General features: G+C 59.9%; 57 protein-coding genes (2 of these 57 only partly in view). 18 read left to right on the top strand and 39 right to left on the bottom strand.

The genetic code is table 11. The annotated features are described in order from the left end of the window. Positions 1-615, bottom strand: the 5' portion of a protein-coding gene (locus J4E42_RS01895; RefSeq protein WP_207284425.1) for an NAD(P)H-binding protein. The gene continues 213 nt to the left of window position 1, outside the view; 615 of the gene's 828 nt are visible here — the first part of the coding sequence; it begins with the start codon at positions 613-615; the stop codon falls past the left edge of the window. Positions 616-771: 156 nt separating this feature from the next. Between J4E42_RS01895 and J4E42_RS01890 the strand changes: the two genes are divergently transcribed. Next, positions 772-1,458 carry a TetR/AcrR family transcriptional regulator gene (locus tag J4E42_RS01890; protein WP_207284424.1) on the top strand — a complete coding sequence of 229 codons (687 nt, stop codon included), beginning with the start codon at positions 772-774 and terminating at the stop codon, positions 1,456-1,458. On the opposite strand, the gene J4E42_RS01885 is transcribed toward J4E42_RS01890, so the two are convergent. The 8 genes from J4E42_RS01885 to J4E42_RS01850 form a co-directional block, all read right to left on the bottom strand. Then, positions 1,455-1,739, bottom strand: a complete 285-nt coding sequence (locus tag J4E42_RS01885) for a hypothetical protein (RefSeq protein ID WP_008036910.1) — start codon at positions 1,737-1,739, stop codon at positions 1,455-1,457. The genes J4E42_RS01890 and J4E42_RS01885 overlap by 4 nt on opposite strands. Positions 1,740-2,040: 301 nt before the next feature. Beyond that, positions 2,041-2,271, bottom strand: a complete 231-nt coding sequence (locus J4E42_RS01880; protein ID WP_008031039.1) for a hypothetical protein — start codon at positions 2,269-2,271, stop codon at positions 2,041-2,043. A 115-nt stretch (positions 2,272-2,386) separates the two neighbouring features. Continuing rightward, on the bottom strand, positions 2,387-2,608 hold the full coding sequence (locus J4E42_RS01875) for a hypothetical protein (RefSeq protein WP_008036909.1): 222 nt from the start codon (positions 2,606-2,608) through the stop codon (positions 2,387-2,389). Positions 2,609-2,680: 72 nt separating this feature from the next. After that, positions 2,681-3,721, bottom strand: coding sequence for a DNA topoisomerase IB (locus tag J4E42_RS01870; protein ID WP_207284423.1), 1,041 nt, complete (start codon positions 3,719-3,721; stop codon positions 2,681-2,683). 75 nt (positions 3,722-3,796) lie between these two features. Next, entirely contained in the window at positions 3,797-4,876 is a 1,080-nt protein-coding gene (modC, locus tag J4E42_RS01865; RefSeq protein WP_207284422.1) for a molybdenum ABC transporter ATP-binding protein, read from the bottom strand. A 3-nt stretch (positions 4,877-4,879) separates the two neighbouring features. After that, positions 4,880-5,560, bottom strand: a complete 681-nt coding sequence (gene modB / locus J4E42_RS01860) for a molybdate ABC transporter permease subunit (RefSeq protein WP_192227047.1) — start codon at positions 5,558-5,560, stop codon at positions 4,880-4,882. Beyond that, positions 5,561-6,328, bottom strand: coding sequence for a molybdate ABC transporter substrate-binding protein (modA, locus tag J4E42_RS01855; protein WP_008031048.1), 768 nt, complete (start codon positions 6,326-6,328; stop codon positions 5,561-5,563). It abuts the gene before it with no gap. Positions 6,329-6,463: 135 nt separating this feature from the next. Beyond that, positions 6,464-7,528, bottom strand: coding sequence for a nitronate monooxygenase family protein (locus tag J4E42_RS01850; RefSeq protein WP_207284421.1), 1,065 nt, complete (start codon positions 7,526-7,528; stop codon positions 6,464-6,466). A gap of 187 nt (positions 7,529-7,715) precedes the next feature. Between J4E42_RS01850 and J4E42_RS01845 the strand changes: the two genes are divergently transcribed. After that, positions 7,716-8,699, top strand: coding sequence for an MDR family oxidoreductase (locus tag J4E42_RS01845; protein WP_192227049.1), 984 nt, complete (start codon positions 7,716-7,718; stop codon positions 8,697-8,699). 47 nt (positions 8,700-8,746) lie between these two features. Here J4E42_RS01845 and ada read toward each other — a convergent pair whose 3' ends face one another. The 5 genes from ada to J4E42_RS01820 all read right to left on the bottom strand — a co-directional run bounded on the left by ada (position 8,747) and on the right by J4E42_RS01820 (position 11,908). Next, positions 8,747-9,811: a bifunctional DNA-binding transcriptional regulator/O6-methylguanine-DNA methyltransferase Ada gene (gene ada, locus J4E42_RS01840; protein WP_207284420.1), complete on the bottom strand. Its 1,065-nt coding sequence runs from the start codon at positions 9,809-9,811 to the stop codon at positions 8,747-8,749. A gap of 86 nt (positions 9,812-9,897) precedes the next feature. Next, positions 9,898-10,578: a DNA oxidative demethylase AlkB gene (gene alkB / locus J4E42_RS01835; protein WP_207284419.1), complete on the bottom strand. Its 681-nt coding sequence runs from the start codon at positions 10,576-10,578 to the stop codon at positions 9,898-9,900. Further along, the gene (locus J4E42_RS01830) at positions 10,568-11,275 is read right to left on the bottom strand and encodes a 2OG-Fe(II) oxygenase (protein WP_207284418.1); all 708 of its coding nucleotides are present in this window, start codon (positions 11,273-11,275) and stop codon (positions 10,568-10,570) included. The genes alkB and J4E42_RS01830 overlap by 11 nt, the downstream gene beginning before the upstream one ends. 125 nt (positions 11,276-11,400) lie before the next feature. Next, positions 11,401-11,571, bottom strand: a complete 171-nt coding sequence (locus tag J4E42_RS01825) for a hypothetical protein (protein WP_162130704.1) — start codon at positions 11,569-11,571, stop codon at positions 11,401-11,403. Between the two features lie 34 nt (positions 11,572-11,605). After that, entirely contained in the window at positions 11,606-11,908 is a 303-nt protein-coding gene (locus tag J4E42_RS01820) for a DUF1883 domain-containing protein (protein ID WP_008031060.1), read from the bottom strand. A 212-nt stretch (positions 11,909-12,120) separates the two neighbouring features. Here J4E42_RS01820 and J4E42_RS01815 point away from each other — a divergent pair, with 212 nt between their 5' ends. Both J4E42_RS01815 and J4E42_RS01810 read left to right on the top strand, forming a co-directional pair. After that, positions 12,121-12,480, top strand: coding sequence for a hypothetical protein (locus J4E42_RS01815; protein ID WP_192227053.1), 360 nt, complete (start codon positions 12,121-12,123; stop codon positions 12,478-12,480). A gap of 72 nt (positions 12,481-12,552) precedes the next feature. Then, positions 12,553-12,783: a hypothetical protein gene (locus J4E42_RS01810; protein ID WP_008031064.1), complete on the top strand. Its 231-nt coding sequence runs from the start codon at positions 12,553-12,555 to the stop codon at positions 12,781-12,783. A gap of 11 nt (positions 12,784-12,794) precedes the next feature. On the opposite strand, the gene J4E42_RS01805 is transcribed toward J4E42_RS01810, so the two are convergent. Together J4E42_RS01805 and J4E42_RS01800 are read right to left on the bottom strand one after the other, a co-directional pair. Then, on the bottom strand, positions 12,795-13,076 hold the full coding sequence (locus J4E42_RS01805; RefSeq protein ID WP_008036896.1) for a hypothetical protein: 282 nt from the start codon (positions 13,074-13,076) through the stop codon (positions 12,795-12,797). Between the two features lie 141 nt (positions 13,077-13,217). Beyond that, positions 13,218-13,406, bottom strand: coding sequence for a hypothetical protein (locus J4E42_RS01800; protein WP_207284417.1), 189 nt, complete (start codon positions 13,404-13,406; stop codon positions 13,218-13,220). Between the two features lie 279 nt (positions 13,407-13,685). On the opposite strand from J4E42_RS01800, the gene galU reads away from it, so the two are divergent. Continuing rightward, a complete protein-coding gene (galU, locus tag J4E42_RS01795; protein ID WP_008036893.1) occupies positions 13,686-14,525 on the top strand; it encodes a UTP--glucose-1-phosphate uridylyltransferase GalU in 840 nt (279 codons plus the stop codon). 131 nt (positions 14,526-14,656) lie between these two features. Then, positions 14,657-16,015: a glutathione-disulfide reductase gene (gorA, locus tag J4E42_RS01790; RefSeq protein ID WP_207284416.1), complete on the top strand. Its 1,359-nt coding sequence runs from the start codon at positions 14,657-14,659 to the stop codon at positions 16,013-16,015. On the opposite strand, the gene J4E42_RS01785 is transcribed toward gorA, so the two are convergent. Then, complete coding sequence (locus J4E42_RS01785; RefSeq protein WP_207284415.1) at positions 16,012-17,022, bottom strand: DNA-binding protein; 1,011 nt, start codon at positions 17,020-17,022, stop codon at positions 16,012-16,014. The two genes, gorA and J4E42_RS01785, sit on opposite strands and share 4 nt — an antisense overlap. 280 nt (positions 17,023-17,302) lie before the next feature. Between J4E42_RS01785 and J4E42_RS01780 the strand changes: the two genes are divergently transcribed. The 3 genes from J4E42_RS01780 to ahpF all read left to right on the top strand — a co-directional run bounded on the left by J4E42_RS01780 (position 17,303) and on the right by ahpF (position 20,634). Continuing rightward, a complete protein-coding gene (locus J4E42_RS01780) occupies positions 17,303-18,241 on the top strand; it encodes a site-specific integrase (protein ID WP_192416223.1) in 939 nt (312 codons plus the stop codon). Between the two features lie 138 nt (positions 18,242-18,379). Continuing rightward, on the top strand, positions 18,380-18,943 hold the full coding sequence (gene ahpC / locus J4E42_RS01775) for an alkyl hydroperoxide reductase subunit C (RefSeq protein ID WP_007975937.1): 564 nt from the start codon (positions 18,380-18,382) through the stop codon (positions 18,941-18,943). A 125-nt stretch (positions 18,944-19,068) separates the two neighbouring features. Then, complete coding sequence (gene ahpF, locus J4E42_RS01770) at positions 19,069-20,634, top strand: alkyl hydroperoxide reductase subunit F (RefSeq protein ID WP_207284414.1); 1,566 nt, start codon at positions 19,069-19,071, stop codon at positions 20,632-20,634. A 175-nt stretch (positions 20,635-20,809) separates the two neighbouring features. Here ahpF and gloA read toward each other — a convergent pair whose 3' ends face one another. Beyond that, a complete protein-coding gene (gene gloA / locus J4E42_RS01765) occupies positions 20,810-21,331 on the bottom strand; it encodes a lactoylglutathione lyase (RefSeq protein ID WP_207284413.1) in 522 nt (173 codons plus the stop codon). A gap of 145 nt (positions 21,332-21,476) precedes the next feature. On the opposite strand from gloA, the gene J4E42_RS01760 reads away from it, so the two are divergent. Next, positions 21,477-22,001, top strand: a complete 525-nt coding sequence (locus J4E42_RS01760) for a DUF4946 domain-containing protein (RefSeq protein WP_207284412.1) — start codon at positions 21,477-21,479, stop codon at positions 21,999-22,001. 166 nt (positions 22,002-22,167) lie between these two features. Here the strand turns inward: J4E42_RS01760 and J4E42_RS01755 are convergent, their stop codons facing one another. From J4E42_RS01755 to J4E42_RS01745, 3 genes are all read right to left on the bottom strand, one after another. Further along, complete coding sequence (locus tag J4E42_RS01755) at positions 22,168-22,533, bottom strand: histone-like nucleoid-structuring protein, MvaT/MvaU family (protein WP_008031084.1); 366 nt, start codon at positions 22,531-22,533, stop codon at positions 22,168-22,170. A gap of 233 nt (positions 22,534-22,766) precedes the next feature. Next, on the bottom strand, positions 22,767-24,302 hold the full coding sequence (locus J4E42_RS01750; protein ID WP_207284411.1) for an EAL domain-containing protein: 1,536 nt from the start codon (positions 24,300-24,302) through the stop codon (positions 22,767-22,769). A 115-nt stretch (positions 24,303-24,417) separates the two neighbouring features. Next, positions 24,418-25,290 carry a LysR family transcriptional regulator gene (locus tag J4E42_RS01745; RefSeq protein WP_207284410.1) on the bottom strand — a complete coding sequence of 291 codons (873 nt, stop codon included), beginning with the start codon at positions 25,288-25,290 and terminating at the stop codon, positions 24,418-24,420. 78 nt (positions 25,291-25,368) lie between these two features. Here J4E42_RS01745 and J4E42_RS01740 point away from each other — a divergent pair, with 78 nt between their 5' ends. Continuing rightward, on the top strand, positions 25,369-26,313 hold the full coding sequence (locus tag J4E42_RS01740) for a DMT family transporter (RefSeq protein ID WP_207284409.1): 945 nt from the start codon (positions 25,369-25,371) through the stop codon (positions 26,311-26,313). A gap of 252 nt (positions 26,314-26,565) precedes the next feature. Next, complete coding sequence (hppD, locus tag J4E42_RS01735) at positions 26,566-27,642, top strand: 4-hydroxyphenylpyruvate dioxygenase (protein WP_207284408.1); 1,077 nt, start codon at positions 26,566-26,568, stop codon at positions 27,640-27,642. A 128-nt stretch (positions 27,643-27,770) separates the two neighbouring features. On the opposite strand, the gene rarD is transcribed toward hppD, so the two are convergent. From rarD to J4E42_RS01720, 3 genes are all read right to left on the bottom strand, one after another. Beyond that, the gene (rarD, locus tag J4E42_RS01730; RefSeq protein ID WP_207284407.1) at positions 27,771-28,652 is read right to left on the bottom strand and encodes an EamA family transporter RarD; all 882 of its coding nucleotides are present in this window, start codon (positions 28,650-28,652) and stop codon (positions 27,771-27,773) included. Between the two features lie 200 nt (positions 28,653-28,852). Further along, positions 28,853-29,866 carry an aldo/keto reductase gene (locus J4E42_RS01725; protein ID WP_207284406.1) on the bottom strand — a complete coding sequence of 338 codons (1,014 nt, stop codon included), beginning with the start codon at positions 29,864-29,866 and terminating at the stop codon, positions 28,853-28,855. A 191-nt stretch (positions 29,867-30,057) separates the two neighbouring features. Next, a complete protein-coding gene (locus tag J4E42_RS01720; RefSeq protein ID WP_008031098.1) occupies positions 30,058-31,368 on the bottom strand; it encodes an MFS transporter in 1,311 nt (436 codons plus the stop codon). Between the two features lie 161 nt (positions 31,369-31,529). Here J4E42_RS01720 and J4E42_RS01715 point away from each other — a divergent pair, with 161 nt between their 5' ends. The 4 genes from J4E42_RS01715 to J4E42_RS01700 all read left to right on the top strand — a co-directional run bounded on the left by J4E42_RS01715 (position 31,530) and on the right by J4E42_RS01700 (position 37,190). Further along, positions 31,530-32,657: a sugar diacid recognition domain-containing protein gene (locus J4E42_RS01715; RefSeq protein ID WP_008031099.1), complete on the top strand. Its 1,128-nt coding sequence runs from the start codon at positions 31,530-31,532 to the stop codon at positions 32,655-32,657. Between the two features lie 207 nt (positions 32,658-32,864). Beyond that, the gene (locus J4E42_RS01710) at positions 32,865-34,007 is read left to right on the top strand and encodes a glycerate kinase (protein ID WP_207284405.1); all 1,143 of its coding nucleotides are present in this window, start codon (positions 32,865-32,867) and stop codon (positions 34,005-34,007) included. A gap of 328 nt (positions 34,008-34,335) precedes the next feature. Beyond that, positions 34,336-35,961, top strand: a complete 1,626-nt coding sequence (locus tag J4E42_RS01705; RefSeq protein WP_008036862.1) for a methyl-accepting chemotaxis protein — start codon at positions 34,336-34,338, stop codon at positions 35,959-35,961. A 41-nt stretch (positions 35,962-36,002) separates the two neighbouring features. Then, positions 36,003-37,190 (top strand): pyridoxal phosphate-dependent aminotransferase, encoded by a 1,188-nt coding sequence (locus tag J4E42_RS01700; protein WP_008036860.1) that lies wholly within the window; start codon positions 36,003-36,005, stop codon positions 37,188-37,190. A gap of 117 nt (positions 37,191-37,307) precedes the next feature. Here the strand turns inward: J4E42_RS01700 and J4E42_RS01695 are convergent, their stop codons facing one another. The 10 genes from J4E42_RS01695 to J4E42_RS01650 all read right to left on the bottom strand — a co-directional run bounded on the left by J4E42_RS01695 (position 37,308) and on the right by J4E42_RS01650 (position 49,461). After that, on the bottom strand, positions 37,308-38,285 hold the full coding sequence (locus tag J4E42_RS01695) for an NAD(P)-dependent oxidoreductase (protein ID WP_207284629.1): 978 nt from the start codon (positions 38,283-38,285) through the stop codon (positions 37,308-37,310). Positions 38,286-38,306: 21 nt separating this feature from the next. Further along, entirely contained in the window at positions 38,307-39,605 is a 1,299-nt protein-coding gene (locus J4E42_RS01690; RefSeq protein WP_008036856.1) for an MFS transporter, read from the bottom strand. Positions 39,606-39,710: 105 nt separating this feature from the next. Next, positions 39,711-40,697, bottom strand: a complete 987-nt coding sequence (locus tag J4E42_RS01685; RefSeq protein ID WP_207284404.1) for a sugar kinase — start codon at positions 40,695-40,697, stop codon at positions 39,711-39,713. Next, positions 40,690-41,472 (bottom strand): sugar phosphate isomerase/epimerase, encoded by a 783-nt coding sequence (locus J4E42_RS01680; RefSeq protein ID WP_207284403.1) that lies wholly within the window; start codon positions 41,470-41,472, stop codon positions 40,690-40,692. The genes J4E42_RS01685 and J4E42_RS01680 overlap by 8 nt, the downstream gene beginning before the upstream one ends. Before the next feature lie 156 nt (positions 41,473-41,628). Continuing rightward, positions 41,629-42,654, bottom strand: a complete 1,026-nt coding sequence (locus J4E42_RS01675; RefSeq protein WP_310650436.1) for a LacI family DNA-binding transcriptional regulator — start codon at positions 42,652-42,654, stop codon at positions 41,629-41,631. 138 nt (positions 42,655-42,792) lie between these two features. Beyond that, positions 42,793-43,401 (bottom strand): LysE family translocator, encoded by a 609-nt coding sequence (locus J4E42_RS01670; RefSeq protein WP_207284402.1) that lies wholly within the window; start codon positions 43,399-43,401, stop codon positions 42,793-42,795. A gap of 52 nt (positions 43,402-43,453) precedes the next feature. Next, positions 43,454-44,293 (bottom strand): AraC family transcriptional regulator, encoded by an 840-nt coding sequence (locus J4E42_RS01665; protein ID WP_207284401.1) that lies wholly within the window; start codon positions 44,291-44,293, stop codon positions 43,454-43,456. Between the two features lie 76 nt (positions 44,294-44,369). Beyond that, on the bottom strand, positions 44,370-45,011 hold the full coding sequence (locus J4E42_RS01660) for a DUF1345 domain-containing protein (protein WP_207284400.1): 642 nt from the start codon (positions 45,009-45,011) through the stop codon (positions 44,370-44,372). A 178-nt stretch (positions 45,012-45,189) separates the two neighbouring features. After that, on the bottom strand, positions 45,190-48,288 hold the full coding sequence (locus J4E42_RS01655) for an efflux RND transporter permease subunit (protein WP_207284399.1): 3,099 nt from the start codon (positions 48,286-48,288) through the stop codon (positions 45,190-45,192). Positions 48,289-48,303: 15 nt separating this feature from the next. After that, a complete protein-coding gene (locus J4E42_RS01650; RefSeq protein WP_207284398.1) occupies positions 48,304-49,461 on the bottom strand; it encodes an efflux RND transporter periplasmic adaptor subunit in 1,158 nt (385 codons plus the stop codon). A gap of 295 nt (positions 49,462-49,756) precedes the next feature. Between J4E42_RS01650 and J4E42_RS01645 the strand changes: the two genes are divergently transcribed. Both J4E42_RS01645 and J4E42_RS01640 read left to right on the top strand, forming a co-directional pair. After that, a complete protein-coding gene (locus J4E42_RS01645) occupies positions 49,757-50,458 on the top strand; it encodes a response regulator transcription factor (RefSeq protein ID WP_008031130.1) in 702 nt (233 codons plus the stop codon). 4 nt (positions 50,459-50,462) lie between these two features. After that, on the top strand, positions 50,463-51,764 hold the full coding sequence (locus J4E42_RS01640) for an ATP-binding protein (protein WP_008031131.1): 1,302 nt from the start codon (positions 50,463-50,465) through the stop codon (positions 51,762-51,764). Between the two features lie 104 nt (positions 51,765-51,868). On the opposite strand, the gene J4E42_RS01635 is transcribed toward J4E42_RS01640, so the two are convergent. The 5 genes from J4E42_RS01635 to J4E42_RS01615 form a co-directional block, all read right to left on the bottom strand. Continuing rightward, entirely contained in the window at positions 51,869-52,636 is a 768-nt protein-coding gene (locus J4E42_RS01635; RefSeq protein WP_207284397.1) for an anti-sigma factor, read from the bottom strand. After that, positions 52,633-53,130, bottom strand: a complete 498-nt coding sequence (locus tag J4E42_RS01630) for an RNA polymerase sigma factor (protein ID WP_202949142.1) — start codon at positions 53,128-53,130, stop codon at positions 52,633-52,635. Before J4E42_RS01630 ends, J4E42_RS01635 begins: the two co-directional genes overlap by 4 nt. 46 nt (positions 53,131-53,176) lie before the next feature. Further along, positions 53,177-53,707, bottom strand: coding sequence for a tetratricopeptide repeat protein (locus J4E42_RS01625; RefSeq protein ID WP_192227075.1), 531 nt, complete (start codon positions 53,705-53,707; stop codon positions 53,177-53,179). 394 nt (positions 53,708-54,101) lie between these two features. After that, complete coding sequence (locus J4E42_RS01620; RefSeq protein ID WP_008036836.1) at positions 54,102-55,055, bottom strand: D-2-hydroxyacid dehydrogenase family protein; 954 nt, start codon at positions 55,053-55,055, stop codon at positions 54,102-54,104. Between the two features lie 13 nt (positions 55,056-55,068). Beyond that, positions 55,069-56,017 carry the 3' portion of an alpha/beta fold hydrolase gene (locus tag J4E42_RS01615; protein WP_192416248.1) on the bottom strand. It continues 74 nt past the right edge of the window, so only the last 949 of its 1,023 coding nucleotides appear in the window; its start codon lies beyond the right edge, outside the window; it ends in the stop codon at positions 55,069-55,071.

The raw sequence follows: 56,017 nt of genomic DNA, 5'->3' as shown, positions 1-56,017 counted from the left end.
ACCGACATCGCGTTTGGAGGCGTGGGCAATTTCGGCAGTGGCCTCTGCAAAGGTCAGCGCGCGCGGGCCCGTCAGCTCATAGAGTTGGCCTGAATGCCCTGGTTTGGTCAGCGCCTCAACCGCAATCTCGGCGATGTCTTCCACGTCGACAAAGGGCTCGGCGATGTTGCCGACGGGGAGGGCGAGTTCTCCTTGCAGGATTGGCTCAAGAAAGTGCGCTTCGCTGAAGTTCTGAAAGAACCAGCTGGCCCGCAGGATGGTCCAGTCCACGCCGCTGGTTTGAACGACGCGTTCTGCCTGTTCAGCTTCAACTTCGCCGCGCCCTGACAACAGCACCAGTTTGCGGACGCCGCTTTTAACGGCCTGATCGGTGAATGCCTGCACAGTTTCAACCGCACCGGGGACCGCGAGGTCTGGCTGGAACGAAATGTACACCGCGTGAATTCCCTCAAGCACCGCTTCCCAGGTGGAGCGATCCTCCCAGTCGAACGCCGGATCCGCCCCGCGAGAGCCTAAACGAACAGGCACATCGGCCGCTTTCAGCCGTTGAGTGATCCGTCGCCCGGTTTTGCCTGTTGCGCCGAGAATCAGAATTGTCTCTTGGGTGGTTTTCATCGCGTTCATCTCCATCGGTTTAATGTGAGTGATGCTCATGTTTAAAAAAGATGATAAACGCTCATGTTTTATCGTCAACCGGAAGAACCGGTGAAACCGACGTACGGGCGGTGCTAAGGTGAGGCTATGTCATGTTATTGATCGGGAAGCACGCCAGTGCCGAAGAAAACCACCGAAGCCCACGAGCAAGCCGTTTCAGAACCTGTCCGGCGCAATCCCACGCAGCAGCGCAGCCGCGAACGCCAGGAGCGAATCCTGGCGGCGGGGACGCAATTGATTGCGAGCAAGGGCAGCGATCAAGTGAAAATGAGTGAAATCGCCGAAATGTGCGGGATTTCGATCGGCTCGCTTTATCAGTATTTTCCAGACAAGAGTTCGGTGATTCGCACCTTGGCCGAGCGCTATAACGCCGAAAGCCGTCGTTGTATCGAAGTCGCCATGGCTGCGGTCGAGGACGCGCAAGGGCTGCGCGAGGCCTTTTCAGAGCTGTTGGACGAGTATTACGAGATCTTCCTGGCGACACCGGCGATGCGTGACATCTGGTCAGGCATGCAGGCAGACAAGCAACTCATGGCGCTGGAACTGCAGGAGTGTCGGATTGCCGGCGGGTTATTGGCGGATGCGATGCTGCGGGTAAACCCCAGCAGCGATATACAACAGGTTCAGGCGTCTGCCTTTCTGATCTGGAGTCTGGGCGAGGCGACAATGCGCCTGGCCATCTCATGCGCTCCCGAGGAGGGACGCGCGCTGGTGGAAGCGTTCAAGCGGATGTCTTTGCGAGAAATCATGGGGCCGGCGGCCGGGCCGAGTGAACGTGCTTCAACCGCCGAACCTGTCAGTTAAACGAATGGTTGACCGCTAAAGCCACGGGGCAACCGTTGCAGCCCGGCCATGGCGGTAAGCCGCTCGACCCATGCTGCGCGCCAGTCATTGGCAGTGTGAGTGGCTTTGGCTTTGCGTGCGGCGCGGCGTGCCGCGTTGCGTTGGTCTTTGCGTGCATCCTTGTATGCATCGGTGTTTCGGCAACTTCTGCATTTCACTCGGTTCAGTTCAGTGGTTGAGGTGAGCTTGCTGCCTTTGTGGCCGCAAGCCAGATGCCCGGCAACTTTGAAGTGAGTAACCATCAGACGCCTCCTTCGTGACGTGTGACTGTTTGACCTCCCGCGAGTGATGACGTTCGTTGAATGCAGGCGAGCAAAAAGAAGGCCCGCATGCGGGCGGGCCAAGGGATATTTCAAAAGGAGTAGGGCTACAGTAAGGCGTGAGTTGTGAAGGCTGTGTGAAATGACCGGACAAAAAAAATCCCGGTACAGGGCCGGGTTTGGGATTCAGTAGCAGGTGATCAGGCAAGGACGCACCCGGTGACGATCATCGTCGCCGTTCATGCGTCCTGGCCGTGCGCTCGTGTCCGGAGTCCAGATCGAATCATCTGAACCGCGGCAGCGGCGGCTCGACAGGTTTGAGCGAAGACAGCGTGTTACGAATCAGCGGCGTGTCCTTCTCGATGTCGTTCAGGCGATCACGAATCCTGAGGGCGGTCGGATGCCCGCCTTGATGATCGACCCAGTCGGCGATTTCCTTGCACGCTGCGGCCAAGCGAACCTGGCGCGAGTCGAGCAGGGTGAGCAGGGTGGTGATGGACTCTTTTTCGGACATGGCAAACACCTCCGTTCAAGAAACCTGGCAGTGGCAGCAAAAAGCCCGCAAGGAGCGAGCTTTCTGCCGATGGGGTCGCTGTTCCCTCAGCCATTTTTCAGTATAGACCCGGACTTCAGCCTTGTCGGGCCACCACTTGCGATCGGGCATTGAGTTGATCGCACGCGCGTTGGGCTTTTTCTTCAAGATCGTAGCCGTCGCCGATGTAGCCGTTAGTCCGGGTATCGGTGATGCGATACCAGAAGGTGGCTTCAGGTGGCTGATGTTGGTCATCCCCGGCTCGGCGGCCATAAACGATGATCTTGTTGCAGCGCTTAACAACGTAAATGTCTTCCATGGCTTCACTCGAAGCTAATTTGTGTCACAACAACTATAGAAGCCATTGGTGATCGCGCAAAAAATGAACAGGTCAGTTCGTCGGTTGAGTCGCCTCGATCATCTTCTCCAAATACATCGCCAGCCCGACTTCCTCGGCCTTCAAGCCTTTACGTGTTCTCGGGCGCGGTAACTCGGCCAATGCCCCCATCAGGAAACCCTCAAGCACCGCCGGGTGGATGTAGCACTTGCGACAAACTGCCGGGGTGTTGCCAAGTTGCCTGGCGACGTTCTTGACCATCTCCACCACATGCCGCCTGGCGTCTGATTCCGGTTCCCACTGCAAACCGCGCAACACCGACAACGCCAGCGCGCTACCAGCCCAGGTGCGGTAATCCTTGGCGGTGAAGTCGGTGCCGGTGAGGGTTTGCAGGTAGGCGTTGACGTCGGAGGAACTGACGGTGTGCCGCTCGCCGCTTTCATCCAGATACTGAAACAGGTTCTGCCCTGGAATCTCCTGGCAGCGTTTGATGATTCGTGCCAGGCGCCGGTCTTTCACGGTGATCTGGTGCTCGACGCCGCTCTTGCCCCGGAACTGGAACCGGATCGCACTGCCGTTGATCTCGACGTGCCGGTTGCGCAGCGTGGTCAGCCCATACGAGCGGTTGTCCCGGGCGTACTGCGTGTTGCCGACCCGAATCAATGTCGCGTCGAGCAAGGTAATGACCGTGGCCATGACCTTGTCGCGGCTGAAGCCCGGGGCGGCCAACAGCGTTTCAAGCTGTTTGCGCAGTTTCGGCAGGGCGAGCCCGAAATCCCGCAGGCGCGAATATTTGTCGGCATCGCGCACTTCGCGCCAGCGCGGGTGATAACGGTATTGCTTGCGCCCCCGCGCATCACGGCCAGTGGCTTGCAGATGCCCACTCGGGTCGGCGCAAATCCAAACGTCGGTGTAGGCCGGGGGGACGGCGAGGGCATTGATACGTTTGATTTGCTTCGGGTCGGTGATGCGTTTTCCGTCCGGGTCGAAGTAGCTGAACCTGCCGCGCAGTTTCTTGCGGGCGATGCCGGGCTGGGTGTCATCGACATAATGCAGGTCAGGTGGCAGCACATCAGTCAGCGCGGAATCGGGCATGGTGGTAGTCCTTGGCGACGAATCAGGGGCCGTTACAGCCATTGACCGCGTGCCAGTGCAGTCGTGCCAGCGGGTTTACGCCAGCACCGCCACCGCTTTGATTTGCGCCCAGAGCTGTTGGCCGGGATGCACCTGCAACTGATCCCGGGAGTAGCGGGTGATTCGCGCCAGCAGTGGTGTGCCGGCCGCGTCCAGGCGGATCAGCACGTGGGCGGCGTTGTCTGCGCCCATTTCACTGATCACGGTCACCGGCAGACGGTTCAGGATGCTGCTTTGCTCGGCGCTGTGCAGGCTCAGGCTGACATCGCGCGCCTGGACCTTGCAACGCAGCGCCTGGCCGGGGTCCATCGGCGTGTGCGTCACGCGGATGTTCAGAGCGGTGCCTGGCAGTTGCAAGGTCAGCAACTGATAATCGGCGTCATAGGCACTGACATGACCCTCGATCACCACGCCGGCGTCATCGCCCAACGCCAAAGGCAAATCGAGCCGGGCCAGCGTTTCACCGATAGGGCCGCTGGCCAGGGCTTTGCCGTTGCTGAGCAGGACGATGTGGTCGGCCAGCCGCGCCACTTCATCCTGGGAATGGCTGACGTACAGCACCGGGATGTCCAGTTCATCGTGCAGCCTTTGCAGGTAGGGCAGGATCTCGCTTTTGCGTTGCGAATCCAGCGCCGCCAGCGGCTCGTCCATCAGCAACAGTTTCGGGCTGGTGAGCAGCGCGCGGGCAATGCCGACACGCTGTCGCTCGCCACCCGACAAGTGCTGCGGATGGCGGTCCAGCAGATGACCGATGCCCAACAGTTCTGTCGCGTGCGCCATGTCGACCCGGCGCTGGTGTCTGGGGATTCGCTTGAGGCCGAACTGCAAGTTCGCCAACACCGACAGGTGCGTAAACAGACTGGCTTCCTGGAAAACATAGCCGATCGCGCGTTTGTGCGGCGCTACGAAAATCTTCCTGTCGCTGTCCTGCCAGACTTCATCGTTGACCTGGATAAAGCCTTGTTCGGCCCGTTCCAGGCCTGCGATGCAGCGCAAACAGGTGGTCTTGCCCGAGCCGGAATGGCCGTAAAGCGCGGTGACGCCACGGCCGGGCAGTTGCAAGTCCACATTCAGGGCGAACCCCGAATACCTCAGTTTCAGACGTGTTTGAATCATCGATCAGCTCCAGCCCGCTTTGGTTTTACGGCTGGAGTACAGCGCCAGCAACACGGCAAACGAGAACACCAGCATCGCCCCGGCCAGCCAGTGGGCCTGGGCGTATTCCATGGCTTCGACGTGATCGTAGATCTGCACCGAGACCACGCGGGTCTTGTCGGGGATGTTGCCGCCGATCATCAGCACCACGCCAAATTCACCGACGGTGTGGGCGAAACCGAGAATCGCGGCGGTGATGAACCCCGGTCGGGCCAGAGGCAGGATCACGCTGAAAAAAGTGTCCCAGGGATTGGCGCGCAAGGTCGCAGCCACTTCCAGTGGGCGGGTGCCAATGGCAGAAAAAGCGTTTTGCAACGGCTGGACCACGAACGGCATCGAATAGAGCACCGAGCCGATTACCAATCCGGCAAAACTGAACGTCAGGGTGCCAAGCCCCAGCGATTGAGTGAAGTGGCCGATAAAGCCGTTAGGGCCAAGCGCCAGCAACAGATAAAAACCGATCACCGTGGGCGGCAGCACCAGGGGCAGGGCGACAATCGCCCCGACCGGGCCGCGCAGCCAGGATTGGGTGCGCGACAGCCATAACGCAATCGGAGTGCCGATCACCAGCAGGATAACCGTCGTCAGGGACGCCAGTTTCAGGGTCAGCCAGATGGCGGAAAAATCGGCACTCGACAGGGTCATTTAGAGTTGGTAACCGTAGGATTTGATGACAGCAGCGGCTTTCGGACCTTTGAGGTAGTCAACCAGCGCCTTGGCAGCCGGGTTGTCCTTGCCTTTGTTGAGGATCACCGCGTCTTGTTTGATCGGGTCGTGCAGGCTGGCTGGAACGATCCACGCCGAACCGCTGGTGACTTTGCCGTCTTTGTAGATCTGCGACAAGGCGACAAAGCCCAGTTCTGCGTTACCGGTTGAGACAAACTGATAAGCCTGGGTGATGTTCTGGCCTTCAACGATCTTGTCTTTGACCTTGTCGGTCAGGCCCTGCTTGGCCAAAACCTGGGTGGCAGCCAGGCCATAAGGGGCGGCTTTCGGGTTGGCGATGGAGAGATGCTGATATTCGTTCTTTTTCAGCACATCCCCTTTGGCATCGACGTAACCTTCTTTAGCCGACCACAACGCCAGGGTGCCAACGGCGTAGGTGAAGCGCGAGCCCTTGACGATGTCGCCTTCGGCTTCGAGTTTTTGCGGGGTGGTGTCGTCCGCCGAGAGGAACACTTCAAACGGCGCGCCATTCTTGATCTGCGTATAGAACTGGCCGGTTGCACCAAAGGAGGTGACCAGTTTGTGCCCGGTGTCTTTCTCGAAATCAGCAGCGATAGCCTGGATCGGCGCGGTGAAGTTGGCCGCGACGGCGACCTGGACTTCGTCCGCCTGGGCCGCGCCAATGGCGAACACAGCAAGCAGGCTCGCCAGGCAAGTAGGGGCAAAACGTGAGGCACGAATGGTCATGAAACGGCTCCGTTGTAGGCAGGGACAGCGAGGGGTTAAAACGCTATATAGCGGAATATATAGCGAATTGCCTGCAAACGGAATGTGTTGATCTCGATTGCATTGCGGCGAAACGCCTCGCCTCAGGTCTTGTGCCTAGCGGTGCAACAGTTTCGCCAAGCCGTCTTGGGCCAGACGCTGCGTCAATTCTGCTGTCGTCATCTCAACCCCCAACCTGAATGCCTGCCCGGCCCAGAGGTTGCTGAAATCCGCTTCGCCCTTTGCCCGCAATGGCATCAACGCCCCACCCGCCAACGGGAAGGCCGGTGCTTTATCGCAGATCGGTCCGAGTTCGCGCATCACGCGATTGAGAATCCCGCGTGCCGGGCGGCCGGTGAAAATGTTGGTGACGGCGGTCTCGCTTTCTTTGGCCGTGCGCAACGCTTTGTGATGAGAGGTGCTGACCTTGGCTTCCGGCGTAAACAAATACGCCGTGCCCACCTGCACCGCGGACGCGCCCAACAGAAACGCCGCCGCCACGCCCCGTGCGTCGGCAATGCCGCCAGCGGCAATTACCGGCACTTTCACCGCGTCGACAATTTGCGGCAGCAGCGCGAAGAGGCCCACCTGGCTGCTCAAATCGTCGCTGAGAAACATGCCCCGATGGCCACCGGCTTCGTAACCCATGGCGATGATCGCGTCGCAGCCATGCTGCTCAAGCCAGACGGCTTCTGAGACAGTCGTCGCCGAAGACAGCACTTTCGCCCCGGTCGCCTTGACGCGATCCAACAGGGATTTTTCCGGCAGACCGAAGTGAAAGCTCACCACTTCGGGGCGGCATTCTTCGATCACTTCACAGGTTGCGTTATCGAACGGCGCGCGATTGGACACGGGTGTCGGTGCGTCGAAATCCACGCCGAGTTCGCGGTAGTAGGGTTGCAGCAGATTCTTCCAGTCCCGGGCACGTTGCTCGTCGGCAGGGGGCGGCTGATGGCAGAAGAAGTTGACGTTGATCGGGCGTTGAGTGTGTTGGCGAATGGTTTTCAGTTCTTCGCGCAACTGCTCGGTGGTCAGCATGGCTGCGGGCATCGAGCCCAGGCCGCCGGCATTGCTCGCGGCGATGACCATGGCTGAACCGGTTGCGCCAGCCATCGGAGCCTGGATGATCGGCAGTTCGATCCCCAGCAAATCGATAATTCGGGTATCTGGCCATTGGCTCATTTCAAGGTTCTCCGGGTCATAACGGGGCAGGGCTGCAGGACGGGACTTGTATCAGCAAAGACAGGCGCAAGACCCATCGGGTTTCAGGATGGGGCATTCCTGGATTGGCTTAAAGTCGGGTACGGCAAAAGGTTGCAGTGTGATATTCCAGTAGCACGACAACTGAATGATCTGACAGGAGACGACAATGTTCCAAGGCATTTTGATCGACAAAGACGACAGCGGTTACCGGGCCACACTGCAAGAGATCAATGACGATCAACTGCCCGAGGGCGATGTGACAGTGCGTGTGGCGTACAGCACGCTGAACTTCAAGGACGGTCTGGCGATCACCGGCAGCAGCCCGGTGGTGCGAAAATTCCCGATGGTGCCGGGCATTGATCTGGCGGGGACTGTCGAAGTCAGTGGGCATCCGGACTACAAGGTCGGTGATCAAGTCGTACTCAATGGCTGGGGAGTCGGTGAAGGGCATTGGGGCGGATTGGCGCAGAAGGCGCGCCTGAATGGCGACTGGCTGATTCCGCTGCCTCGGGAATTCACCGCTGCCCAGGCAATGGCGATCGGCACGGCCGGTTACACGGCGATGCTGAGCATCCTGGCTTTGGAACATAACGGTGTGACGCCTGAGCAGGGTGACGTTTTGGTCACGGGCGCCAACGGTGGTGTAGGCAGTTTCGCCATCGCGCTGTTGAACAAGCTCGGCTACCGGGTGGTCGCGTCCACTGGCCGCACCTCCGAACACGACTACCTCAAGCAATTAGGTGCCAGCGAAATCATCGACCGCGCGACATTGTCCGAGCCGGGAAAACCGCTGGCCAAAGAGCGTTGGGCGGCCGTGATCGACTCGGTCGGCAGTCACACCTTGGCCAACGCCTGTGCCAGCACGAAAGCCAACGGCACTGTCGCCGCGTGTGGTTTGGCGCAAGGCATGGACTTTCCGGCCTCTGTCGCCCCGTTCATTTTGCGCGGCGTGACCCTGGCCGGAATCAACAGCGTGACCCAACCCAAAGCCAAGCGGGTATTGGCCTGGAACCGTCTGGCCAAGGATCTGGACTTTGCCTTGCTGCCGCTGATCAGCCACGAAATCGGTTTGAGTGAGGCGATCGATGCGGCACCGCGATTGCTCGCCGGTCAGCTGCGTGGCCGTGTGGTGGTGGATGTGAATCGCTGAAAGCAAAAATCGCAGCCTGCGACTGCCGCAGGCTGCGATCTTTTGATTTATTGGCTTTCGCGCTCCAACAACTGCCGCTTGCGCTCCACTCCCCAACGATACCCCGACAAGTTGCCGTCACTGCGCACCACGCGGTGGCACGGGATCGCCACCGCCAGGCTGTTCGCGCCGCAGGCCTGGGCCACGGCGCGTACCGCTTTCGGTGAGCCGATGCGCTGCGCGACATCGGCGTAACTGGCGGTGCTTCCGACAGGAATTTCCCGCAGGGCTTGCCAGACGCGCTCCTGAAACGCCGTGCCGCGCACATCCAGAGGCAAGTCCAGGCCGATGGCCGGCGCTTCGATAAACCCGACGACCTGGGCGATCAACTGCTCGAACCCGTGGTCGGCGCCGATCAGGTTGGCCCGCCGAAACTTGTCCTGCAGGTCGCACACCAATTGGTGCGGATCATCACCCAGCAGAATCGCGCACACACCGCGTTCGCTTTGCGCCACCAGAATCGCCCCTAAAGAACACTGGCCGACGGCAAACCGAATGTCGTTGTTCTGGCCTTCGGCGCGGTAGTCGCCAGGTTTCATCCCCAACAATTGATCCGCCGCCTCATAAAATCGGCTATTGGAATTGAAACCGGCGTCATACAAGGCATTGGTCACCGAGCCTCCATCGATCAAGCGTTGGCGAACCTTGCGTGAACGGTGGGCCGTGGCGTAGCCCTTGGGCGTCAATCCGGTCACGGCTTTAAACACTCGGTGAAAGTGGAAGCTGCTCAGGCCCGCCACGTCGGCCAGTTCACTCAGTGCCGGCAGATGCTCTGCGGTCTCGATTTGACGGCACGCGGCGGCCACCGTTGCGGCATGTTGCGCGGCGACGTCACTTTGATCCTTCGCCGCGCGTTTGCTCGGGCGGTAACCGGCCGCCTGGGCTTGCTCGGCGGTGTCGAAGAATTCGACGTTCTGCGGCTTGGGCAAGCGCGCCAGACTGCTGGGGCTGCAATAGATGCCGGTGGTTTTCACTGCATACACAAATTGCCCGTCTGCGCGGGGATCGCGTGCGACGACGGCGGCCCAGCGCGGATCGTTTTCGGTGGCGATTCTTGTCGATTGGCGTGTCATGGCTTCTTGTCCGTTGACCTGTTTGATTCAGATTATCCAGCCGGCGCAGTCGTCGCACTCCGGGGCTTGCGGTCAAATTCGGGGATTCATTTTGCGGTACGAAACGTGAAGTTGATCCGTTGCTCGCCCATTCGCGGGTGCTGACCGTCCTTGATCGGCAAGACACCGTGATAACGCAAGCGATCAACGCCGCCCCAGACCACGATATCGCCGTGCAACAGTGGCACTCGCTGGCTTTTATCGCTGCGTTCAAACCCGCCGAACAGGAACATCGCCGGCAAGCCCAGGGAGACTGAAACGATCGGCGCTGCGTAGGACGCTTCATCCTTGTCTTGATGCAATGACATTTTGGCGCCGGGGACATAACGGTTGATCAGGCAGGAATCGGGTACGAAATCAGCAAAACCGGCTTCGCGTGCTGCCGCTTGTGCGAGCGCCAAAAACACCGCGGGTATGGCCGGCCAGGGCGCGTCGGTTTGCGGATCATTGCGGGTGTAGCGATAACCGCTGCGGTCGGTGGTCCAGCCCCAGGTGCCGCAACTGCTCATGGCTGCCGACATGATGAAGCCGCCGGGCGTGACCATCTGCCGAAACGGCGCGGCGGCCAGAACCGCTTCCAGTGCAGGCAGCAAACGATCCAGCCAGGGCAGGGCAAAGCCTCTCAGTACGCAAGACTGTTCGCCGATCTGCTCGCGCCGAGGTAGCTGCTCGGGCTCGGCGTCGGCAAACAGGTCGAATGTGCTCGGGGTCATGGGGTCATGTCGCATCGTGAAAGATGATTCCAAGGGTATGCCGTTTTCCGCTGTGCAGGCGACTGACCCCGTGGCGCAACGTGACCCGGTAGAAACCGCGAACGCCTTTGACCGGCCGTTGGTTGACGGCAAAGATCAGCCCGTCACCTTTCTTCAGGCCAATCACCTGGGGGCGAGACTGCATCCGTGGCCGTTGCTCGGTCAGTACAAACTCGCCGCCGGTGAAATCTTCGCCTGGCTCTGACAGAAGAATCGCCACTTGCAGTGGAAAAACGTGTTCACCGTACAGATCCTGATGAAGGCAGTTGTAGTCCTGTGGCCCATATTGCAGCAACAACGGCGTTGGGCGCTCCTGACCGGCGGCATGACAGCGCTCAAGGAACGCCTCGTGCTTCGGGGGGAAACGGATCGGCAAGTCCATCTGCTCGTACCAGCGATTGGCAATCGGTACCAGTCGCGGGTAGAGCGCATTGCGCATTCGGCAGACGAGATCCGGTAGCGGATAGCGGAAATATTTGTACTCGCCGCGACCAAAGCCGTGGCGGGCCATCATGACCTGTGAGCGGAAAGGCTCTGGTTTCGCATAGAGCGCGCTGATGTCGTCACACTCTTCGGCACTCAGCAATGACCGGATGATGGCGCAGCCATCCTGATCGAGTTGCTGGTACAGGCTGTTCCAATCGAGTGCATCGAGCGTACGCTCGTTAAACATGTGCTGACTCCTTAACCCAGGGTTGAGGTGGCCAGTCTAGGGAACGCTGCCGTCGTGAACACTCCGGCGCTTGCGGTCGAATTCAACGGACGGAGCAGACATCCCGGTTGTCGCTCCGAATCCCGTTACAGCGCTTTGCTGACGCTGATCTCGCTGATGACGTCTTCGCCCTGGCCATGAATGGCGTCCAGCGCGGCTTTGGCTTCTGCTTCGGTGCCGTTTTCAAGCTGGGCAAATTCGAAGCGGCGTTCGCCGTTGAGTTTGTATTTGATGACGTACTTGGTTGTTTGGGTCACGGTCATATCTGCCTGTGTTCGAGTCGGGCGGTGCTCAGCTCAGTTTCGTGGTGGAGCGGCGGATGATCTTGATCGAGTGGGACAAGGTCGGTTTGCGGGTCACGCTGATCGCCCGACGATTGACGGTGTCGATGGTGATGTTCCAGAAACCTGTACTTGGTGCAGTAATACGGGCCGGGAAGGTGTCGAATGCACCACCATGGTAAGTGTGACGGCCGCCATTCTTGAAGCTGCGGAAGTTGGCGTCGTTCATCAAGCGGATGTTGCACATTTGCGAGCACTGGATGACGACGATGTCGTCTTCATTGAGGTGCTCGCGCTGGTGGATAAATTTCATGAGGCGCCTCCAGAAGGGCTTTTTCTACAAAATCAAAACGATAGCATGGGCGATGGGCGCAGTTTATCAGCCCGAACGGGTTATTATCCGGTCGTCGGGCTCCGCTTTGACAATTAAAAACAGTTATTCGGAATTCTATGAGCGATAAAAGCAGTAGGCCTCGGAGAAAACCAGCATTTGTGCTGTCGGAGGGGCTTTATCGGAGGTTTTTTATGAAGTGGGGTGCGTGGGTTTTGCCATTGGCGTTGGCGATGAGTGGTTGTGCGAGTGTCTCGGAAATCAACGAGACGCTGCCCACCATGAACGTGATTTCAGGCAAGAAGCCCCATGAGTACGCGCAATGCCTGACCGAGAAACTGGCCGGCAGCCGCGGTGCCCTGCAAGTCGAGCCGCAGGGCAAAGACGGCGTGCGGGTCATCGTGCCGCAGAAGTTCTCCTCGGGTCCGGCCGCTGTATTCGATATCGAAGAACGTTCCAGTGGCAGCAGCATCAAGCTGCATGAGCGCATCTCCAATGTGCCGTTACGCCCCATGGATGTGCGCGATGCCGCCACGGCGTGCATTTCCGGCTGATAGACTGGCGACAGTCAGCATCGATGCCGTCAAAGCAACGCTTTGGCGGCATTGTCATTTCTGGAGTCGAGCATGAAGCGAGAGCAGGTACGGGAACGGCACGCAGAGGGTCACATCTCTGCTACCCATGTGATTCAAAATCCGGCTGATCCGGGGGAATGGATCGTGTTTTTCAAGAAAAGCGCCGGACGCAGCTATTTTCTGGTGGACGATAATGATGAAGTCGAATCCTTCAGTCGTCTCGACGATCTGATCGAGACCGTGCGCGGTCTCGGGATCAAGTTCGCCGAAATTCACATGTAGGGCAGGGCGCCTTACTTGCAGACCACCACGACGCTGCGGTTTTTATAGTTGCCTACGTCGACGCCGAGGGTTTTGTCGCTTTCCTTGGTCGACGGGGTTCCGTCAGTGCCGACGATTCGATAGCCGGTGCCGGCGCAGGAGGCATCGGCTTTTTCATAGCAGGAGGCCCAGGAATTGGCTTCGCCGGAGCAGTCGATGGACAGGCCTGTTTCGCCATTGCCCAGGTAAGTCTTTTCAGAGGTGGCACAGCCGCTCAGGGCCAATATCGCAATCAAAGGCAAAAATCTATTCATGTCGTGGTCGTCGTCAGGGTGATGGGCTAAGCCTGTGACAGCGCCGGAATCAAAAGGTTATAGCGAAAGGCCACTTCGTTTCATCCAATCACAAAAAAGCCCTGCGCGAGGCAGGGCTTGGTCATGCAAATCGGCTCCGGATCAGGACTTGTCCTTGCCGCGACGCTTGGGCTCCGGGTGTTCGAGTTCCAATACAGACGCCACTTCAATCGCCAACGCTTCAGTCGGGAATGGCCCGGCGATATTCTCGCCGCTGACGCTGGCTACCCACCACTGGCTGTCTTTCGCCTGATTGATCAGGAACCCGTTGACACTTTTTGCTACCGACATCTATCTGCCTCGTTGGCTGGTTCAATTGCGCAATGATAACGCCAAACGCACGCAACCGGTGTTGATGGGTGTAGGGTGGGTGCGATTGCATGCTCGGTTGTCACCTGTGCAGCCCCGAAAATCTGCTATCTATAAGAGGCATCGCGACGTTCTGCGGAACTATCCGCAAGAATATTTCTCTATGTTGGCATCGGTTAGCCAGTGCGGGGCATTGTAAGGTGCACGCCGCCTGATTAGACTGCGCCGAAACTCGTACACACAGCCCTTTCAAGGACTTTTATGATCAAGAAATGCTTGTTCCCAGCAGCCGGTTACGGTACTCGCTTCCTGCCAGCGACTAAAGCCATGCCCAAAGAAATGCTGCCGGTGGTAAACAAGCCACTGATCCAGTACGGCGTCGAAGAAGCTCTGGATGCCGGTTTGACCGAAATCTCCATCGTTACCGGTCGTGGCAAGCGCGCCCTGGAAGACCACTTCGACATCAGCTACGAGCTGGAAAACCAGATCAAGGGCACCGACAAAGAGAAATACCTGGTCGGTATCCGCAAGCTGCTCGACGAGTGCTCTTTCTCCTACACTCGCCAGACCGAAATGAAAGGCCTGGGTCATGCCATCCTGACCGGTCGTCCGCTGATCGGCGACGAACCTTTCGCCGTGGTGTTGGCGGATGACTTGTGCGTCAACCTCGACGGTGACGGCGTACTGACGCAGATGGTCAAGCTGTACAAACAGTACCGCTGCTCGATCATTGCGATCCAGGAAGTCGATCCGCAGGAAACCAACAAGTACGGCGTAATTGCCGGTGACCTGATCGGTGATGACCTCTACCGCGTTCGCAACATGGTCGAGAAACCAGCCCCTGAAGACGCACCGTCGAACCTGGCGATCATCGGTCGTTATATCCTGACCCCGGACATCTTCGACCTGATCAAGCAAACCGAGCCAGGCAAGGGCGGCGAGATCCAGATCACCGACGCCCTGATGAAGCAGGCGCAAAACGGTTGCGTCATTGCCTACAAATTCAAAGGCAAGCGTTTCGACTGCGGTGGCGCTGAAGGCTACATCGAAGCAACCAACTTCTGCTTCGAGAACTTCTACAAGACTGGCAAGGCTTACTGATAGCGTTTGACCTGCTTGTTTCTTAAAAGCCACCTTCGGGTGGCTTTTTCATTTTCCGGCCCCATATCGTTTGCAGCGCTTGCCCAACGGACGTCTGCGGGTATGCTGTTTGCCTGCCGAGGAGATTGAAAATGGCCTACGATTTTGACCTTTATGTGATTGGTGCCGGTTCCGGCGGTGTGCGGGCTGCGCGATTCGCGGCCGGGTTTGGCGCGAAAGTGGCCGTGGCCGAGAGTCGCTATCTGGGCGGTACGTGCGTGAACGTCGGCTGCGTGCCGAAGAAGTTGCTGGTCTACGGTGCGCACTTCGCCGAAGACTTCGAGCAGTCTTCGGGCTTTGGCTGGACGCCGGGCGAAGCACAGTTTGATTGGGCAACGCTGATTGCCAACAAGGATCGCGAGATCAATCGCCTGAACGGTATCTATCGCAACCTGCTGGTCAACAGCGGTGTGACCTTGCATGAAGGCCACGCGAAGATCGTCGATCCTAATACGGTCGAGATTAATGGCGAGCGCTTCACTGCAAAGAACATCCTGATCGCCACGGGCGGTTGGCCGCAGATTCCGGAGATTCCGGGGCATGAACATGCGATCAGCTCCAACCAGGCATTCTTCCTCAAAGAGCTGCCTAAGCGCGTTCTGGTTGTGGGTGGCGGTTACATTGCCGTTGAATTCGCCGGTATTTTCCACGGCCTGGGCGCCGAAACCACGTTGCTGTATCGCGGTGACATGTTCCTGCGCGGTTTCGACGGCGCGGTGCGCAAGCACTTGCAGGAAGAGCTGACTAAGCGTGGCATGAACCTGCAATTCAATGCCGACATCGAGCGCATTGAAAAGCTCGCTGACGGTAGCTTGAAGGCTACGCTCAAGGACGGTCGCGAACTGGAGGCGGATTGCGTGTTCTACGCCACCGGCCGGCGTCCGATGCTGGATAACCTGGGGCTGGAAAACACCGGGGTCAAACTCGACAAGAAAGGCTTCGTCGAGGTCGATGAGCAATACCAGACCGCCGAACCGTCGATCCTCGCGCTGGGCGATGTGATCGGCCGGGTTCAGCTCACGCCGGTTGCGCTGGCTGAAGGCATGGCCATTGCGCGTCGCTTGTTCAAGCCTGAGCAGTATCGCCCGGTGGATTACAAGATGATCCCGACGGCCGTGTTCAGCTTGCCGAACATCGGCACGGTCGGCCTCACGGAAGAAGAGGCTCGCGAGGCCGGCCATGACGTGGTGATCTTCGAAAGCCGTTTCCGCCCGATGAAGCTGACTCTGACCGAATGTCAGGAGCGCACGCTGATGAAGCTCGTGGTGGACGGCAAAACCGACAAGGTGTTGGGTTGCCACATGGTCGGACCGGATGCCGGCGAGATCGTGCAAGGTCTGGCGATTGCCTTGAAGGCGGGCGCTACCAAGCGCGACTTCGACGAAACCATCGGCGTGCACCCGACGGCCGCCGAAGAGTTCGTCACCATGCGTACACCGGTCACGGGTTAATCGGCCTTGGCTGCGTCTGGCGCTGTCTCAATGACCGCTGCCAGGCGCACGCTTTCATCGAGGCTCGCCTGAGTCTTCAGTAGTTCAATTTCCAGCGCTTTATTCATCTGCGACTGCTCCTCGACGTTCTGCTTCAGCGACTGGCTCTCCAGCAGTGCTGCGCGCAGGCGTTCCTGGAGGAGGGTGCGTTCGCTGTCGATCCGGTTGACCTGTTCCAGCAGTTGATCCTGGCGGGTATGGGTGTGCTTGAGTTGTTCCTGTAACAGGCTCAGCTCGCGCAATGTGCCGCGGTTTTCAGTCAGCAGGCGTTCGTTGTCGCGATGCAGCTGGGTGATTTCATCCTGACGCACCAGGGCGCTTTGCTGGGCCTGGCGCAACTCCATCTGAATCTGCTGCACCTGGCCTTCGTGGCGGCTTTGTTCCTGCTCGCGCTGCTCTTTGACGGCGTTGCGGTAGTGCTCAAGTGCGTCACGGGCGTGCAGGTGCTTTTCCTCAAGGGAGCGGATCTGCTCGTCCTTGTCCTGCAAGCGCAACTCGAAATCGGCGAGCGCCTGGTTCATTCCGGCGTTGCGGGTTTGCTCGGTCTGCAGCATCGACAGGGTGTTGTGCAGGGTGTCGGACTCCTGCGTCAGCGCCAAGGTTTGAATCTCGTACTGCTGCTGCAATTCGCTATTGGCTTCCCGGGCGTCTGTCAGCTGGCTTTCCAGGTCTTTTCGTTGCTGTTCGAACTGCGCGCGAGCCTGATCGATCGGTTCCTGCGCCTGCTCTTTGAGCCGTTGCGCAAGGCGCGAGACCAGCCCTGTCAGCTCGTCATCGATGGGTTCGGAGGAGGGCGCTACCGGCTCGGCGCCGTCATCCAGCTCCTTCAAGTACCGGTGAATAGTGGTTTTCGAGCCGGTATTGCCCATTTCGATCCGTACTGCATCGATGCTGGGGTTTTCGCCGCGAGCCAGAATTGCCAAGCGTGCCGCTTGCACCACTGCTTTGTTAACACCACCGCGTGCCATGAACTCTCCTACGATTTCGTACTGTGGTACGTACCACTAAAGTACATAATGTACCACGCCACCAAACAACATTAAATACATGAAGTATTCACACGGGATATACTGGTATTACCCCGTGTGACAGCGATCCTGAATTGGTCGAAGCTCCATTTCCGTACACAACCCTCCTGTAGGAGCGAGCCTGCTCGCGAAAAACCTCCAGGCACCGCGATCACTCAGGCAGTTAGCGTCATCGTTTACGTCCATCGCGAGCAAGCTCGCTCCTACAGGAGTCACCGCCATGAGCGATCTGGATCGTTACCTGCAAGCCGCCACGCGCGACAACACTCGCCGAAGCTACCGGGCGGCCATCGAACATTTCGAAGTCGATTGGGGCGGATTTCTACCGGCCACGGCTGATAGCGTTGCGCGCTATCTGGTGGCGTATGCGGGTGAGTTATCGATCAATACGTTAAAGCTGCGGTTGTCGGCGCTGGCGCAGTGGCACAACAGCCAGGGGTTTGCCGATCCGACCAAGGCGCCCGTGGTGCGTAAAGTCTTCAAAGGCATTCGCGCGCTGCACCCGGCGCAGGAGAAGCAGGCTGAGCCATTGCAGCTTCAGCATCTGGAGCAAGTGGTGGCCTGGCTTGAGCAGGAGGCACAAACCGCGAAATCAAAAGACGATCGACCGGCGCTGTTAAGAGCCCGGCGCGATAGGGCGCTGATCTTGCTGGGCTTCTGGCGCGGTTTCCGCAGCGACGAGTTATGCCGCCTACAGATTGAGCACGTACAGGCCAGTGCCGGTTCAGGCATCACCCTGTATCTGCCACGCAGCAAGAGCGACCGCGAAAACCTTGGCAAGACTTACCAGACCCCGGCGTTGCAGCGGTTGTGTCCGGTGCAGGCATACATCGACTGGATGACCGAGGCCGCATTGGTGCGCGGGCCGGTGTTCCGTGGCATCGACCGCTGGGGCCATTTGAGCGAAGAGGGCTTGCACGCCAACAGCATCATCCCGTTATTGCGCCAGGCGCTGGAGCGCGCCGGCATTGCGGCCGAGCACTACACCAGCCATTCGTTGCGACGGGGTTTTGCCACGTGGGCCCATCAAAGCGGTTGGGATTTGAAATCGCTGATGAGTTACGTCGGCTGGAAGGATATGAAATCGGCCATGCGTTACGTAGAAGCCAGTCCGTTTCTGGGGATGACGCGGATTTCGGAAAAGCCGTTGGCGCCCTAGATACCTTTTCCTTCTATTAATACTGTCTGCTAATAGCGAAAACCAATCAGCAGCATGAGGTTTGCCAATGAGCCATCCGTCCGTCGAGTGGGTAGAGTTCACTCCATCAACTTCTTAACCCCTGACGGAGAGTCAACGATGCCTATCATCAACAGCCAAGTTAAACCATTCAAAGCTGACGCATTCAAAAACGGCGACTTCGTAAAAGTCTCGGACGCTGACCTGAAAGGCAAGTGGTCGGTTGTATTCTTCTACCCCGCAGACTTCACCTTCGTTTGCCCGACCGAGCTGGAAGACCTGGCTGACAACTACGACGCGTTCCAGAAACTGGGCGTCGAGATCTACAGCGTTTCCACTGACACCCATTTTGCCCACGCTGCCTGGCACAACACTTCGCCAGCCATCGGCAAAATCCAGTACACCATGATCGGCGACCCGACCCACGCTATCTCCCGCAACTTCGACGTACTGATCGAAGAAGCTGGTCTGGCTGACCGTGGCACCTTCGTGATCAACCCAGAAGGCCAGATCAAAATCGTTGAACTGAACGATGGCGGCGTTGGCCGTGACGCTTCCGAGCTGCTGCGCAAAATCAAGGCTGCCCAGTACGTTGCTGCTCACCCAGGCCAGGTTTGCCCAGCCAAGTGGAAAGAAGGCGAGGCCACTCTGGCTCCGTCTCTGGACCTGGTCGGCAAGATCTAAGTCTGTGAAAGCATCATCAGGGCGGGTTTCCGCACCTAAGTAAGCTGCAACCGCCCAATAGAAAAGCCCGGGCGAGATTCGCTCGGGCTTTTTTTCGCCTCAAGAAAACAAAGGAAATCGCCCGTATGTTGGACGCCAATCTTAAAGCCCAGTTGAAATCGTACCTGGAACGGGTCACCCAGCCGATCGAGATCGTTGCATCCCTCGACGACGGTGCGAAATCCCGGGAAATGCTCGAACTGCTGAAAGACGTTACCAGTCTTTCCAGCCAAATTACTTTGCTCGACAACGGTGACGACACGCGTAAACCATCGTTCTCGATCAATCGCCCCGGTGCCGACATAAGCCTGCGTTTCGCCGGCATCCCGATGGGCCACGAATTTACCTCGCTGGTGCTGGCCCTGCTGCAAGTCGGTGGCCACCCTTCGAAAGCCAGTGCGGAAGTGATCGAACAGATCCGCTCGCTCAAAGGCCAGTTCAGCTTCGAGACTTACTTCTCGCTGTCCTGCCAGAACTGCCCGGACGTCGTTCAAGCGCTGAACCTGATGGCCGTGCTCAACCCGAACATCCGTCACGTCGCTATCGACGGCGCGTTGTTCCAGGCCGAAGTCGATGATCGCAAGATCATGGCCGTGCCAAGCATTTACCTGAACGGCGAGATTTTCGGCCAGGGCCGCATGGGCCTGGAAGAAATCCTCGCCAAGATCGACACCAGCGGCGCCGAGCGTCAGGCCGAGAAAATCAGCGCCAAAGAAGCCTTTGATGTGCTGGTGGTCGGCGGTGGTCCGGCTGGTGCTTCGGCAGCGATCTACGCCGCCCGTAAAGGCATTCGCACCGGTGTGGCGGCTGAGCGTTTTGGTGGGCAGGTGCTGGACACCATGGCCATCGAGAACTTCATCTCCGTGCAGGAGACCGAAGGGCCGAAACTGGCGAGCGCGCTCGAAGAGCACGTCAAGCAATACGACGTCGATATCATGAACCTGCAACGGGCCACCGCGCTGATCCCGGCGAAGAATCCCGGCGAGTTGCACGAGGTTCGCTTCGAAAGTGGCGCGACCCTCAAGACCAAGGCACTGATCCTCGCCACCGGCGCCCGCTGGCGTGAAATGGGTGTGCCGGGCGAGCAGGAATACAAAGCCAAAGGCGTGTGCTTCTGCCCGCACTGCGATGGTCCGCTGTTCAAAGGCAAGCGCGTAGCGGTGATCGGCGGCGGTAACTCCGGCGTTGAAGCGGCGATCGATCTGGCCGGTATTGTCAGCCACGTCACGCTGCTGGAATTCGACAGCAAGCTGCGCGCCGATGCGGTGTTGCAACGCAAGTTGTTCAGCCTGCCCAACGTCGATGTCATCACCAGCGCACTGACCAGTGAAGTGAAGGGTGACGGCCAGAAGGTGACCGGGCTGGTCTACAAGGATCGCGATTCGGGTGAGTTCAACACGGTGAATCTTGAAGGTATCTTCGTGCAGATCGGTCTGCTGCCTAACACTGACTGGCTCAAAGGCACCATCGAGTTGTCGCCTCGCGGCGAGATCATCGTCGATGCCCGTGGTGAAACCTCGATGCCGGGCGTGTTCGCTGCCGGTGACGTGACGACCGTGCCGTACAAGCAGATCGTGATTGCAGTAGGCGAGGGCGCCAAGGCTTCCCTGAGCGCATTCGATCACTTGATCCGGACATCGGCCCCGGCATAAACCGGACGCTGAAAACACAAAACCCCATGAGTGATCATGGGGTTTTTTGTGTCTTGCACAGTCCAGAATGTGGGAGCGAGCCTGCTCGCGATAGCGGTGTGTCAGACGACTCAAGTGTTGAAGTTGAGTCCGCATCGCGAGCAGGCTCGCTCCCACAGGGGGACGGTGTCGTACATTACAACGGCGCTGGCTGGATGATCTCGACCCAGTAAGCATCCGGGTCTTTGATGAATGCCAGGCTCTTCATGCGGCCGTCGTTCAGGCGCTTCTGGAAATCGCAGCCCAGCGCTTCGAAGCGTTCGCACGCAGCGACGATGTCCGGGACCGAGATGCAAATGTGGCCGAAACCGCGCGGGTCGGTGTTGCCGTTATGGTAGGCGAAATCCGCATCGTTTTCGGTGCCGTGGTTGTGGGTCAGCTCAAGGATGCCAGGGATCGATTTCATCCATTGGGTGCGCGCGGCGGCATCGGCCGGGATCTGGCTCTTGTCGACCAGTGCCAGGAAATACAGGCTGAACTCGGCTTCCGGGAAGTCGCGCTTTTCCACCAGCGAGAAACCGAGGACTCGCGTGTAAAAATCCAGGGACTTGGTGATGTCCTTGACCCGCAGCATTGTGTGGTTGAACACGAAATTCTGCGTTGCGGTGTCAGGTTGGGCGGTGACGCCTGGGAAGGTGTTCAATTCGTGCAGGCTCATGGGCCCTCCGGAAAATAAGTGGGGCAAACGAATGGCGTCAATGATACGCAAGGGCGCAGGCATCACCAAACCCAAACCACCCGCTATTGCCTGACAGGCGGACGAGGCTCAGACTTTATCGCTCAATCCGTGAGTATTCATTGCAATGACCCGATCCTGTAAATCGCTGTTCGTTCTGATTTTCCTGTTGTCAGGCGCTACCTGTGCTCATGCGGATGCGCCGATCGTGACCTGGCCAGATGGCTGGGAAGTCGAAGCGACCCCGCCGGATCAGGCCACGCCTCAAGTGTCCCGGCAGCGCGCGGTGAAAAACGATCAAGGCGGTGCGCCGTTGATGGTCATGGAGTTGACCATGACGACAGTGGAAAGCGGTCATCAGGTCAATCTGCAAGGTGTGCTGCTGGAAATGCGCAAGTCCGTGCAGAAGGACTTCTTTCAGGGCGGTTATCAAAGCGTGTGCAACAAAATCCATCCGGCAACGTTGAGCCGCCTGGAGGCACTGGAAACTACCTGCACCATTACGCAGAACGGACGCCACGTGCTTTCGCAAACATTGGTCGCGGCGGTGGATGCCGATAAGGCTTATGTTCTTTCGTACGCAGGGCAGGCAGAGGCTTACAAGGCAAGCCTGGGTGAAATAGAGGCTGCTCGTAACAGCTTGAAACTTTAGATAACGGTTTGCACGGTCGTGCATTTCGCAATGTTTAGATACCCAAAAGGATTAAGCACAAAGTTAGTCGACAAGTAGCGAATTGATCGATTCCAATCGTTGCATTTAACAGCTATCCATAAAAAAGCCCTGCTTGATGCAGGGCTTTTTTTGTCACCGCGAGTGCTTAGCCGCGAAGCCAGGAATCAACGGTGGAAGCACCGTATTGTTCCTTCCAGGCTTTCAGGCCGCGGTGGTTGCCGCCCTTGGTTTCAATCAGTTCACCGGTGTGCGGATTCTGATAAACCTTGACCACGCGAGCGCGGCGGGTTTTAGGCGCGGCGGCCTGCTGCAGACCGGATTTTGCCGGGTTCGGATCGAGAATGGCGATGATGTCGCGCAAGCTCTTGCCGTAGGTTTTCATCAGCCCCTGGAGCTTTTCTTCGAATTCGATTTCTTTCTTGAGCCCGGCATCATTCTTCAGGGATTCCAGCTGCTTGAGCTGCTCTTGAAGGGCCTTTTCAGCTGCACGAAATTCAGCGAGTCTGGACAATATCTTTACTCCAATAGTGTGTTTGGCTGATACCAACCGCAAACAAAGCTATAAGCCAAGAGCCTTGTAGCGACTCGGTGATAGTGGCTCACCTGCCAATTTATAGCAGGCATGAAAAATTGTAGTAGTTAATGAGCAAAGAGTAAATCCTGACTTTTTCTTCATGTAACGAGAGTAGTCTTTTGATTCAATTTGGTGCGCATCGCCGTTGTCTCGTCGCTTAATGCCATTAGTTAATGGTGACTTAATGCCTTAATGAAGTCTTCACCGGGCATCGGCCTGCCGAACAGATATCCTTGCAGAAAGTTCACGCCATGGGCGGTGAGGTAGTCACTTTGCTCTTCGGTTTCCACGCCTTCGGCGACGATGCCCAGATCGAGCTTGGCGGAGAGTTCGATGATGGTGTCCAGAATGTGCCGGGAGAGGGCGTCGGCGCCGATCAGGGCGACAAAGCTCTGGTCGATTTTCAGGAAGTCGACATTGAACTGGCGCAGATAACCCAGGCTTGAATGACCGGTGCCGAAGTCATCGATGGCGATCATCACGCCCAGCGCATGAAGTTGCTCGAACAACTGCAGCGTGATGGCGGTGGGCTCGATCAGTTCGCGCTCGGTCAGCTCCAGTACCAGGTGAATGGAGCCCGGCGCAAAGTTGCCCAGAAATGTCCGGCAATCTTCGACCAGTTCCAGGTTCTTGCAGTGGCTGGCAGTGATGTTGATGCCCACGTGAAACGGGCTTTCGAATGAGGTCGACAAGGGCGCCAGCAATGCGGCGGTTTGCTGCATTAAAGAACGGGTCATGGGCACGATAAGCCCGGAGTGCTCGGCGAACGGAATAAACAGATCGGGACGAACCAGCCCTTCCTTCGGGTGCTTCCAGCGCATCAGCACCTCGGTGCCTGACCATTTCTTGCTGTCGCCATGAACCACCGGCTGAAAGTAAGGAATGAACTCCGCCGCTTCCAGCGCACGCTGTAGCTCATGACTCGGCGATGAAGAGCGCTTCTGCAGAATGTGCCCGATGGAACCTGACACCACGCCGAAGAAGATCAGCAAGCTGAACAGCGGCGGATATTCGCTACTCATGTAGCGCCACGTTTCGCCTTCGGGAAATCCGGCTGTTACAGAGAACGCGTAGCGCGAGGAGCCGAGTCTGGTTTGCGCCACGGGCAAAGTGGGGAGGGGGTCTTGATGGAACTGGCCATCGGCGGTCAGCCAATGGGGGCCGACTTGCAGCATCAGTATTGTCGAGCGGCCGATCATGCGCAGTACGTTGCTCAAGTGATAACCGTCGAGTGTGCTCAGCGCGCCTTTTTTTCCTTCGCCGATGCGGTACACCAACACCGCGGAATCGGGCGTGACCAGATTGCCTTTCATCAGTTGCAATGTGCCGTTGCTGTAGTCGCCCACCTCGATTTTTTCGCGAAAGTCGCCGAACAAAGAACTGCAATAATTGGTGTCGTCCCACACCAGATTGGTCGAGCGCACAAACGGGCGGCGGGTGACTTGCTCGCGTAAGGCCAGATTGACGTCAATACAACTTTTCCCGGCCAGCGGCAGCAATTCGTGTGCGGCCTGCGCGGTGTTGTCGAGCATCAGTTCGAATTGGCGGATGGCTTCTTCGGCGGTCAGTCGGGTGCTTTGCTCAAGCGCGCGCTCAGCTTGCAGGTAAAGAATGGCGAACCCGAGCAACATCGGGAGCAAACCACTCAATACGGTGACAATAATCCGTCTGCCACGTTGGCGGCGGGTTTTTACAGTCAGTGGCATTTGCGAAACCTGTAGCGATGAAATAGGGCTCTCAAATGCAGGCAGGACAACGGCACGCCTCCCCAAAAGAGTTCGGTCAGAGGCCATGATAGTTGGCCTTTGTGGCTTATGCCGCTCAACGGTAGGCCAGGCTTGTGGCCAGTTTGATAAAGGCCAGTGCCGCCGGTGAACTCTGGCGTTGGTCGAGCACGGCCAGGCCGACCTGGCGTGCGATCGCTGGCGATAGCGGTTTTTTCAGGTAGCGGTCGTCGTGATGCGTGGGCAGCGAGCCTTCGGCGACCACGGTCAAGGCATCGCCCCGGCCAACGGTATCCAGCGTGCTGAGCAGCTGCGAGCAGCGATAACGGATGTTCGGCGTCAACCGCGCGGCACTGAACAAACGGGACACCAGCTCCGAAGAGCCGGCCTCGGTCAGCACGAACGGGTCGTGACACAAATCGCCCAAGGTCAGGCTGGTGCGAGCCGCCAGCGGATGATGGGCGGGCAGCAACGCGACCATCTGGTCCTCGAACAACGCAAAGGTGTCGAAGCGCTCTTCGGGCAACACCACGAAGCCGATGTCGATGCGTCGCTCTTCCAGCCACTGGATCACCTGGCGGTCGGGGCCTTCATCAATGTGCACCTCGATGCCGGGGTGAGCGGCGCGGTAGTGCTGCAGAATCGTCGGCAGCAACTTGATCGATGAGGTCGGGCCGAACGAGCCGATGCGCAATGTGCCGCGTTTCATGCCGCGGGCATCCGCCGCTTCCTGGCGCAAGGTGTTGGCCAGCCCGAGCATTGCCCGGGCGCGTAATAGCAGCTGTTGGCCGATGTCACTGAGTTCGACCTGAGACTGATGCCGCCGCAGCAGCTCGACGCCCAGTTCCTGTTCCAACGACTTGAGGGCGTGAGACACAGCGGATTGAGAAATGCCCAGACGATTGGCCGCCGCCGTAAAGCCGTGAAGTTCGGCAACGAGCGAGAAGATCTCCAGCTGAGTGAGGGTCATGAGCTTTTACTCATTTTACGATGATCGAATATTAGCGAAATGATACGTCATCGAATCGATCTGTCGTTCTGGAGACTTATGACTGCATATGAGCAAAGCCTGTCGGAGCCTTCCGATGTCGCGGTTTATTTCAAACTCGCGGCGGTCACCATGATTTGGGGCGGCACTTTCGTCGCGGGGCGGTTTCTGGCGGACAGCCTCAGCCCGTTGTTCGCTGCCAGCCTGCGTTTTTTGCTGGCCAGCGTGGCGCTGCTGCTGTTTCTGCTGCTCGCGCGCATTCCACTGGCCCGGCCGAGTCCTCGGCAATGGTTGCAACTGGCGTTGTTGGGCTTTTTCGGGATTTTTTTCTACAACCTGTGCTTCTTCTATGGCCTGCACTACATCAATGCTTCGCGGGCGTCATTGATCGTGGCGCTGAATCCGGCCGTGATCGGACTGGCCTCGTGGCTGCTGTTCAAGGAGCGTTTGAGTCGAGCGAAAGTCATCGGCATCGCGATCTGCATTGCCGGGGCAAGCCTGGTGATTGTCAGTCGTCATCCGCAGTTACTGACCGGTCAGGCGGATGCCTGGTTCGGCGATCTGTTGATTTTCGGCTGCGTGCTCGGTTGGGGCATTTACTCACTGTTCTCCAAGGATCTGAATCAAACCCTGGGGCCGGTGCAAACGGTGACGTATTCGATTTTGCTGGGCACGGTGATGCTCTGGGTGGCCAGTGCCGTCAGGGGCGAGGTGAGTGTCGTGGCACTGGTCAGCCTTGACCCGGCGCAATGGTTGAGCCTGATGTATCTGGGCGTGTTGGGCTCGGCGCTGGCGTATATTGGCTATTACGACGGCCTGCGCAAAATCGGTGCGACCCGTTCCGGGGTGTTCATCGCCTTGAATCCGCTGACCGCTGTCATCCTGGGTGCGTTGCTGCTCGGCGAGCAATTGACCCTGACGATGTGTCTGGGCGGCGGGCTGATTCTGGCGGGGATTTTCCTCTGCAACAAACCCCTTGCGCGAGCAGGGAAAAAGGGGATTTGATACAGAAGGCGGACAAATCTATTTACGCTGTGTAGAATCCGGTTACGCATATAAGAATAAATAGCTTCTGGCAGCAGAAGCCTCGCCCGTAATAGCCTTGGGTCGACAATGAAGAGTTTTGGGTTTCAATTGATCTACGGTGACTTCCTCGCGCGCAGCGTGCGGGGCATCTCCTGCGCGCCACCCGCCGGTCTCAGCATTGCCAGCAACTAACGATTCGTTAATTGACCAGAAAATGATGAGGCGCCGACCATGGCAGATTTATACGAAAACCCGATGGGCCTGATGGGCTTTGAATTCATTGAATTCGCATCGCCAACCCCGAACACGCTGGAGCCGATCTTCAAGATCATGGGCTTCACCAAAGTCGCGACCCACCGTTCCAAAGACGTGCACCTGTATCGCCAGGGCGCGATCAACCTGATCCTCAACAACGAACCTCACAGCGTCGCTTCCTACTTCGCGGCCGAGCACGGCCCGTCGGTGTGCGGCATGGCGTTCCGCGTCAAGGATTCGCAAAAGGCCTACAAGCGTGCACTGGAACTCGGCGCTCAGCCGATCCACATCGAAACCGGCCCGATGGAACTGCACCTGCCGGCGATCAAAGGCATCGGCGGCGCGCCGCTGTACCTGATCGACCGTTTCGGTGAAGGCAGCTCGATCTACGACATCGATTTCGTGTTCATCGAAGGCGTTGACCGCAACCCGGTCGGTTCCGGCCTGAAGATCATCGACCACCTGACTCACAACGTGTATCGCGGCCGCATGGCGTACTGGGCGAACTTCTACGAGAAGCTGTTCAACTTCCGTGAAATCCGCTACTTCGACATCAAGGGCGAATACACCGGCCTGACCTCCAAGGCGATGACCGCGCCGGACGGTATGATCCGCATTCCGTTGAACGAAGAGTCCTCCAAGGGCGCCGGGCAGATCGAAGAGTTCCTGATGCAGTTCAACGGCGAGGGCATCCAGCACGTGGCGTTCCTCAGCGATGATCTGATCAAGACCTGGGATCACCTGAAAAGCATCGGCATGCGCTTCATGACGGCGCCACCGGAAACCTATTACGAAATGCTTGAAGGCCGCTTGCCGAACCACGGCGAACCGGTTGATCAACTGCAAGCGCGAGGCATCCTGCTGGACGGTTCGTCCGAGTCAGGCGACAAGCGTCTGTTGTTGCAGATCTTCTCGGAAACCCTGATGGGCCCGGTGTTCTTCGAATTCATCCAGCGTAAAGGCGACGACGGGTTCGGTGAGGGCAACTTCAAGGCACTGTTCGAATCGATCGAACGTGACCAGGTTCGTCGTGGCGTGCTCTCCACCGACTAAGTTGATCCACCGATAAAAACTGTGGGAGTGAGCCTGCTCGCGATAGCGGTCTGTCAGCCAACATCAATGTTGAGTTTGACGACGCTATCGCGAGCAGGCTCGCTCCCACATTTGTTTTTGCACAGGCCTTAAGGGCGGCGTTGTCGCATCATGTGCTTGAACCCTTCGAACATCAGCACCAGCACCGCCATCCAGATCGGAATGTAGGTCAGCCATTCCCCGGTCTTGATGCTTTCCCCGAGCAACAACGCAACGCCAAGCAACAGCACCGGCTCGACGTAGCTCAACAGCCCGAACAGGCTGAAGGGCAACAGCCGGCTGGCGATGATGTAGATCACCAGCGCCGACGCACTGATCACGCCGAGAAGCGGGATCAACAGTGACAGCCACGGATGCTGATCAAACACATTGAAACCTTGCTCGCCGGTCTGTACGAACCAGAAGGCCACCGGCAGCGTCAACGCCATGTCCAGCCACAAGCCGCCGAGGTTGTCCGTCGCCAGTCGCTTGCGCAGGATGAAATACGTTGGATAGCCGATGCATACCAGCAACGTCGCCCAGGAAAAACCACCGACCTGATACACCTCATTGATCACACCGAGGCAGGCAAAAAACACGGCAATTTTCTGTAGATAGGAGAGGCGCTCACCGTAGGCGAGCCGTCCGGTCAGGACCATGGTCAGTGGCAACAGGAAATAGCCCAGCGACACATCAAGGCTGTAGCCGTTGAGCGGCGCCCACATGAACAGCCAGAGTTGCACGCCCAGCAGGGCCGAAGAGGCGATCAGGGCGGCAATCAGTTTTGGCTGGGCGATGGCTCGGCGAACGAGCTCGACCACACGCTTCCATTCGCGGGACACCACCATGAACACGGTCATGCACGGCACTGTCAGCAGCATGCGCCAGCCAAAAATTTCCACACCGCTCAACGGGTTGAGCAGTGAGGTGTAGTAATACATGACGGCAAACAGCACAGAGGCCGAAACCGATAGAGCGATACCTTTAGACAAACTGTCCTCGCGAAGTTGAACGTGAAACGGGGTGCGGAGGATACGTGGTTTTTGTGCTGAATATTGTTCGGATGATCAATATTTACAACACGGCAATACCCTGTGGGAGCGAGCCTGCTCGCGATGGTGTATCAGCCACATCGGTATCAACTGACAGATCATCGCGAGCAGGCTCGCTCCTACAGTGGTTATGTGTTTCTTCAGGCGTTGCGCGGTTTACGGCCCGACACGAAATGGCTCACGTCATTGAACCCTGGCGTGGACGCATGCCCCGGTGTCACCAGCGAGTCGATAAACGCTTCATCCTGCGCCGTGATCTTCACCGCCTGCGCCTTAGTGTAGGCATCCCATTGCTCTTCGGTACGCGGCCCGACAATGGCCGAGGTGACGGCGCTGTTGTTCAACACCCAGGCAATCGCGAACTCGACGATACCGACACCACGATCTTGCGTGTATTGCTGGATCTGCTGGGCGATGCGCAGGGATTCGACGCGCCATTCGGTTTCCAGAATACGTTTGTCGGCGCGCCCGGCGCGGCTGTTGGCATCCGGTTTTACATCCGGCGCATATTTGCCGCTGAGCACGCCGCGCGCCAGCGGGCTGTAAGGCACAACGCCCAGACCGTAGTTCTGCGCGGCGGTGATCTGTTCGGTTTCGGCCTGGCGATTGACGATGTTGTACAGCGGCTGGCTGATGACAGGGCGGTCGACCCCCAGTTGGTCGGCCACGCGAATGACCTCGGCGATGCGCCAGCCGCGGTAGTTAGACAACCCCCAGTTGCGGATTTTGCCCTGGCGAATCAGGTCGCCGATGGCCGACACCGTCACTTCCAGCGGCGTGTTGTGGTCTTCGCGGTGCAGGTAATAGAGGTCGACGTAGTCGGTGCCCAGGCGCGTGAGGCTGGCATCGATGCCATTGAAAATGTGCTTGCGGCTCAGGCCGCTGCGGTTCGGCACACCGTCCACCGGGCCGAAACCGACTTTGGTGGCGAGCACCCATTCGTGGCGGTTGCCGGCGATCGCTTCGCCGACGATCTCTTCAGAGCGACCGTTGGTGTAGACGTCGGCGGTGTCGATGAAATTGATGCCCTGGTCCCAGGCCTTGTCGATGATCCGCAGGGAATCTTCGGTGCTGGTCTGTTCGCCGAACATCATGGTCCCCAGGGTCAGGGTGGACACCTGCAATCCCGAGTGACCCAGCGTGCGGTAGCTCATGACGAAATCCTTTTACCAGTGGGAAAGGCTCAATCAAATACCAGAACAACCGCATGGGGCAAACACAATTATTGCCCCCCCACAATCAAATGTTGGAGCGAGCCTGCTCGCGATTGCGGTTCAACATTCAACAGCTATGTTGACTGACACTCCGCTATCGCGAGCAGGCTCGCTCCCACAGGGGACAGGTGTCAGACGCGCAGGGTGCGGGTCATGCGCAACGCCAGCAGGCTGCCGCAGACAATCACGCCCGCCAGCAAGTACAACGCGGCATCGGTCGAGCCAGTAGTGTCCTTGACCCAGCCGACCAGGTACGGGCTGAGGAAGCCGGCCATCTGGCCCATCGAGTTGATCAACGCCAGGCCACCGGCAGCCGCGCCGGCGCTCAGCAGTGCGGTCGGCACCGGCCAGAACATCGGCAGGCCAGTGAGGGCGCCCATGGTGGCGATCGTCAGGCCAAGGATGGCGATGGCTGGCGTGGTGGCGAAGTTCACGGCAATCAGCAGGCCCACTGCACCCATCAACATGGGCACCACCAAATGCCAGCGACGTTCTTTGCGCAAGTCCGCCGAGCGGCCGACCATCAACATGAACACGGCCGCCAGCAGGTACGGGATCGCACTCAGCCAGCCGATCACCAGGTTATCGTTGAAACCCAGGTTCTTGATGATCGACGGCAGCCAGAAGTTGATCGCGTAGACCCCGCTCTGGATGCAGAAGTAGATCAAGCCGAACGCCCAGATCGCCGGGTTCTTGAACACCGCCAGCAGCGAGTCGGTGGTGGTTTTCGGTTTGTTGGCCAGGTCTTCAGCGTGGTCGGCTTCCAGCACCGAGCGTTCGAACGGCGTGAGCCATTTGGCGTTGGCGTAACTGTCGCTCAGCAGGAAGTAGGCGAGGGCGCCGAGGATCACGGTCGGGATGCCTTGCAGCAGGAACATCCACTGCCAGCCGGCCAGGCCACCCTGGCCCGCAGCGAAGTGATTGAGGATCCAGCCGGAAAACGGGCTGCCGAGCAGGCCGGACACCGGGATCGCCGACATGAACAGTGCCATGATGCGGCCACGGCGGAAGGTCGGGAACCACTGCGAGAGGTACAACACCACGCCCGGGAAGAACCCGGCTTCGGCCGCGCCGGTGAACAGGCGCAAGGTGTAGAACTCGGTCGGGGTGGTGACGAACAGCAGGCAGGTCGACAGCGTGCCCCAGGTGATCATCATCAGCGCGATCCAGCGGCGCGGGCCGAATTTGGTCAGCGCCAGGTTGCTCGGTACGCCGCACAGCACGTAGCCGATAAAGAAGATCCCGGCGCCGAGGCCGTACACGGTTTCACTGAATTTCAGCGCGTCGAGCATCTGCAGCTTGGCAAATCCAACGTTCACCCGGTCGAGGTAGTTGAACAGGTAGCAGATGAAGATGAAGGGGATCAAACGCAGGGTAATGCGTTTGTAGACGGCATTTTTTTCGTCAACGATGGCCTGGGTAGCGGCGGCGCTCTGTGACATGGCGGGCTCTCTCTTTATTATGATTTTTTGCGATGCAAAGGGTAACGTTGATCGCCCTGAGAGTCTCGACCACCCTCAGGGCTGCTGTCTTTGTGCCTGAGCACAGGGTTTGCAACCAAGCCCTGTGCGGGTGAACAACCGCGCTTTGAAGGACCACCACAATGTTCGAACTCGATCACGACCTGGCCCAGGACATCGTCGACCGGGCGATGGCCATCCTGCCTTACAACGTCAACGTCATGGACAGCCAGGGGTTGATTCTCGGCAGTGGTGAACCGGAGCGGGTCAACACCCGGCACGAAGGCGCGCAACTGGTGCTGGCCAACGGGCGGGTGGTGGAAATCGATGCTCAAACCGCTATCCACCTCAAGGGCGTACAACCGGGTATCAACCTGCCGCTGTTGCTCGATCAACGGCTGATTGGTGTGCTCGGCATCACCGGCGAACCCGAACAATTGCGCACCTACGCCGAACTGGTGCGCATGACCGCCGAGATGCTGGTGGGCCAGCGCAATCAGCAGGCCGAACAGCAATGGCGGCGCCAGCGTTGCGATGATTTGCTGGCGTTGCTGCTCAGCGAGGCAGGGGATTCGCCGCGCTTGATCGATGAGGCGCAACAGCTTGGGCTTAAACCGCAACTGACGCGGGTGCCGTATTTGTTCGAGCTGGGAATGGAGCACGGTCCGGGGCAAACCGTCGACGCACTCAGCGCCTGGCTGACCTCGCGCTACCCGGACAGTTGGTGCGTGAGTTCGGCCAAGTCGTCGTTGCTGTGGTGCCGGCCGGCCAACCAGGCGATCGAGAACGACCGCTTGCTGGAAAAGCTCGACGGCCTCGGCTGGAATATCTTGCGCATCGCCGTGGGCGGGCAAGCCGATGGCTTGTCGGGCTTGCGTCGTTGCTATCGGCGGGTCGGCGACTTGCTGGCCTATGGGCGCGATGTACTGCCGCATTCACGTCTGCTGACGCTGACCCGTTATCGATTGCCGGTGATGCTCTGGCGCCATCGCAACGATGATGCGCTGGACGAATTGCTCAAGCCCTTGCGCAAAGTCATCGCCAAGGACGGCAACGGCCAATTGCTGGCGACGTTGCGCAGTTGGTGCGATCACGACGGCCAGAGCCAGGCCTGCGCCGATGCGCTGGGCATTCACCGCAACAGCCTGCGTTACCGGATGGAGCGGATTGCCGAGCTCAGCGGCGTCGACCCGTTGCGCCTCGATGGCATGCTCGCGCTGTACCTCGGCGTGCAGCTACTCCCACAAACCGAAACAACACCGCCCCTGTAGGAGCCGGCTTGCTGGCGATCCACTTAACGCGGTGTTCCTGATCCACCGCGTCGTACGCAATCGCCAGCAAGCCGGCTCCTACAGGGGATGCGTAAACCTGTCGTTTTGTGAAAATGAACAATAATCCTCCGTGCCACTTGTGCAGCGGACCGGCGTTATTGTTCAGGCCGGCTGGCAGCATGGGGGCATTGGAACTGGAGAATTCGCATGAAAATCGTCATCGCCCCCGATTCGTTCAAGGACAGCCTCAGCGCACAAGGCGTGGCCGATGCCATTGCCCTTGGTCTGGTTGAAGTCTGGCCCGATGCGCAACTGGTCAAATGCCCGATGGCCGATGGGGGCGAAGGCACGGTCGAGTCGATTCTGGCCGCCTGCGAAGGTCAACTCCGTCGCACCCGCGTCAAAGGGCCGCTGGGCACAACGGTCGACGCCGCGTGGGGCTGGTTGCCCCAGAGCCTCACCGCCATCATCGAGATGGCCGAGGCCAGCGGCCTGCAACTCGTTCCGCCGGGGCAACGCGATGCGTGCATCAGCAGCACCTTCGGCACCGGTGAGTTGATCCGCGCGGCACTCGACGCCGGGGCGCAACGGGTGATCCTGGCGATTGGCGGCAGCGCCACCAACGACGGCGGCGCGGGGGCGATGCAAGCGCTGGGCGTGAAACTGCTCGATGCACAAGGCCAAACCCTGGCGCCCGGCGGATTGGCACTGGCGCAACTGGCGCGCATTGATCTCAGTGACATCGATCCACGTCTGACCGACGTGCGCTTCGACATCGCCGCCGACGTCAACAATCCACTGTGCGGCCCCCACGGTGCCTCTGCGATTTTCGGTCCGCAAAAAGGCGCAACGCCTGCGCAGGTCGAGCAGCTGGATCGCGCCCTCGGGCACTTCGCCGGGCTTTGCGCCCAGGTCCTCGGCAATGACGTGCGTGACGAGCCGGGCAGTGGCGCGGCGGGTGGCCTGGGGTTTGCCGCCAAGGCCTTCCTGGGCGCGCAGTTCAAGGCCGGGGTTGAAGTGGTCGCGGAATTGGTCGGCCTGGCCGATGCGGTCAAGGGCGCCGATCTGGTGATCACCGGCGAAGGCCGCTTCGATGCGCAAACCCTGCGCGGCAAGACACCGTTTGGTGTCGCACGCATCGCCGGGCAACACGGCGTACCGGTCATCGTCATCGCCGGCACCTTGGGCGAGGGCTATCAGGCCCTGTACGAACATGGCATCGACGCCGCGTTTGCCTTGGCGAGCGGGCCGATGACCCTGGAGCAGGCGTGTACCGAGGCGCCACGGTTGTTGCGTGAGCGGGCGAGCGACATCGCCCGGGTCTGGCGTATCGCCAAACGCCAATCCTGAATTCTCCCCACACCTTGTAGGAGCCAGCTTGCTGGCGATAGCGGTGGGTCAGCCAACCCGTTTATTGACTGGACGGACGCAATCGCCAGCAAGCTGGCTCCTACAAGGTTTGTGTGGTTCTTGAGTGTTTCACGGATGAAACACTCGTAATCCCTTGAAATATATTTCGCAAATCCCCGCAAAAATCCTCAACCCCAGCCGATACAGATATCAGGCGCACACAAACCTATTACAACAGTGGCGCCAGCCTGAGCGGTGCGCCTCAATGCCCGCCCGCCAGTGATCACGGCAAGGACGCTCGAAGACTCAATCACCCGAGTATCGTCCTATGTCCCTGCGTAATCTGAACATCGCGCCTCGAGCTTTCCTGGGTTTTGCCTTCATTGCCTTGCTGGTCATCGTGCTGGGTGTATTTGCCGTGAGCCGCATGACGACCATTCGCCAGGCCTCGGTCGACATGGAGACGACGCAACTGCCCAGCATCGGGTTTTTGGGCAACATGACGGAAAACGTCCTGCGCATGCGCATCCTCTCGTTCCGGGTGTTGGTCAACCGCGAACCCGCCGCGTTGCAGGAAGCCCAGACTCGCATCAGCGTCCTCACCGACAAGCTGCGCAGCGCTCAGGCCAGCTACGCAGCCTTGCCCGCCCAGCCAGAAGAAGCCGCGCTGTACAAGACGTTCACCGCCACCCTCGACACCTACATGCAAGCGCAGAACCAGATGATGGAGCTGTCGCGGCAGAACAAGCTGGATGAGATGCGCACCCTGATCAATACGCGGATCAAGGACGGCACCGACCAGATGGGCGAGCAGCTCAATAAACTGGTGGCACTCAACACCACCGATGCCAAGACCGCATCGGCCGAAGCGGGCGAACACTACAGCAATGCCATCACCGGCATCGTGGTCGTTGCGGTGATTGCCGCACTGATGACCGTGTTGCTGGCCTGGCTGTTGACCCGCAGCATCGTCACCCCGCTGAACCGTGCATTGCAGGCTGCTGAAACCATTGCGGGCGGCAACCTGCGCAACGTCATTGAAGTCGATGGCAAGGATGAACCGGCACGTTTGCTCGGCGCCTTGTCCGCGATGCAAGCCAGTTTGCGCAAAACCATCGAGCAAATCGCCGGTTCCGCCACGCAGCTGGGCGCCGCCGCCGAAGAGCTGAGCACGGTCACGCAAGAAGCGTCCCGCGGTCTGCAACAGCAAAACAATGAAATCGAACAAGCCGCCACAGCAGTCAACGAAATGACCGCCGCCGTGGAAGAAGTGGCGCGCAACGCCGTGTCGACTTCCGAAGCCTCGAACCAGTCGACCCAGGCTGCTCGTGAAGGTCGCGACCGCGTGGTGGAAACCGTCGATGCGATCCAGACCATGACCCACGACGTGCAGAACACCTCGCTGATGATCGAAGGCCTGGCCGCTCAGGGCCGGGACATCGGCAAGGTGCTGGACGTGATTCGCGCCATTGCCGAGCAGACCAACCTGCTGGCACTGAACGCCGCGATTGAAGCGGCCCGTGCCGGTGAAGCCGGGCGTGGTTTTGCGGTGGTGGCGGACGAGGTGCGGGCGCTGGCGCATCGCACGGCGCAATCGACTCAGGAAATCGAGAAGATGGTCGCCGGCATCCAGAACGGTACGGGGGAGGCGGTGTCTTCGATGCAGCAAAGCAATCAGCGCACCCACAGCACCCTGGAAATGGCCCGAGCCGCCGGTGTCGCGCTGGAGCAGATCACCCAATCGATCCATCTGATCAACGAACGCAACCTGGTGATCGCCAGCGCGTCCGAAGAGCAGGCGCAGGTGTCCCGTGAAGTTGACCGCAACCTGGTGAACATCCGCGACCTGGCGACCCAGTCCGCTGCCGGGGCCAATCAGACTAGCGCTGCCACCCACGAACTGTCGCGCCTGGCCGTTGATTTGAATGCCATGGTGGCGCGTTTCGTGATTTGAGATAGGGTTGAGACTAGGAACACGCGCGATTGGAGAAATACATGCGCTATTCAGCCTTGACCCAACGAATTGCCGGAGACGGCGCTGCGGCCTGGCAGATTCATTACCGAGCTTTGGAATTACGAGAGCAGGGCGTTGATGTGTTGCTGTTGTCGGTGGGCGATCCGGACTTCGATACGCCGCGCCCCATCGTCCAGGCGTGCATTGACAGCCTGCTGGCTGGCGACACGCATTACTCGCAAGTGCGCGGCAGTCGCGGGCTACGCGACAGCATCGTCAACCGTCACCGGCGTTGCAGCGGTCAGGAGGTCGATGCGGATCAGGTGATTGTGACGCCCGGCGCTCAGTGCGGGGTGTATTCGGTCGTGCAATGCCTGCTCGATCCGGGCGATGAAGTGATCGTCGCCGAACCGATGTACGTGACTTATGAAGGCGTGTTCGGCGCTTGCGGGGCGAAAGCGGTGCCGGTGGCGGTGCGTCCGGAGAACGGCTTTCGCGTCGATCCGGCGGATGTCGCGGCGCTGATCACGCCGAAAACCCGCGCGCTTTTGCTCAACAGTCCGAACAACCCTTCCGGTGCCAGTCTGTCGCTGAAGATCTGGCAGGAACTGGCGTCGCTGTGTATTCGGCACAACCTGTGGCTGATCAGTGACGAGGTTTACAGCGATCTGTTGTACGAGGGCGAGCACATCAGCCCGGCCAGCCTGCCCGGCATGGCCGAGCGCACCGCGACGCTCAACAGCCTGTCGAAATCCCACGCCATGAGCGGCTGGCGGGTCGGTTGGGTGATCGGGCCCAAACCCTTGATTGACCATCTGGAACATCTGTCGTTGTGCATGCTGTTCGGCATTCCAGACTTTGTGCAGAAGGCGGCGCAAGTTGCGCTGGAGGGTGATCTGCCGGAAGTGGCGATGATGCGCGAAGAATACCGTCAACGCCGTGACCTGGTGTGCGCGAGCCTGAGTGCGTGCCCGGGGGTGCGGGCGGTACGGCCGGATGGCGGGATGTTTGTGATGGTCGATGTGCGCCAGACCGGGTTGTCTGCCCAGCACTTCGCCGAGCGGCTGCTGGAGGGCTATGGCGTTTCGGTGCTGGCCGGTGAAGCGTTCGGGCCGAGCGCGGCGGGGCACATCCGGATCGGGTTGGTGGTGGATCAACGGAAACTGGCGGATGCGTGTCGGCGGATTGCGTTGTGTGCGGCGGATCTTCTGGAAGCGCGCCGGGCCTGACAGATTTGTGTTGGCAATGCCGGCCCCTTCGCGGGCAAGCCTCGCTCCTACAGGTGCTGCGTAATCCCGTAGGAGCGAGGCTTGCCCGCGAAGACTGACTTGCAGGCGCCGAATCTCTTAATCCTTCCACGCCCGCGTATTCACCAGATTCTTCGGCCGCTCACCCGCCAACGCTGCCAGCAGATTGTCCACCGCACACGTCGCCATCGCTTCGCGCGTTTCATGGGTCGCCGAGCCAATGTGCGGCGTCGCCACCACGTTGTTCAGTTGCAACAGCGGCGAGTCCGGGTTCAGCGGTTCGCGTTCGAACACATCCAGCCCCGCTGCGCGAATCTGCCCGGAACGCAACGCTTCGATCAGCGCCGTTTCGTCCACCACTTTGCCCCGTGAAATGTTGATGAAGATCGTCTCTGGACGCATCAGCGCAAACTGTTCAGCACCGATCAGCCCCTCGGTTTCCACTGTCAGCGGCAATGTCAGGCAAACGAAATCGGCCTGCTGCAACAGCTCCGGCAGGCTGCGGTATTGCGCATTGAAGCGCTGTTCCACCGCCGGTTTCGGCGAGTGGCTGTGATAGATCACCGGCATGCCGAAACCGAAATGCCCGCGTTGGGCCAACGCTTCGCCGATTCGCCCCATGCCAATGATGCCCAGGGTTTTGCCGTGCACATCGCTGCCGAAATGCACGGGGCCGATGTTGCGGTTCCACTGGCCGGCACGAACCATGTTCGCCAGTTCCACCACGCGCCGGGCCGTCGCGAGGATCAGCGCAAAACCGGTGTCGGCGGTGGTTTCGGTGAGCACGTCCGGGGTGTTGCTGAGCAGGATTCGCCGCTCGGTCAGGTAGTCGATGTCGTAGTTGTCGACGCCCACCGAAACGCTGGCGATGGCGCGCAGATTCGGCGCCAGATCCAGCAGGCCCGCGTCCAGTTTCAGACTGGCACCGAGCAACCCGTGAGCGCGGGGCAAGGCCTCGCGCAGTAGCGCCAGGCCATCGGCGTCGAGGTTGTCGATCAGCGTCACGTCGGTCTGCTCATGCAGGCGAGCCATCAGCAACGGTGAGAGTTTCTTGTACAGCACGACCTGCTTTTTCATCGTATTCATCTCTGCATCAATTCAAGGATGGGCGGCGGTCGGGCGTGTTTGCGCAACCGCAGGACGTTCCCGGTCGCTGGCGCCGGGCTTGAGGAGAATCGTCAGCACCACCGAAAACATCAGCGCGCCGCTCATCAGCAGGTACGACGCGCCCGGCGAACCGGTGGAGCTGTTCAGGTAACCGACCAGATAAGAGCCGCCAAACGAGCCGAGCGCGCCCATGCTGTTGATCAACGCCATGGCGCCACCGGCGACGTTGGCCGGGAGGATTTCCGGGATGATCGCGAAGAACGGTCCGTAAGGCGCGTACATGCAGGCCCCGGCAATCACCAGCAAGGTGTACGACCACCAGAAATGTTCGGCGCCCAGCGCGTATGAACCGTAGAACGCAATCGAGGCGATCAGCAGCGGCGGCCAGACAAAGCGTTTGCGCTTTTGCAGTTTGTCCGAGCCCCAGGACACCAGCAGCATGCCGATCACCGCCGCCAGATACGGCAGCGCCGACAGCCAGCCGGCTTCGACCATGTCCATTTGCGCGCCGGCCTTGAGGATCGACGGCAGCCACAGCACGAAGCCGTAGACGCCAATGCTCCAGCAGAAAAATTGCAGGGCCAGGATGATCACTTTTGGCGAGCGGAAGGCTTCGGCGTAGTTCTTCACTGCCTTGATGCCCACCTGTTCGGCGGCGAGGGCGCTTTCCAGATCGTGCTTTTCGGCGTCGCTGAGCCACTTGGCCTGGGCCGGACGATCATCCGCCAGACGCCACCAGATAAACGCCCAGAGCACTGCCGGCAAACCTTCGATGATAAACATCCAGCGCCAGCTGTAATGCTGCACCAGATAGCCCGACACCACCGACATCCAGAGCATGGTCACCGGGTTGCCGAGGATCAGGAAAGTGTTGGCCCGCGAGCGCTCGGCACGGGTGAACCAGTGGCACAGATAGATCAGCATCGCCGGCATCACCGCGGCTTCGACCACGCCGAGCATGAAGCGAATGACGATCAGCCAGTAGGCGTTGGAGACGATCCCGGTGAGCGTCGCCAGGCTGCCCCAGAGGATCAGGCTGACGAAAATCAGTTTCTTCACACTGTGTTTTTGCGCGTAGATCGCGCCCGGCACCTGGAAGAAAAAGTAGCCGAGGAAGAACAGTGCGCCGAGCATCGACGACAGGCCAGGCGTGATCATCAGGTCGGCGGCCATCCCGGAGGCGGCGGCGAATCCGTAGTTGGCGCGGTCCAGGTACGCCAGGCTGTAGGTGATGAATACGATGGGCATGATGTACCACCAGCGGCGGGTGGCGAGCGTTGCGGTTTTCATGAGTGGTGCTCCTGAGCTTGTTGTTTTTGTCGCAGCAGGTAACGGATTTAAATCTTCGGTGATTGAGCGGGCCTCATCGCTAGCAGGCTAGCTCCCACACTGGATCTATAGGCGACACAAATCCCCTGTGGGAGCCAGCCTGCTGGCGATAGCGGCCTCGAATTCGATGGACATCTCGGATCGGGTCGGCAACCCCTCCATATCCCCACGACTCTGTACCGCGCGGCTACCAATCCAGTTGGCGCGTTTCACGGCGTCGGCAACGCTGTGGTTTTCCAGCAGCGCGCTGATCATGCCGACGGCAAACCCGTCACCGGCACCGACCGTGTCGACCACCGTTTCCACGGGCACGCCCGCCACGAAACCGTCATCCAGATGCGTGCGGTAATACGCGCCGTGCGGGCCGAGCTTGATCGCCACCGCTTCGGCGCCCTGGTCGAGGTAAAACGCGGCGATGTCAGCCGGGTCTTCATAGCCGGTCAGCAAACGACCTTCGCTCAAACCCGGCAGCACCCAGTCGGCGAGGGCGGCGAGGCGGTTGATTTCGCTGATCATCTGTTGCGTGCTGGCCCAAAGGCTCGGGCGCAGGTTCGGGTCGAAGGACACACTGCGACCGGCTTCACGCATGCGCGTCATCAGTTCGAAAGACATCTGTCGCGCCGTTTCCGACAGCGCCGGAGGAATGCCGGTGGCGTGCAAGTGCCGCGCCTTGAGCAGTTCGGGGATGATCGACTGCGGCGACAAATGACTCGCCGCCGAACCGCGCCGAAAGTACTCGACCCTGGGATCGTCGCCATCGTCGGTACGTGACTTGAGCTGAAACCCGGTCGGGTGTGCGGCATCGAGGGCAACGTTACTGCAATCCAGGCCTTCCTTTTTCAAGGTGTCGATCACGAAGCGCCCCAGAGAGTCGTCGCCGACCCGGCTCAGCCACGCCACCTTGAACCCCAGTCGCGATAAACCGATGGCGACGTTGCTGTCGGCCCCGGCAATGCGTTTGTGGAAGTGGTCGACGTTGGCGAGGTCGCCATTTTGATCGGCGACAAACATCGCCATGGTTTCGCCGAACGACAGGATATCGATCTCAGACATGAGCGCTCTCCAGGCGTGCTTGCCCCAAGTGGGCGAGGGCGGCGACATGCTCGGTGGTGAGCTGCACCAGGTCATCGGCTTGCAGCGGATATTCCGCGGCCCGCATCACGCCTTGGGCCATGTGCCGCAGCAGTTGTTCCCACGAATGCAGGTCGCTGGCAGCAGGCGGCATGGCGACCAGTTTGCCATCGGCCCGGCGTGACACGGCTTTGCAGTGCACGTAGCCAACGTGGCGCCCGAGCAGGCGCGCAGCGCTGCTGGCGGACTGGTCCTGCCAGTGCCAGTTGCCGATGTCGAAGGTCATTTTGATCGGCAGATTGTGTTGCTCGACCGCTGCGAAAAAACGCTGGAACGGTTCGATACGACCACCGTGCAGGGTCTGATCGTTTTCCACCAGCAGTTGCACGGCGCTTTTGCCCTGGATCCGGGCGAGGGTTTGCAGGTCGCTGGTGTCGGTGAAGTAACCGAGGGACACCTTCAGCCATTTGGCACCGAAGGCCTGGGCGCGTTGCAGGGCGGTGATCAGTTGCGGATTGGGTTTCGACTGGCCGGCCAGCCACAGTTCCATCGGCGAGGAATACACGCTTTCGAGGCCTTGCGCCTGGGTGGCATCGGCCAGTTGGGCGGGGTCTTCAACGGTCAGCAGTTCTTCGCGCCATTCGATGTGGCTGGCGCCCGCAGCGGCGAGGATATCGATGAAATGGCCTTGACCGCGCTGGCGGACGAGGTCGGCGCCGTAGCTGGAGAGGCTGATGGAAACGGGTGGTTTATGCATTGTCATGGACCTCTGAAACCGGTTTCATTTTTGTTCAAAAAAAAGGATGAGGTTTTGTGGTGATCTTTTGGGCCCCTTCGCGGGCAAGCCTCGCTCCTACAGAGGTATCGCGAGCCTCTGTAGGAGCGAGGCTTGCCCGCGAAGGGGCCGAAACATTCACCGAGAATTTCCCAGGGTCGACCCACGCACAATCAACCGCGCCGAAAAATCCATCGTCCGCACCGGCCCGTCATCTCCGCGCAAACGCTTGAGCAAGCATTCAAACGCACTCGCGCCCATCTCGGTCGTCGGTTGGGCGAGGGCGGTGATGCCGCTGCCCACCAGCGGGTACCAATCCAGATCATCGAGGGCGATCAAGCCGACATCCTCGAACAACGTGCACTGCAATTCGCGCAACGCATGGGTCGCGGCCAGCGCCGCAATCCCGTTCGCGCAGAACAGCGCCTTCGGGCCGGGGCCGGGTGTATCGAGAAAAGTCTTGAGGTTTGCGGTGAGGTCACTGCCGGTTTCGATCATCGTTCCGCGCAGCGCCGAACGCCGGGCAATCTGTGCCTTGAAACTGCTGACTCGTTCGATCCGTGAACTGGTGCCGTCAAACGGTTCGGTGACCAGCAGCACATCGCGGTATCCGCGTTCTTCAAGGTGGGCGATGGCGATCTCGACCGCTGCCGGATTGTCCAGCCCGACCATGTCACTTTCGAGGTGCTCGACCTTGCGGTCCACCAGCACCAGCGGCATCTCTCGATGCAGTTCCTGCAATTCGTCGCGGTGGTGGCCGAGGGTGTTAACGATCAGCCCTTCGATGTTGTACGAGCGGAGCAGGGCCAGGTGCTGGCATTCCTGCTCGTCATCGCGGTCGGTGTTGCACACCACCAGGCTGTAGCCGTGTTGACGGCAGGCGGTTTCCACCCCGTGCATCACGGCAATCGAATAAGGGTTGCGGATGTCGGCGACCAGCATGCCGATCAGGCGGGTTCGTCCACGTTTCAGACCGCGAGCCATCTGGTTCGGGCGATAGCCCAGTTCGGCAATCGACTGTTCGATGCGCAACGCAATCGCATCGGACAGCAAGGCGCGATCCTCGCCGATGAACCGCGACACGCTGGCCTTGGAGACCTTGGCGTGTTCGGCGACATCAAGCATGGTCACGCGGCTGCGCTGGGCGGCGGAGAAATCGTTCACGGTCTGAAACCTTCTTATTGGAGTTATAAGGTCCGTGCGTTTGAGATCGCACTGAAACCGGTTTCAGAAGACACCAAAAGCAAATACGCCGTCAAGCCCCGCATCGTCGATTGTCCGACAATGGCCGACGAATGGGATTCAGGCCCAAAGACTCAACCAGGCCGATCCCAACAGCAACAGGGCCATGCAGCGATTGAAGCGTTGCATTGAGCGAGGTGAGCGCAACCAGCGCGTGGAGCCCGCGCCGAGCAACGCCCAGACCCCAAGGCAGGGCAGGGAAATCAGAAAGAACGCCAGCGACAACACCATCACATGGGTCAGGCGCTGTTCACCGCCCCCGGCAAATACACTGACAACCGCCAGCGCCATCATCCAGGTTTTCGGGTTGATCAGTTGCAGGCCGGCAGCGCCCAAAAGACCGAGCCGGGCATCGGCATTTTGGGTGGTGACGGCCTCTGCCGGGGCGTTGAAAATTTGCCAGGCGAGGTAACTCAGCCAAGCCACGCCGATCCACTGCATGGCGGTTTGCACGAAGGGCCAAGCGGTCAACGACGCTCCGGCACCGCTGCCGACCAACAACACAATTGTCGCGGCGCTGGCACAGGCGCCGAAGATGATCGGCACGGCGGCCACCAAGCCGTATCGGGCACTGTTGCTCAACACCAGAATGTTGGTCGGGCCGGGCGTGATCGACGCCACGAACGCAAACAACAGGAAGGGCAGTAACGTCGGGAAAGTGGACAGCATCGCGGGCAAACTCCGGTGAAGATCTTTGAAGTCGATCTTCACAATCCCACGGTCAACTGTCTGGAAGATTTGAGCAGCGCTTGCGATACAACGCGGGCGTCAGGCCGTAGGCCCGCACGAACCAACGGCCCAGATGACTCTGGTCGGCGAACCCCAACGTCATGGCCACCGTGGCCGGTTGTTCGCCTCGGGCCAGCATTCTGCGGGCCGTGGCCAGGCGCAATTGCACCAGATAGGCGTGCGGGGCGATGCCGTAAGCAGCCTTGAACGCGCGGGTCAGGCGAAAGCGATCGACGCCCGTTGCGGCGGCCAGTTGGTCGAGGCCGATGTCCTCGTGGGCATGAGCGTGCAGATACTCCCGAGCCTTCTGCGCCACCAACGGCAATCGCGGGTCTTCGCCATAACGGGCACGCCAGTGCAGGTGAGTGGTGAGGCGTTCGAGCAGGCTGTCGAGGGCCGTCTGGCGGACGATTTTCAGCTCGCCGTTGTGCAGCGCCTGAAACGCCAGGCTGGTGGCGTGGGCCAGGCGCACGTCGGTGGCCAGGGTATTGGCGAAGCTCAATTGACTGTTGTCCGGCGCGTTGTCGAACACGGCACTGAGCTCGCGCTTCAACCACTGCGGGTCGAGGTACAGCATGCGGTAGGTGAAACCGTCTGCCGTCGGTGCTTCGCCGTCATGGATGTCACCCGGTTCGAGCAAAAACACCTTGCCCGGCGTGCTCTGGTGCCGGGCCCGCCGGCAGTTGAATTGCTGCACCCCTTGCTCGGTGACGCCCACCAGATAGCTGTCATGCCAGTGCGGATCGTAGGCGTGGCCCTCGAAATGCGCGCGCAGCGTCTCGATGCCGGTGTCGGCGTCCTGGGCCAGGTCGATCCAGTTGTGAGTGGTCATGCTGCACCTGCGAGACGGATTGCCGGGTTATTTAACGCCCGTGGCGAGGGCGATGCCTAGAACGTTTGTGCACGGCTCAGTTGAACAGGCCCGCAGCGATGTTGATCGAGAACCCGAGAATCGCGGTGTTGAACAGAAAACCGATCAGCGACTGCGCGAGCACAATCTTGCGCAATTCCCGAGTGGCCACGCCGACATCGGAGGTCTGCACGGCTGCGCTGATGGTGAACGAGAAATACAGGAAGTCCCAATAATTGGGGGTGGTCAGCCCTTCAGCGAAGCGCAAAGCCGGGTCTTTGCCGGCCCAGGTGTAGAACAGGCGGGCGTAATGTACGCTGAAAATCACCCCGATCAACAGCCATGAACCGATGACGGTCAGTGCGGTATACCCGTAATGCAACAGCTTGCGGGTGGTTTCCAGGTCCTTGCTGCCGGCCAGTTCGAAGGTGATGGTCGCCAGGCTGGCGATGGCGGCGATGCACACCACGAACAGCACCAGCCCGGCGTTCTCGTCTTCTACTTCGGCAATGCGTTTCACATCCGGCGCTTTGGCGCGGGCGGCCAGCCAAAGCATCAGCACCAGATACGACCAGACCCCGGCGTTCCAGCCGAAGAGGATTTTGCTGATGATCGAATCGGCCGGAGCCAGAATGCCCACCGCAACACCGAGGGTCGCAGCGGCGGACAGGCGAGGGTGGGTGCGGGCGAGGAAGGGCATGTGAACTCGATGGGTCAGGGTATGCAAACACCTTAGCCCAGCGTGGCCCCCTCTGACCAACACCGACCCCTGTAGGAGCGAGGCTTGCCCGCGAAGGCGGTGTGTCAATCGAGTGAAGTATTGACTGTTACAGCGCCTTCGCGGGCAAGCCTCGCTCCTACAAGGGGGATGTGTGCGGTCAGGTTTTCTTGTGGCGCTTGCGCACCAGTTTCATCACCACCACAAAAAACACCGGCACAAACACCACCGCCAGTGTCGCGGTGATCATCCCGCCAATCACCCCGGTGCCGATGGCTTGCTGGCTTGCCGAGCTCGCGCCAGTGGCGATCGCCAGCGGCACGACGCCGAGGATGAACGCCAGGGACGTCATGACAATCGGACGCAGGCGCAGGCGCGCGGCTTGCAGGGTGGCGTCGATCAGGTCGTGGCCTTCGTCGTACAGGCTCTTGGCGAACTCGATGATCAGGATCGCGTTCTTCGCCGACAGGCCGATGATGGTGATCAGCCCGACCTTGAAGAACACGTCGTTGGGCATCCCGCGCAAGGTCACGGCCAACACGGCGCCGAGCACGCCGAGCGGCACCACCAGCAGCACCGAAGTCGGAATCGACCAGCTCTCATACAACGCCGCCAGGCACAGGAACACGATCAACAGCGACAACCCGAGCAGGATCGGCGCCTGGCTGCCGGACAGCCGTTCCTGCAGCGATAACCCGGTCCATTCCTGGCCCAGGCCCGCTGGCCCTTGCGCGACCAGTCGCTCGATTTCCGCCATGGCTTCACCGGTACTGTGACCTGGCGTCGGTTCACCGGAAATACTGATTGCCGGATAGCCGTTGTAACGGGTCAACTGCGCCGGGCCCTGAGTCCATTTGGCCTGGACGAACGCGGACAGCGGCACCATTTTCCCGCTGCTGTTGCGCACGTGGATCTTCAGCAGGTCGGCGACCTGACTGCGTTGATCGCCTTCAGCCTGGACCACCACTCGCTGCATCCGCCCCTGATTGGGGAAGTCGTTGATGTAAGCCGAACCGACTGCGGTGGACAGCACGCTGCCGATGTCGGTAAACGAAACCCCCAGCGCATTCGCCTGTTTACGGTCGACGATCAGTTGCACCTGCGGCGCTTCGGCCAGCGCGCTTTCGCGCACGTTCATCAGGATCGGGCTTTTCTCGGCGGCCGCCAGCAACGCGGTACGCGCCTGCATCAGCGTGGCATGGCCGAGGCCGCCACGGTCCTGCAAGCGGAACTCGAAACCGCTGGAGGTGCCGAGGCCGTCCACCGGCGGCGGCAGGACCGAGAACGCCATGGCGTCCTTGATCTGGCTCAGCGCGATGTTGGCGCGGTCGGCAATCGAACTCGCCGAGTCGTCGCTGCCGCGATCCGACCAGTCTTTCAACGTGGTAAACGCCAGCGCCGCGTTTTGCCCGCTGCCGGAGAAGCTGAAGCCGAGAATCACCGTGCTGTCGCCGACGCCCGGTTCGGTGGCGTTGTGCGCTTCGATCTGCTCGACCACCTGCACCGTGCGATTTTTGCTCGCGCCGGGTGGCAGTTGAATGTCAGTGATGGTGTAACCCTGATCCTCCACCGGCAGGAACGAAGAGGGCAGACGACTGAAGCACAGCCCCAGACCAATCAGCAGCACGCCGTAGATCAGCAGGTAACGACCGCTGCGTTTCAGCGCATAAGCGACCCAGCCCTGATAGCGCTCGGTCAGTTGTTCGAAGCGTCGGTTGAACCAGCCGAAGAAGCCGCCCTTGGCGTGATGCTCGCCCTTGGCAATCGGCTTGAGCAGCGTTGCGCAGAGCGCCGGGGTCAAGGTCAGGGCGAGGAAGGCCGAAAACAGAATCGAGGTGGCCATCGACAGCGAGAATTGCCGGTAGATCACCCCGACCGAACCCTGCATGAACGCCATTGGAATAAACACGGCGACCAGCACCAGAGTGATGCCGATGATCGCCCCGGTGATCTGCTTCATCGCTTTGCGCGTAGCCTCTTTGGGCGACAGGCCTTCGGTGGCCATGATCCGTTCGACGTTTTCCACCACCACGATGGCGTCGTCCACCAGAATGCCGATGGCCAGCACCATGCCGAACATGGTCAGTACGTTGATCGAGAACCCCAGCGTGAGCATGGTCGCAAAGGTGCCCATCAGCGCCACTGGCACCACGAGGGTCGGAATCAGCGTGTAGCGGAAGTTTTGCAGGAACAGGAACATCACCGCGAACACCAGCACCATCGCTTCGATCAGGGTGTAAACCACTTTGGTGATCGAGACTTTGACGAAAGGCGAGGTGTCGTACGGAATCTTGTATTCCACATTGGCCGGGAAGTAGCGCGCCAGTTCATCCATCTTCGCCCGCACCAGCGTCGCAGTGCTGAGCGCGTTGGCGCCGGGGGACAATTGCACGCCGACAGCGGTGGACGGCTTGCCGTTCAGACGCGTGCCAAACTGGTATTCCTGGCTGCCGATTTCGACCCGCGCCACATCACCGATGCGCACGGTGGAGCCGTCCGGATTGGCCTTGAGCACGATGTCGGCGAATTCTTCCGGGGTCGACAGCTGGCCTTTGACCAGAACGGTTGCGGTGATTTCCTGGGTGGTGCGGGTCGGCAGGTCGCCGATGCTGCCGGCCGAAACCTGGGCGTTCTGCGCAACGATGGCGGCGTTGACGTCGGCCGGTGTCAGGTTGAAACCGATCAGTTTCTGCGGGTCGATCCAGATCCGCATCGCCCGCTCGGCGCCGTACAGCTGGGCCTTGCCGACACCGTCCAGGCGCTTGATCTCGTTCATCACGTTGCGCGCCAGGTAATCGCTGAGCGCCACGTCGTCGAGTTTGCCGTCAGTAGACGTCAGGGTGATCAGCAGCAGGAAACCGGCGGAGACTTTCTCCACCTGCAAACCTTGCTGGTTGACCGCTTGCGGCAGGCGCGACTCGATGACTTTCAGGCGGTTTTGCACATCCACCTGAGCCATCTCCGGGTTGGTGCCCGGTTGAAACGTCGCCTTGATCGTGGCGCTGCCGAGGCTGCTTTGCGATTCGAAATACAACAGGTGATCGGCGCCGTTGAGCTCTTCCTCGATCAGGCTGACCACGCTTTCGTCCACGGTTTGCGCCGAGGCGCCCGGGTACACGGCGTAGATTTCGATCTGCGGCGGCGCGACATCGGGGTACTGCGCCACCGGCAATTGCGGAATGGACAGGGCACCGGCCAGCAGGATGAACAGGGCAACTACCCAGGCGAACACCGGGCGGTCGATAAAGAACTGCGGCATAGAAAAGCGTCCTGCTTACTGACCAGAAACCTGGGCAAGTGGAAGAGGGGAATCGTCGATCTGTACTTTCTCGCCGGGCTTGGCGTGTTGCAGGCCTTCGATGACGATGCGGTCGCCAGACTTGAGGCCTGCGGTGACGATCCAGCGATCGTTTTGCACGGCGCCCAGCTCTACGGTTTGCTGGCCGACGCGCAGTTCCGCATCGAGCACCAGCACCTGCGCAACACCCGCGCTGTCGCGTTGAATGGCGCGTTGCGGCACGCTGATGCCTTGCTGGTTCACCGCTTGTTCAAGGCGCACCCGCACGAAGCTGCCCGGCAGCAAGTCGAGGTCCGGGTTGGGAAACTCGCTGCGCAGGATGATCTGGCCGGTGCCCGGGTCGACGGTGATGTCGGTGAACAGCAGCTTGCCCGGCAGCGGATAGAGGCTGCCGTCATCCTGAATCAGCGTGGCTTTGGCCTGACCCTGACCCACTTCCTGCAACTGGCCGGAACGGAAGGCGCGGCGCAGGTCGTTGAGTTCGCGGGTCGACTGGGTGAGGTCGGCATGAATCGGGTTCAACTGCTGGATCAATGCCAGCGGCGTGGTTTCGTTCTGCCCGACCAATGCGCCTTCGGTGACCAGTGCGCGGCCGATGCGCCCGGAAATGGGGGCGGTGACGGTGGCGTACCCGAGATTCAATTTCGCTCGATCCACGGCGGCTTTATTGGCCGCGACTTCAGCGGCGGTTTGCCGTACAGCGGCCCGGGCGTTGTCGTAATCCTGGCCGCTGATGGCATTGCCTTCGATCAACTGGGCGTAGCGCTGTTCTTGCAGCCTGGCCTGGAAGGCGTTGGCCTCGGCCTTGCGCAGCGAGGCTTCGGCGCTGTCCAGGTCAGCCTTGAACGGTGCCGGATCGATGCGGAACAGCACATCGCCTTTTCTCACGTCGCTGCCTTCGTGGAAGGCGCGTTGCAACACTACGCCGGCGACCCTGGCGCGCACTTCGGCAATCCGTGGCGCGGCGATCCGTCCGCTCAATTCGCTGGTGATCGACAGGGGCCGGGGTTTGATGGTCTCGATGCGCACGGTGGCCAACGGCGCCTGCTCTTCAGCGCTCGTGGATTTGTCACACGCGCTCAGCGTCAACGCCAGGGCAAGCAGGCTGAGCTTGGCAAGCAGGTTCTTTGACATGTAAATACCCCAATAATGAACTCCCGCATCCTACGGGGAGGCGACGAGGGTAGCGGTGAAGCTTTGTTGGTGCTGTGTGAAATTGTGTAATGGTTTTGCTCAGGCACGGGTGAGGGCGTATATCCTTCACGGCTTGAAATTTATTGCGCCTGTCAGACCGCCATCGCTAGCAGGCTAGCTCCCACAAGGGATCTCATGTGGACACAAACATTGTGAACACCACTGAACCCCTGTGGGAGCTAGCCTGCTAGCGATGGCGGCATAACAGCCGCCACTGCACTCTCTGGAAACACCCATGCCCAACATCCTCCTGGTCGAAGACGACACCGCGCTCTCCGAGTTGATTTCCAGCTACCTGGAACGCAACGGCTACTCCGTCAGCGTGATCAGCCGCGGTGACCACGTGCGCGAGCGTGCGCGGGTCAATCCGCCGGACCTGGTGATCCTCGACCTGATGTTGCCGGGGCTCGACGGCCTGCAAGTCTGTCGCTTGTTGCGCGCGGATTCGGCCACGCTGCCGATCCTGATGCTCACCGCCCGCGACGACAGCCACGATCAGGTGCTGGGCCTGGAAATGGGCGCCGATGACTACGTCACCAAACCCTGCGAACCCCGCGTGTTGCTGGCCCGCGTTCGTACGCTGTTGCGCCGCAGCAGTCTCAGCGAACCGCAGACTGCCAACGACCGCATCCTCATGGGCAATTTGTGCATCGACCTGTCCGAACGCACCGTGACCTGGCGTGAACAACTGGTCGAGCTGTCCAGCGGCGAATACAACTTGTTGGTGGTGCTGGCCCGACATGCCGGCGAAGTGTTGAGCCGCGACCAGATTCTGCAACGCCTGCGCGGCATCGAATTCAACGGCACCGACCGCTCGGTGGACGTGGCGATTTCCAAGCTGCGGCGCAAATTCGACGACCATGCCGGCGAGGCGCGCAAGATCAAGACCGTGTGGGGCAAGGGTTACCTGTTCAGCCGTTCCGAGTGGGAATGCTGAGGCGATGTTCAGAATCCTCTTTCGCCTGTACCTGGTGACGATCATTTCGTACAGCGCGGCGATCTATCTGGTGCCGGACGTGGTGATCAAGGTCTTCCAGGAGCGCTTTGTCACCTACAACCTCGATTACTCGCGCGGGTTGCAGTCGCTGATCGTCAAGCAGTTTCACGCCGTGCCCGAAACGCAGTGGCCAGCGTTGGCGGCCGAGATGGACAAGGAATTCAACCCGCTGCACATCGTCCTCAGCCGCAATGACGATGACGGCCTGACCCTGGCGGAACAGAAACGTTTGCAGCGTGGCGAGAATGTCGTGCGCATCGGCGACTGGGGCTGGCGCACGCTGGCGGTGGCACCGTTGAACTCGCAAACCGTCGTGCAAATGGTCGTGCCGCCGGACCCGCTGGACGTGAATTTGCTGTACTGGAGCATCAACGTGCTGATCGGCGCGACCATGCTCGCGTGCCTGTTGCTGTGGCTGCGCCCGCACTGGCGCGACCTGGAGCGGCTAAAAGGCACGGCTGAACGCTTCGGCAAGGGGCATTTGAGCGAGCGAACCCAGATCCCCACCCACTCCAACATCGGTAGCCTGGCCAACGTTTTCGACACCATGGCCGGCGATATCGAAAACCTGCTGAACCAGCAGCGGGATTTGCTCAACGCGGTTTCTCACGAACTGCGTACACCGCTGACCCGCCTGGATTTTGGCCTTGCGCTGGCACTGTCCGACGATTTGCCGGCTGCCAGTCGGGAGCGCCTGCAAGGGCTGGTCGCGCACATACGTGAACTGGATGAGTTGGTGCTGGAGCTGCTGTCCTATAGCCGCTTGCAAAATCCGGCCCGGCTACCGGAACAGGTGGAAGTGTCGCTGGATGAGTTCATCGACAGCATTCTGGGCAGTGTCGATGAGGAGCTGGAGTCCCCTGAAATCGTGATCGACGTGCTGCTTCACGGCCAGCTCGAACGCTTCACACTCGATCCACGGCTGACTGCCCGGGCGATTCAGAACCTGCTGCGCAACGCGATGCGCTACTGCGAGAAGCGTATTCAGATCGGGGTTCAGGTCTGTGCCAAGGGGTGTGAAATCTGGGTCGATGACGATGGGATCGGCATTCCCGATGACGAACGCGAGCGGATTTTCGAGCCGTTTTATCGACTGGATCGCAGTCGCGATCGGGCGACGGGTGGCTTTGGCCTGGGATTGGCGATCAGTCGGCGGGCGCTGGAGGCACAGGGCGGCACGCTCACTGTCGAACCGTCTCCGCTGGGCGGCGCACGGTTCCGTTTGTGGTTACCGATCCCGGCCTGATGACCGCCGAAAAAACTGTGTAGGAGCCGGCTTGCCGGCGATGGCGTCCTTGAATTCAACGCAATGTCTGATGGCCCCATCGCCAGCAAGCCGGCTCCTACAGGTCACGCGCTGAGCCGGCTTTTAATCAACTTCGCCATTTCCTCCAGCTCCGACGCCGGGTTGTGCCCGATCAGCATCCACGCATGTTCCATGTCCGCCCAATACACCACGTTCATTCCGTGCCGACGCTCGTGGGCGAAGTGGCGACTGCCACTGTTTGAGCGGGTGACGCACAACGCCATGGGGCCGTGCGCCGGGTCCAGATACGTAATCTGGGCGATGGGCATGCCGTCGTATTCGAGGATTTGTGCGCGTTTGAGCTCAACGCGTGGCAGGCTCAGTTGAGCCGGCAAAAGGCGCAGCCCCAGGCGTGCGTCGATGGTGTGCAATTGCGCGCGCTGAGTGGCTTCGTCGCTGGGCAAGTGTTCCAGGGTTTGCGGCACGTACATCGACATGTAGTCCGCCACCAGCCCTCGCCAGCTGGATTTGTGCTGGCTCGCCTGCCAGCCAAGGAACAACCGGTCCGCGAGCACGCCGCTCAACACCAGGCCGGCTGCCGCCGCGAGGAACCGGCGCCGATTTATCGCGGGCCGGGCAGGCGAGGGCAAGGTGTCGAGCATCGCTTGCAGGCGGTCCACGGGCGCCTGTTGCGCCAGTTCGTCGTAGGCGGCCTTGAACGGCAGGCTGCTGCGGGCCAGCCATTGAAGGCGCAGGTTGAGCATCGAGTCTTCGGCGATGACTGCGTCGATGCGGCTGCGCTGATCGCTATCGAGTTGGTCGTCGAGGTAGGCCACCAGTTGCTCGTCCGTAGGCATCGTGTGATCGTTCATCGACGTTCTCCTGTGGAAGGGTTCGACACCGCGTGCAAGGGCGGGTACTCGGCCAGTTTCGCCCGCGCCGCGGCCAGGCGGCTCATGACCGTGCCGATGGGCACGTCCAGGACTTCGGCGACTTCGCGATAGGACAGGCCCTCCACGTAGGCCAGAAATACCGTTTCGCGTTGCGCTTCAGGCAGCGCATCGACGCGCCGAATCACCTGCGTGGCGAGCACGTGGGTTTGCGCGGCGTATTCACCGTCGAACGACAAGGCGTTGTCGGCATCCACCAGCCCCTGGCCCTGACGCACTCGGCGCGAACGCACTTCGTTGAGCCAGATCGAATGCAGAATGCTCAGCAGCCAGCGGTCCAGGCGGCTGCCGGGGACAAATTGCCCGGCACACTCCAGCGCCCGCACGCAGGTGGCCTGCACCAGGTCTTCGGCGACATGCCGCTGCCGGGACAGCAGCAGGCCGTAGCGCCATAACCGCGCCAGGTGCTGGCCCAGCTCTGCCCGTATTGCCTGATCGCTGGCGATGGCGACCTCCGTCCTGTCAGGTTTTCGATGAATCGTTAATGGCTTCAGCCAGGTCCCGGTATTCTTCGCAGGTGCTGCCGCAGATCGATTTTATCTGCTGCAACTGCTCCTGGGCGAGATCCAGCCGACCCTTGATCACATACGCTTCGCCGAGGTACTCGCGGACTTGCGCGTATTGCGGGTCGAGTTTGACCGATTGCAGGTAGTAACCGATGCCCTCGTCGGTGCGCCCCAGTTTACGCGTAGCGTAGCCGCGATAGTTGAGCGCCTTGGCGGTGTCGGGTTCTTTCAGCGTGTCGAGCAGTGCCAGGGCTTCCTCGTAGCGACCGTCCTTTGCCAGCCGATAGGCGTAATCGGTTCGGTCGGCATCGGATACCTCGCCGCTGGTCTGCCTCACGCATTTTTGCGACCTGGAGTCGAAGACCTGGCCTTTCGGGCAGTTGGGCCTGGCCGGTGCGTCATCTTCACCATTGGCCAATGCAAGGGTAGCGGACAACGCAAAGGCGAGCAGTAGCTGAACGGTAAAAACAGTAAGACGGGTATTCATGGATGATCTCCACTGGTTTATTCGTTTCAGTTCAACCACGCCCCGGCAACATGCACGCAAGGTGTTATCCCGCAGGCCGAAATGATGAGTCTTCGCTGTCATGAACACCGCAGGGTGAACAATTATTCATTTCTTTCTGGCGGTCTTTTCAAGGCACGCGCACACAGGTCCGTGGTCGATCTGGGTGTCCACCCGTTTTGTCGCGGCTTTATCAGTGCAGGAAGGGCGAAGGTGGATGGGCGAATTCGCGTGCTGATCGCCGCTGAGCCCGAATTGCGGGGCAAGGACGTGGTGACGGTGCTTTATGTGACGGCGGCGTTTGTCGCGGTGAAGGCCAGTTAGATCTGTGGTGCGAGCAATCGCCGGCAAGCCGGCGATGAACGATGACCGGGTCTCAGCTGAGCAACCGGATCGGCTCTCCAGCTGACCAGGCCTGAATGTCCTCGATCATTTGCGAAAAGAACTGATGGTAATTCTGCTGGCTGACGTACCCGACATGCGGCGTCGCCAGCACATTCTCCAGCGTCCTGAACGGGTGATGAGCCGGCAAGGGTTCCTGCTCGAACACGTCCAGCGCCGCACCGGCCAGCCGTCGTTTTTGCAGTGCCTTGATCAGCGCCGCCTCATCGACAATCGGCCCGCGAGCCGTGTTGACCAGCAGTGCGGTGGGTTTCATCCAGTCCAGCGCTTGCGCGTCGACCAGGCCGCGGCTGCGGTCGCTGAGCACCAGATGCACCGACAACACGTCGGCCTGTTCGAACAACGCCTGCTTGCTGACGTAGGTCACGCCCACTTCGGCGGCGCGTTCGGCTGTGAGGTTTTCGCTCCAGGCGATTACCCGCATGCCGAACACCTGGCCGAACTGGGCGACTCGCTGGCCAATGCTGCCCAAACCGAGAATCGCCAGGGTCTTGCCGTGCAGGTCGCCACCCAGCCCCTGTTGCCATTTCCCTGCGCGCAAGGCGTTGGCTTCCACGACCAGGTTGCGGGTGGCGGCCATGATCAGCGCCCAGGTCAGTTCCGGCGCGGCGTGTTTATAACTGTCGGTGCCGCTGACCTGAATGCCAAGCGCGGCAGCGGCTTTCAGGTCGAGGGCAGCGTTGCGCATGCCGCCGGTGACCAGCAGTTTGAGGGTCGGTAGCCGACGCAGCAGGTCTTCATCGAAGCGGGTGCGCTCGCGCATTACGCAGATCACTTCAAACCCGGCCAGGCGTGCTGCCAGCGTTTCGTTATCCGCCGGATAGTCATGGATGAAACTCACCTGGCCGATGGCGTCCAGCGCCGACCAGTCAACCACCTGCCGCGCCACATCCTGCCAGTCATCGAGTACCGCAATCTGCACAGCCATCCGCCTTACCTCATCAATGAACGGGGTTGGAATTGTTCAGCCAGGCGAGCAGGGCCTGGTGGAATTTTGCCGGTTCTTCCATTTGCGGCGCGTGGCCCATGCCGGGGAATTCGACCAGCGTCGAGTGAGGAATCAGTTTCGCCACCTGTTTGCCGAGTACGTCGTAGTGACCGATTTTCGCTTTGACCTCGGGTGAGGCGATGTCCTTGTTGATGGCCGTGGAGTCGGCAGTGCCGATCAGCAGCAGCGTCGGCACCTTCAGGTCCTTGAATTCGTAGTACACCGGCTGGGTGAAGATCATGTCGTAAATAAGTGCCGAGTTCCACGCCACCCGGGTTTTGCCCGGGCCTTTGGCCATGCCTGCGTACATGTCTACCCAGCGGTCGAATTCGGGTTTCCAGCGGCCGTCGTAATAAGTGCTGCGCTGATAGTCGTGAATGCCTTGCGCCGTCACCTTGAGCTCACGCTCGTACCATTGATCCACCGTGCGATACGGCACGCCGAGGGCTTTCCAGTCTTCAAGACCGATTGGGTTGACCATCGCCAGTTGTTCGACCTGCTCGGGATATTGCAGCGCATAGCGGGTGGCGAGCATGCCGCCCGTGGAATGCCCGAGCAGGCTGGCTTTCTGGATGCCGAGGGCTTTGAGCAGTTGTTGGGTGTTGGCCGCCAGTTGCTGGAAGCTGTACTGATAATTGTCCGGTTTGCTGGAGGTGCAGAAACCGATCTGGTCCGGCGCGATGACCCGGTAACCGGCGTCGCTCAAGGCCTTGATCGACGTGTCCCAGGTTGCGCCGCAGAAATTCTTGCCATGCATCAGCACGATGCTGCGCCCGTTGGCCTTGCCGTGCGCGGCGACGTCCATGTAGCCCATTTGCAGGGACTGGCCCTGGGATTCAAAGGCGAAATGCTTGAGCGTATAGGGGTATTCGAAGCCTTGCAGTTCGGGGCCATATTCCGGG

The organism is Pseudomonas sp. FW300-N2A2 (assembly GCF_017351735.1).
In the GTDB taxonomy this organism is placed as follows: Bacteria; Pseudomonadota; Gammaproteobacteria; order Pseudomonadales; family Pseudomonadaceae; genus Aquipseudomonas; species Aquipseudomonas migulae.
This window is presented reverse-complemented; position numbering and strand designations above follow the sequence as displayed.

Coding starts and splice junctions, on each gene's coding strand:
- J4E42_RS01715 (WP_008031099.1), top strand. CDS start 31,530: ATGTTCGAACTCGATCACGACCTGGCCCAGGACATCGTCGACCGGGCG.
- J4E42_RS01780 (WP_192416223.1), top strand. CDS start 17,303: ATGAGCGATCTGGATCGTTACCTGCAAGCCGCCACGCGCGACAACACT.
- J4E42_RS01680 (WP_207284403.1), bottom strand. CDS start 41,472: ATGCATAAACCACCCGTTTCCATCAGCCTCTCCAGCTACGGCGCCGAC.
- J4E42_RS01640 (WP_008031131.1), top strand. CDS start 50,463: ATGTTCAGAATCCTCTTTCGCCTGTACCTGGTGACGATCATTTCGTAC.
- alkB (WP_207284419.1), bottom strand. CDS start 10,578: ATGCGACATGACCCCATGACCCCGAGCACATTCGACCTGTTTGCCGAC.
- J4E42_RS01655 (WP_207284399.1), bottom strand. CDS start 48,288: ATGCCGCAGTTCTTTATCGACCGCCCGGTGTTCGCCTGGGTAGTTGCC.
- J4E42_RS01810 (WP_008031064.1), top strand. CDS start 12,553: ATGAAGCGAGAGCAGGTACGGGAACGGCACGCAGAGGGTCACATCTCT.
- J4E42_RS01740 (WP_207284409.1), top strand. CDS start 25,369: ATGACTGCATATGAGCAAAGCCTGTCGGAGCCTTCCGATGTCGCGGTT.
- J4E42_RS01750 (WP_207284411.1), bottom strand. CDS start 24,302: ATGCCACTGACTGTAAAAACCCGCCGCCAACGTGGCAGACGGATTATT.
- J4E42_RS01845 (WP_192227049.1), top strand. CDS start 7,716: ATGTTCCAAGGCATTTTGATCGACAAAGACGACAGCGGTTACCGGGCC.
- modB (WP_192227047.1), bottom strand. CDS start 5,560: ATGACCCTGTCGAGTGCCGATTTTTCCGCCATCTGGCTGACCCTGAAA.
- J4E42_RS01725 (WP_207284406.1), bottom strand. CDS start 29,866: ATGAGCTACCGCACGCTGGGTCACTCGGGATTGCAGGTGTCCACCCTG.
- J4E42_RS01670 (WP_207284402.1), bottom strand. CDS start 43,401: ATGCTGTCCACTTTCCCGACGTTACTGCCCTTCCTGTTGTTTGCGTTC.
- J4E42_RS01830 (WP_207284418.1), bottom strand. CDS start 11,275: ATGTTTAACGAGCGTACGCTCGATGCACTCGATTGGAACAGCCTGTAC.
- J4E42_RS01720 (WP_008031098.1), bottom strand. CDS start 31,368: ATGTCACAGAGCGCCGCCGCTACCCAGGCCATCGTTGACGAAAAAAAT.
- J4E42_RS01690 (WP_008036856.1), bottom strand. CDS start 39,605: ATGAAAACCGCAACGCTCGCCACCCGCCGCTGGTGGTACATCATGCCC.
- J4E42_RS01645 (WP_008031130.1), top strand. CDS start 49,757: ATGCCCAACATCCTCCTGGTCGAAGACGACACCGCGCTCTCCGAGTTG.
- J4E42_RS01885 (WP_008036910.1), bottom strand. CDS start 1,739: ATGGTTACTCACTTCAAAGTTGCCGGGCATCTGGCTTGCGGCCACAAA.
- J4E42_RS01650 (WP_207284398.1), bottom strand. CDS start 49,461: ATGTCAAAGAACCTGCTTGCCAAGCTCAGCCTGCTTGCCCTGGCGTTG.
- J4E42_RS01685 (WP_207284404.1), bottom strand. CDS start 40,697: ATGTCTGAGATCGATATCCTGTCGTTCGGCGAAACCATGGCGATGTTT.
- ada (WP_207284420.1), bottom strand. CDS start 9,811: ATGACACGCCAATCGACAAGAATCGCCACCGAAAACGATCCGCGCTGG.
- J4E42_RS01665 (WP_207284401.1), bottom strand. CDS start 44,293: ATGACCACTCACAACTGGATCGACCTGGCCCAGGACGCCGACACCGGC.
- J4E42_RS01785 (WP_207284415.1), bottom strand. CDS start 17,022: ATGGCACGCGGTGGTGTTAACAAAGCAGTGGTGCAAGCGGCACGCTTG.
- J4E42_RS01625 (WP_192227075.1), bottom strand. CDS start 53,707: ATGAATACCCGTCTTACTGTTTTTACCGTTCAGCTACTGCTCGCCTTT.
- J4E42_RS01705 (WP_008036862.1), top strand. CDS start 34,336: ATGTCCCTGCGTAATCTGAACATCGCGCCTCGAGCTTTCCTGGGTTTT.
- J4E42_RS01660 (WP_207284400.1), bottom strand. CDS start 45,011: ATGCCCTTCCTCGCCCGCACCCACCCTCGCCTGTCCGCCGCTGCGACC.
- J4E42_RS01635 (WP_207284397.1), bottom strand. CDS start 52,636: ATGAACGATCACACGATGCCTACGGACGAGCAACTGGTGGCCTACCTC.
- gloA (WP_207284413.1), bottom strand. CDS start 21,331: ATGAGCCTGCACGAATTGAACACCTTCCCAGGCGTCACCGCCCAACCT.
- ahpC (WP_007975937.1), top strand. CDS start 18,380: ATGCCTATCATCAACAGCCAAGTTAAACCATTCAAAGCTGACGCATTC.
- J4E42_RS01875 (WP_008036909.1), bottom strand. CDS start 2,608: ATGGAAGACATTTACGTTGTTAAGCGCTGCAACAAGATCATCGTTTAT.
- J4E42_RS01760 (WP_207284412.1), top strand. CDS start 21,477: ATGACCCGATCCTGTAAATCGCTGTTCGTTCTGATTTTCCTGTTGTCA.
- gorA (WP_207284416.1), top strand. CDS start 14,657: ATGGCCTACGATTTTGACCTTTATGTGATTGGTGCCGGTTCCGGCGGT.
- J4E42_RS01620 (WP_008036836.1), bottom strand. CDS start 55,055: ATGGCTGTGCAGATTGCGGTACTCGATGACTGGCAGGATGTGGCGCGG.
- J4E42_RS01805 (WP_008036896.1), bottom strand. CDS start 13,076: ATGAATAGATTTTTGCCTTTGATTGCGATATTGGCCCTGAGCGGCTGT.
- J4E42_RS01710 (WP_207284405.1), top strand. CDS start 32,865: ATGAAAATCGTCATCGCCCCCGATTCGTTCAAGGACAGCCTCAGCGCA.
- J4E42_RS01850 (WP_207284421.1), bottom strand. CDS start 7,528: ATGAGCCAATGGCCAGATACCCGAATTATCGATTTGCTGGGGATCGAA.
- galU (WP_008036893.1), top strand. CDS start 13,686: ATGATCAAGAAATGCTTGTTCCCAGCAGCCGGTTACGGTACTCGCTTC.
- J4E42_RS01745 (WP_207284410.1), bottom strand. CDS start 25,290: ATGACCCTCACTCAGCTGGAGATCTTCTCGCTCGTTGCCGAACTTCAC.
- J4E42_RS01820 (WP_008031060.1), bottom strand. CDS start 11,908: ATGAAATTTATCCACCAGCGCGAGCACCTCAATGAAGACGACATCGTC.
- J4E42_RS01880 (WP_008031039.1), bottom strand. CDS start 2,271: ATGTCCGAAAAAGAGTCCATCACCACCCTGCTCACCCTGCTCGACTCG.
- hppD (WP_207284408.1), top strand. CDS start 26,566: ATGGCAGATTTATACGAAAACCCGATGGGCCTGATGGGCTTTGAATTC.
- J4E42_RS01695 (WP_207284629.1), bottom strand. CDS start 38,285: ATGAAAAAGCAGGTCGTGCTGTACAAGAAACTCTCACCGTTGCTGATG.
- J4E42_RS01800 (WP_207284417.1), bottom strand. CDS start 13,406: ATGTCGGTAGCAAAAAGTGTCAACGGGTTCCTGATCAATCAGGCGAAA.
- modC (WP_207284422.1), bottom strand. CDS start 4,876: ATGATTCAAACACGTCTGAAACTGAGGTATTCGGGGTTCGCCCTGAAT.
- J4E42_RS01870 (WP_207284423.1), bottom strand. CDS start 3,721: ATGCCCGATTCCGCGCTGACTGATGTGCTGCCACCTGACCTGCATTAT.
- modA (WP_008031048.1), bottom strand. CDS start 6,328: ATGACCATTCGTGCCTCACGTTTTGCCCCTACTTGCCTGGCGAGCCTG.
- J4E42_RS01700 (WP_008036860.1), top strand. CDS start 36,003: ATGCGCTATTCAGCCTTGACCCAACGAATTGCCGGAGACGGCGCTGCG.
- ahpF (WP_207284414.1), top strand. CDS start 19,069: ATGTTGGACGCCAATCTTAAAGCCCAGTTGAAATCGTACCTGGAACGG.
- J4E42_RS01815 (WP_192227053.1), top strand. CDS start 12,121: ATGAAGTGGGGTGCGTGGGTTTTGCCATTGGCGTTGGCGATGAGTGGT.